Origin of the sequence: Vibrio sp. Vb0304 (genome assembly GCF_033338995.1) — a bacterium.
Classification (GTDB): Bacteria; Pseudomonadota; Gammaproteobacteria; order Enterobacterales; family Vibrionaceae; genus Vibrio; species Vibrio alginolyticus.
Genome location: NZ_JAWOTT010000012.1, coordinates 1 through 57,671 on the forward strand (window position 1 = coordinate 1; position 57,671 = coordinate 57,671).

Below are 57,671 nucleotides of genomic sequence, written 5' to 3' on the forward strand. Positions count from 1 at the left end.
TTTGCGGTGGCTTATGGTGATTAAGGCGCTGTGCGGTAGCTTTTGTATTGCGTTACTCACACCTTAGCAAGGCGTTATGTGCTTTAGAGGAAAATAGACATGGAAGTAGTAGAAGCTAGCCCTGACTTGGCTCCAATGTTAGCTAGTTATGTGAAAGAATGCTTCAACTCGGGTATCCCAAAGTATTCAGATGTTGAGTTAAACCCTGAAGCTTATTTGTCGGGTTTGGTTGAGCGCTCTAAGGCAACCTCCGAATTACCAAACGGATATTTACCAAGTACAACGTACTACTGCATTTCGAACTCTGAAATCTTAGGTGCTATTCGAGTCCGTACAGGGACGAATGCGAACGTAGAGAATGTAATAGGGCACATTGGTTACGAGACTAGACCATCAGCTCGTGGCAAAGGCATTGCTTCGTTTCTTCTAGCTTGGGTACGTGATCATGTGGTAACTGACTCGGTTATTGTTACCTGTTCAATTGATAACCCAGCATCTCAAAAGGTTATAGAAAACTGCGGTGGCGTATATTTGGGTAACTATACAGACGATAATGAGGGTACAGTAAGGCGCTATCGTTTAGCACGCACATAACAAAGCATTCAAGAGTGATTCGCAACGCTTGGCAGTTTCGCTTCGCTCAAGTATAGCCAAGCGCCGCTCACACCTTAATGCGGCGTTATGTGGCAGGAGAGAAATTATGATTCCATCAGCAGTTCTTGTTCATGTTCCAGATGTGGAAAAAGGGCTTCAATGGTATAAGAAAGCCTTTCCTGAAGCAGTTCCAATTTATCACTCTGACGTCGATTTTACTGTACTAGATTTAAATGGGTTTTCCTTAGAAATTGTCCAAGCAGATGAAAAGGTTGGTTCGGGTAAAAATGGTACTGTTATCTATTGGTCTGTCGACAGCTTATCTGCTGCTTTAGCTCACTTCGAAGCTCTCGGTGCGTATCTTTATCGTGGTCCAATGGAAATCGAAAGTGGGCTTTTCATGTGCCAAGTAGAAGACCCATTCGGTAACTTAATTGGTCTTCGAGGCAAAGCCACATAACAAAGCGTTCAAGAGGGACAGTCAACGCGTGCCGAGTTTGGCTTAAGTCTTGGTATTTGTGTTTACGGTGGTAAATTGAAGTTTGGTGGTAGCGCGTTGCTGCCCCTTAACGCGGCGTTAGTTCCCCAGAGGAAGCAATCAATCCGTAGGGAATTTTTGTTTCTGGTGTAGTACACGCATAACTCGGATGATATCGCCCTCAACCCAGTAAGATACAATCATCGAAATCTCAGGAATAATGAGCAATCGTCCGCGGATGCCATCTCGTTGTACACCCATTAAAGGTTGTTCAAGCAAGTTTTCTACTTTTGCTTCAATGAGGTTGTCAGTTTTTTCTGCCGCATCAGGGTTGAAGTCATAGAGAAACTCGAAGATCTTTTCACGATCATTAAGTGACTCTTCTTCCCATAAAATCATTGCTTACCTCGATTACGGATTCTGGCTTTGCGCTCTTCCATTCGAGACTTAGCCGTTTGGTGCTCAACGAAAACAGATTTTCCTGAGTCAAACTTCTCAAATGCTAGGTTTACTTGTTCAGTTAGCCATGCATCGTGAGATAATGTTTTTCTTTGTTGTTCAGCGAGTTGCTCAGTAAGTTCACGGCAAGCATCACTTAGAGTTCGACCTTGGCTCTCAGCCATTTGTTGAGCTAAGCGTTTTGTTTCTTCATCAACACGAAATTGAATTCTAGTGTCCATGATGTATTCCTTTGTTGGTGTGTGTACAAATGTTAGCACTAGGCTTTGAGATGGGCAACTAACAAACAATTTAAGAGTGATTCGGCACGCGTGGCATTTTACTATGCGTTGGTTTTAGTGATTAAGGTGGTATGCGGGAGCATCGTATTGCGTGCCTCACACCTTAATTGGGCGTTATGTGCTTTCGAAGAAAACGATGAATAAGTGTCTAATCATCATATTAGCTAGTCTTTCATTTGGTGCTCTTGCTGAAGAAGAGTCCATTGACTGTAATAATGCGATGACCACAATCGAGATAAACCAATGTGCTGTTATTGAACTAGAGTCAGCACAAGTTAAATTAGATAAATATCTAAACACTAGCTTTGAGCACAACGCTCATGACCCAGAACTGATTGCAGCAATTAAGCTTGCTCAACAGGATTGGCAAGCATATATGTCCTCTCACTGTGACTCGGTTTATACGCAATGGCGTGATGGAACTATTCGTGGAATTATGGCGATATCGTGCAAAACTAAGTTAACTAAGCAAAGAACGCACGAGTTATGGGAAAATTTTTTAACTTACATGGACAGTACACCACCAGTTTTACCGGAGCCAAGTGTGGAGTAGCTTTCAACCACGCACATAACAAACTGTTCAAGAGGGATTCGCAACGCGTGGCATTTTTACCATGCGTTGGGTTAAGTGATTAAGGTGGTATGCTGCGGCTTTGGTATTGCGTTGCTCACACCTTAACAGGGCGTTAGTACGGGTTTGACGTCAAAGGTCATAAGTTTTGGTGTTTATCTGTTTTCGCGCTCGTCTTTACACCTTTCAGTTTTTACCTGTCACGTTCTTTCCGGTGGCACTATATGCGGAGTGTTTGCTTTGATTTCACCGTTTACGGTCTCTAACTCTTAGCCTATTTCTTTGGCGCTTCTTCGTTTTCGTTGTACTTCCTGAGTTAATCTTGTCGTTCGTTGGGTGTTGCCATCAAAGTGCGAGGATCGAATCCTTTTCTAATTTGAAGCAAGTGGAAGTAGAGCAGTTCAGTGCGTTTTTCTTCTAGCCAACTTTCGTCTTTCAATTGGAATTAAGTTTTGTAGCTGCCCGTCTCACTTCAGTGTTCAAAACCTTTCATATCATGCTAGTTTTCAATATCTTGGAGCGCATAAATAGAAGTAGCGCATGTACTAACAAATTGCTTAAGAGTGATTCGCAACGCGGGGCATTTTTACTATGCGTTGATTTTCGTGATTATGGTGGTATGCGGTAGCATAGGTATTGCGTTGCTCACTACTTAACGCGGCGTTAGGCGTCTATGAAATGGACTATGGAATATTAGCTAATGAAACTCGAAGAACAAATTGAGAAGTTATCAGACATAGGGTTGTCGTTGAATAAAGGTGTGACTATTAACGATTTACTCCTTTCATATTCTAGAGAAGAATACGAATCGAACCCTTTTGATTTAATTCTTTTTGTATACGGAATAGAGATTGAAGAAGAACCATGGGGACGGTTTGTTTGTGATCAGGCGTGGAATTTCGATGCAGAGGCGATTGAAGAGGATGGTTCCTATATTGAAATAGTAAAGCAGTTCCATCGAATTACAGGCAGAACTAAGGACTTAGAGGGGCTGCGAGATACTGTAAACCTAGAAGAACATTATGCAGAGCTCCAATATTCAGTTGATGGTGTTAAAAGGTTGCTAAAGCCTGAAATAGACGATGATTGGGCTGATGCTAAAACTATCGAAATTATACTAAGCGATTTACGCCAACCGCGGTTCGATTTCTATCCAAAGGATAATGGACAAGCCAATATCTGGTTCTATTTGTCTGAAAGTCAGGCTTTAAAGCTAAACAAACTCGCCAATAATGTGTTTAATTTAGAACGTAAGCCATGGTGGAGAGTATGGTAGTTATCAGTGAGTTCAAGACGTCTAACAACCGCTTTAAGACGGATTCTTAATGCTTAGCGGTTTTGGTTTGAATTGGTTTTAGTATTTACGGTGTAATGGTTGAGTGCTGTGGTCGTGGTGCTCTCCACTTACGTGGGCGTTATACGAATGAGGAAGATTCGTGAAAAAGTAGAAGTTTGCATTCTGGGTAATGTGTTTCTTAACGGCTTTAAGCATTCTTCAACTCCCATTTTCTGAGAGTTAAGTATTAGATCATTTATTGGCTCATTTATATCCGCAATATCTCTTGTCAGCTTTACGGCTTTAGTTATCGAGTTGCCGTCGGTAACAAAGTGCTAACGATCACCATCTTTGGGATAAATGCACTTGCTATGCTGGGCATTGCAATATTTAGTGTGTTCTTCTTACTGACTTATCTAAGTCCAAGAACCTTGTTCTTTTTTGTTACAGGGATGGGACTGATGTTTGTTTACCTGTACCCGTTGTATATGTATGCATTTAAATCTACAGAGATTTGGCAACTGAGTAATTAGCATAACAAACTGTCCAATAGAGATTCGCAACACGTGGCATTTTAACTGTGCGTTGAGCTCAGTGATTAAATCGGTATGCGGAAGGTTCGGTATTGCGTTGCTCAACTCCAAAAGGTCATTAATACTCAAAGGTCAAATATGGATATTTACCCAGAAATCGAGTTATCTAAAGCGCAGCATAATGCAATTGAAGCTCTTAGAAACCAGTCGTTTCCTGAACACCAAGTTACTCGCTCTTACTATAAGCAACTCCCGCATATGAGAGTTCTGAATTACGAAGGTGATCAGTTAGTTGGTTACATGGGATTAGACTACAGAGTTGTTCGCGTTGGTGATGAAATTTATAAAGTATTAGGTGTGAGTGACTTTTGTGTCGAGAGCAAAGTTCAAAGACAAGGTATTGGCACAACAATGTTGTCTCAACTCAGCGAGTATGCGTCCACTAAAGATGTCGACTTCATCATTTTAGTCTCCGATTTGGAGCGTTTTTATGTGGCTAATGGTTATATGCGCCTTAACTCTCTAAGTTCTTGGTTGCGAGTTCACGAACATAAAAATTACGGTGTCGCTGTAGAGCAACTAGATGATTTATATGTTAAACCTATCAGCGGTAAAACTTGGGCTGTTGGTCATATAGATTGGTTAGGGTATATGTATTAGTCTGTAGTGGGCTAATAAATTGTTCAAAAAGAAATACTACACGTGGCATTTCCAATTAGCGTTTCTTATACCTTACGGGAGCGCTTTCCCACAAGGAGTAATATGTGATTGTAGTAGCAAGGTTTTCTTTTCCTCATGAAGCTCATATTGCGAGAGCAAGCCTAGATAGTGTCGGAATAGAAAGTTACATCGCTGACGAGCACACGGTAAATACTCAGTGGCTTTATTCAAATGCAATTGGCGGCGTCCGTCTGATGGTGGCCGAAAGTGATGCAGAAGATGCGAAACAAATACTTAGTAGCGATTTCTCAGAATCATTGGGAAATGAAGTTGACGTTGATGAAGAAAAAGACGTTTGCCCTAAATGTGGTAGTAAAGATCTATTTGCATTTACAAAAGGTAAACGCCCAGCTTTCTTAGTTTTTATTTTACTGGGTTTTCCACTGTTTTTTTACAAGCATGGTTATAAGTGTAAGCAGTGTGGGGAGTTTAGTGAAAAACTTTAAATCTTTAGATAACAAGGTATTAAAGAGATAATTTGTACTCGTAGTATTTTTACGATGAGTTATGTCGAGTGCTTATACAAGAAGTCAGAGTTACTGCTTGCTTACAAGCAAAGCATTATACGATAGTGAAGGAATAACATTGAATGAGTGAAATTAAAACAATAGAGCAGTTAAAAGAAATTTACGCAGAGCCAAGTGCGAGAGCTAAAAATAAAGCTCTGCCTGTGCTGGATGTTCATGCGATTACATTAATTAATAACTGCCATTTTGCAGTTCTAAGTACCGCTGATTCACAAGGGTATATCGATCTCTCTCCTAAAGGAGGGGAGCCTGGCTTCGTAAAAGTTTTAGATGAATCAACATTGTTGCTCCCTGATAGCTCGGGGAACAATCGTATAGATAGTCTAAAAAATATCATTAGTAACCCCAAGGTAGGGTTGTTATTGATGGTAAATGGTATTGATGAAGTGCTCCGTATTAAAGGAATCGCAAGTATTCACACCGACGCCAACTTGATATCTGCTTGCCCCGATGGAAGTAAAGATCCTAAGGTTGTTATCAAAATAGTCATAGAGAGTATGTACTTTCATTGTGCGAAAGCGGTGATGAGAGGGAAACTTTGGTCTGATGACTATAAAGTAAATCGCTCAATTCTCCCTTCATTAGCTCAAATCTTTAAAGATCAACAAAAGTTAGAAAGTAAAGCGCTTAATCAAGAAGAGATGTTGAAGTATTACCAATCTAGCCTTTAGAACGAGCTTGGTAATATATTGAAAAGATAGCAAAATCAGGTTCGACCGTGCTCTGCGGAAGTATGGATTAGGTTTAGTGGGGATGTTACTGTCTCAATAGCGTTAGTTCACAAATAAACAATTGTTAGTCCAAATTTTAAAATGAAAAATGCAGAAAAATTTACTCTAGAAAATTACGTTTTGGCTAGTCCGGGAGTTAGGTGTGTTGGACAAATGATTGATCTTTTTGTCAGTTTTAGCATTTTTACTCTCGTTTTATGGGTCGGCTTAGAAATCGGTATTGAAAAAGAGCTTGTGCGCGCTACAGCAGTAACTGCGACTGTATCGTATTACCTTTTTTCTGATTGTTTACCAAATGGTCAAAGTGTGGGTAAAAAACTTTTGGGCATTGCAGTTATAAGTGCAAGAACGGGTAAAAAGTGCAATATTTTTCAGTCGCTCTTTCGAAATGTTATTACTCCATTCTTAGGTTTTATTGACTCAATTTTCATTCTTGGTAAAAAGAGGCAACGGCTCGGTGATAAGTTAGTGAGAACGGTGGTGGTAGTGCACTAGTTTGTTGAAAAAATTGATAGCGCTGAGGACTTGCGTTCAAGTCGGGCTTTGTTTTCGTGGTGGAGCAGCCTTGCTTAGGTGGTAGCGTTACTCACATACTTAATGTAGCGTTGTAAGAAAATTGGTATTGGAGTCCAAGTTTTATGTCAGAAAAAGAGAAAATGTTAGCAGGTGAGCTTTATGACCCAAGTGATGAAGAGTTATTAAAGTTAAGGTTGAGCGCTAGGTTACTAACTGAAAAATTGAATGCTACCTCTGTTGAGCATAAACAAAAGCGAGTTGAAATAACTAAGCACTTGTTCGGCACAACAGGTGACGATATTCATGTTGAATCTTCTTTCAATTGCGACTACGGATCCAACATTCACGTTGGAGATAATTTCTACGCTAATTTTGGTTGTGTGATTTTGGATGTTGCGGAAGTTAAGTTTGGTGATAACTGTTTACTTGGGCCTCAAGTTGGAATTTATACTGCGACTCATCCCTTAGATCCTATCGAGAGGAACAGTGGTTTAGAGCTAGCAAAGCCCATAAACATTGGTGACAATTGTTGGATAGGTGGCCATGCCGTAATCAACCCTGGCGTAACACTTGGGAACAACGTGGTGGTAGCCTCTGGCGCAGTCGTTACAAAGAGTTTTGGAGACAATGTCGTTGTTGGTGGCAACCCAGCCAGAGTACTGAAGGAAATCGTCACTAAGCGATAATAAAGTATATGGACTATTTTGAGCCTGAGTTTAGGACTTATGATCAACTCACCCCAAGCTTTGATGCGTTCAGCGGTTACTTGTTGACGCACTTGAATGTCTAAAATTTGCTTCAATATAGAATCGTTACACGTGGCGCTTTTGCCGTGCGTTGAGCTTGTTTAAAAGTCTCATACGAAATCATTTGTATTACGTGTCTCATACTTTTATTGGATTTTCGTCACCAATAACAAACCAAAAGGCTGACCCCAAAATGTTAGTAACAAAGATTGAAACGGAACGATTAATTCTAAGAGAGCTAGTTGAAGATGATGCAAGCGAATTGTTTGACATCTTCTCAGACCATGAGGTCATGAAATATTGGAACTCTGGCCCTTGGGTTTCAATTGAAGAAGCGCGGACATTTATAGCCAAGAGTACACAGGCCATGAATAGCAATACAGAAGTGACACTAGGCATCTTCCTAAAGAGCAATGGCCAACTTCTGGGTAAGATAATGCTGTTTAATCACGTGAAAGAGTCTAGGCGCGCAGAAATTGGCTTTGGCGTTAGTCGTCATTTCTGGGGTAAAGGCATTGTATTAGAGGCGGGAACTGCATTAATCGAACACGCATTCAAAACACTGAATTTACGTCGAATCGAGGCTGAGATAGATCCAGACAATGCTTCTTCAGGTAAAGTCTTGGAACGGTTAGGTTTTATAAAGGAAGGTTTCCTTAGGCAGCGTTGGGAAGTGAATGGAGTAGTCTCAGATTCAGCAATTTACGGGTTGTTAGCTAAACCCCTGGACAGCGTTTAGTACCCAGCCTTAAAAGCATCTAATAGATCTAGCCTGCTCGTACTCAATACACAGCCTTACACTTGACGGCGAGGTTTCTTGAATTGACTTGGTGGTCACTGAATGTACTATCACGGATAGGACTTACTGCAAGGATAGCAGCATGAGCGAGAAATTATTTTGGGTTAATCCCTACCAAACAGAACTTAACTCAAGAGTGACCAATGTAGACGGAAATAAGGTTGAATTGGACCAGACTATCTTCTTTGCAGAGTCTGGAGGCCAAGAGAGTGATAAAGGAACGATTAATGGTATTCCGGTTTTGATTGCTCAAAAGTTAGGTGTTCGACTTATTTACACATTGGAATCCTCTCCAAATTTTACTCTTGGTGACATTGTAACTACGAATATTGATTGGAAGCGTAGATATGCCTTAATGAAGCTACACTTTGCGGCTGAAGTGGTGCTCGAGATGTTTTATCAGCGTCGGGAAGGCATTGTTAAGATAGGCGCGCATATTTCTGAAAATAAGAGTCGCATAGATTTCGAGTGGTCTGAAAGTATTGGCCCGCTATTGAAAGAAATTGAAACTGATGTGCAAGATTTGATTAACTCTGATTCAGTTATTATTAGTGACTTTTCCGATCAAGAGAGTGAAAGAAGGTATTGGAGAGTGGATGGGTTTGCGCAAGTGCCTTGCGGTGGCACTCACTTAAAGCGCACATCAGAAGTCGGCCAAATTCAATTAAAACGCAAGAACATCGGTAAAGGCAAAGAAAGGGTAGAGATAACCTTATGCTCGTAAGTCGATAGGGCATTAGAAATAGATTCCTAACACGTGGCATTTAATTCATGGTGAGATTCACATTTGCGATATGAAGGTTGAGATTGAGGGCGTGTTGGCTACTTCTGAACAAAAGGTTACAGGGGTGAGAGGATGATATGTCGAAAGTAACATTGAAAGGCTTTATTTTAGTTCCGGAAAAGGATTTAGAATTAGTAAAACATGAGTTAATAATTCACAAAAGGCTCACGTTAGAAGAGTCGGGCTGCCTTACTTTTCTTGTGACTCAAAGCTCGACTAATCCGTTTCGTTTTGATGTCTATGAGGAGTTCGTCGACAAAGCCTCTTTTAAACAACATCAGGAAAGAGTTCAAGCCTCACATTGGGGAAAAGTAACAGCCAATGTTAAACGGCAATACGAAATCTTTGAATGTGTGCATGACTAATCGAATCGGAGTGATTTAGAGCGTTTACGCTTTGTTTTTTAGATTGCTCTACGCTCTACTATGTTGCTTTATTCATCTATTAACCTGGCTTAGTGTTCTTGATACTTTGCCGTATTAAATCTAGAAATTTTAATGGAAGTGTTATGTTTAGAGTTGTGTATGAATGGCGTGTGCCAAGTGAAAAAATGGATGAGTTTCAAAATATATGGCGTTCGACGACAGATTCAATTCATGAGTCAGTAGATGGGGCGCTTGGTAGTTTTATGCTTCGTTCTTACGATGTACCGGAAAAGGTTTTAACTATTGCCAAGTGGCGAACACGTGAAGACTGGGAGCGGTTTTGGGGAACTAGTAACCCAGAAAAAATGAAGAAGATGAGTGAAATTGCAGAGCGTATTTCAGTTGAACCATTCGATGAAATTGAAGATAGAACTAAGTAGGGCAATAGAAACGTTAAAGTGATGCCTAATGAACAGTTTGACGGACAATATGAAAGACAACCTTAATCAAGGAATAGGGTTATGCAGATTTTAATCGTTGGAGGTAGTAAAGGGCTAGGAAGGTTCTTGGCTACGAACTTACAGGGTACAGAAATTTATGCGATTTCTAGATCAAAGCTAGTTAAGGGGGGAGTCGCCTCTGTTTGTATTGACGTTGATCCCGGTAAAAAACCAGATTATACGTGCTTCAAAGGTGTAGAGTTTGACATCATAGTTTATTTGGCGTCGATGTGGGGAGAGTCTTCAGAATTGACAACAAACGAACTGATTGAGTTTATGAATGTTGGTCCGATTGGGTATCTTAATTTAGTCAATGAGCTTAACGCTTTAGGTTCACTTAACGATAAATGCAATATTGTATCTATTGGCTCTACAGCAGAGCTTTCAGAAAGTAGTGAATACCCTGCATTCGCCCTCAGTAAAAGATTACTCAAAGATATTTCTAGCCAGCTGCAAAACGTTTATCGTGATTACCGCTTTACTCACTTTACAATAGGTGGGATCGGGCATGCTGAAGAGGAACGTATTGAGTATTCGAGTGTTTTGGAGATTATAAATATGCTAACCAAGCTTGATCCAAACACATACCTTTCAAATATGCATATAAAGTCCAAGCTAGGAATGTAGCTCTCAAGCTGTATTACGTACCTGCTTCTATGGTTTGGCATCATGTGCATTCTTTTTATTGAGCTATGGTTATAACTCCAATGAAAGGAGTTTACTTATGTCATACATTGATGGGTTTGTCGCTGCAGTGCCGACAGCGAATAAAGAAAAGTATATCGCACACGCAAAAATAGCAGCAGAAATGTTCAGGGAGTTTGGGGCCTTAAAGGTTGTTGAGACGTGGGGGAGTGAAGTACCAGATGGTGAGATCACATCATTTCCCATGGCAGTTAACGCTGAAAGCAACGAAACCGTTGTGTTTTCGTGGGTAGTCTGGCCTTCAAAAGAAGTTCGAGACTCAGGGTGGCTGCGGATCATGGGTGATCCTCGAATGAGTCCAGACAATAACCCAATGCCCTTTGATGGAAAGCGTCTCATTTATGGCGGATTTGATGTTATTTTGGAGCAGTAAAATACCAAATAATCTCAACTCGATTCGTGATACTTGGTGTTTTAATCAGTATTACGCTTCTGATGTACGTTCAATAGACTATTCTGCGATAAGTGTTGATAAAACTCCATTTGGAGGCTTAGAGTAAAAATGGAAGAGATAAATTATTCACTGATTGTCGTATCAGCTATCGCTGCCATCGCTAGCCCCGGACCTGCAACTCTTGCGATAGCAGGCACGTCAATGAACCACGGTCGGCGCTTTGGTGGGTATTTGGCTGCAGGTGTTTTAACGGGGTCTTTATTTTGGTCAACCTCAGCCGCTTTTGGTCTCGCAACCATACTCTATAGCAATGTTTGGCTTTTTGAAATTCTTAGATACTGTGGGGCATTTTATCTTTTATATTTGGCTTTAAAGTCCGTACATTCTGCCTGCAACATCGAGCAGCTAAAGTTACCCAAAACATACGTAACGACAGAGAAGGGTAACTACTTAACCGGAGTGTTAATTCACTTAACTAACCCAAAGGCTATTCTGTTTTTTGGTGCGCTTTATTCGATAGGGGTTCCTCCTACGGCCAGTCCGTTGGAATTGTTGTCGGTCATTTTTGTTGTAGGGCTGGTTAGTGCTTTGGTTTTCTTTGGCTATGCTTTTCTTTTTGCGTATAAAAAGGTCAGGCAAACCTATCTCAGATTCAAAGCAGTTTTTGAAGGCGTGTTCGCGTTATTTTTTGGTGTGGCAAGTATTAAGTTGCTGCTTAGTGAGGCAGGAAAATGAAGCAAAAAAGGCTTGAAGAAATAAGAATAGATAATCTATCTGATTTGACGGTCTATTAAGTATACTAAGTAGCCGATTTGTTAACTTCCATAAGAGCTGCTGGCTAGAAAAAGCTTACAACCAAACGATGCTAAATATTATCATTCAAAGGGCTAACAAAGGCCCATAATTTAATTCGTATCACTGTTCATGATTGTGCTCTTCGCGCAGTGCTGTAGTATTAGTAACGTGTTGTTAATACTAAATATAACCAATTGAAACCTGGACGTTGCATTACTTGTAGTTCGATGAAATGTTATCCCGCAAGACGTTAATTTGGAGAAAAGAATGGATTCAAACTCACTATTATTATTTGTTGTCGCTTGTCTCGCTATCAACATGATTCCTGGACCTGATGTAATTTATATTGTTTCCAATACAATGAAAGGTAAATTATCTGCTGGGCTGAAAGCGGCTCTGGGGCTTGGTATTGGTTACTTTTTTCATACACTAGCGGCATGTTTAGGTTTGTCAGCAATAATTCTGAGTTCATCTTTGGCTTTTAGCGTTGTTAAATGGTTAGGGGCCGCTTACCTAGTTTATTTAGGTGTTCAGTCATTACTGTCTATGTGGCGTGGAGAAAGTAAAATCGTTGAAAACAAAAATGTTGATAATAATAAAAATGTGTTTGTTCAGGGGGTTATCGTCAGCGTCTTGAATCCAAAAGTAGCGCTATTCTTTCTCTCGTTTCTGCCTCAATTTATTGATACGTCTGCAAGCTCAACATCAATGCAATTATTAGTACTTGGCTTGCTGTTCAGCGTACTTGCGACGACATGTAACGTTTTGTACGCATCTGTGGGTAATTGGGTATTTAGTCGTCCACACTCTCAGCGTTATTCAAGAACTCTTGAAGGTGTTTCAGGTATTCTACTTATCAGTCTAGCGAGTAAAGTGGCATTTAGTGATCGTTAGATACAGGGCATTTTATTCTCGTGATTATTATATGGCTAATGTTTGCTCAATCTATACGCTAAATGAGTGCTATTGCATAGGTTGAATCACAAATTTCAAAAATACCAATAAGTGAACGTATTTATTTATAGTATGGTTGGCGCGATTTTATCGTAGCTAGGTTAATAACATGAAAAATAAAGTAATTCTGTGTTCCGCATTCCTTTTGGGTTTGTCAGGTTGTGCTTCTGTTCCTACTGTTGATTCGACAGTATCAAATCAAATGAAATCATTTGAAGCACCTCAAAAGGGGAACGCAGGGATTTACATTTACCGAGAAGATGCTTTTGTCGGAGCAGCGCTTAAAAAGTATGTTTACGTCGATGGGGAATGTATTGGTGAAACCGCTCCTGGTGTATTCTTCTACCATGAGGTCGAAGGCAATAAAGAACATCAAGTAAGTACAGAGTCTGAGTTTTCTGAAAATCACTTAACTATCTTAACGGAAGAGGGCCGTAATTATTTCGTTAATCAATACATTAAAATGGGTGTATTTGTTGGTGGTGCGGGCGTAGAACTCGTAGACGAAAGCAAAGGTAAAGCAGAAGTACTAAAAGTCGACATGGCAGAAAAAGGAAACTGTTCTTCGATCTAGTTTTACAAACAGACCGCTTTTTAGATTAAAAAACACATTATCAATGTAACCCAACGCTTGATGAGATCCATTCAGCGTTGGGTTTTGTATTTTTGGCAAACAGTATACCTATTTCAGACCGCATGATTTGCCACCTCCTAGCTTGAGCCCACTTATTGTTCAAAGAATCTACTTGTGAAACGTGAATTTTCGAGAGGATTTCGTAGGGAGCAATCCTACAAACGCGATTAACAGATATGCCATTCCATCATTAACCTTGTCGAGTGTATTGCTAAACTAGGTAGCGGTGTGTCTCCTCTCATTAAACAAATAATAGGTATATCAGTTTTAGCTTCTATGCCTTTACATCATGCACTCGGAGCGCAATTTAAAATCAAAGGGCTAACACCAATATTAGAGAAAAATCTTGAAAGTCACCTTACACCACTAACGAAACTCTCTGTTTCAAACATTACCTCAAATCGACTAACGCAGATGGTTAATAATGCGTTAAACCCTTATGGCTACTATCATTCCGAGCTCAATGTTCGGAGATCAGAGAATGATCTCATCACGCTTGAGGTTGACGCGGGGGAGGTTATGTCGGTCAAAAAATCTAATATTGCTGTGTCGGGAGAGGCCAGTAACGATCAAGATTTCATCGAACTAATTAATCAAGCTCAACTTAAACAAGGGCAGCCGTTGCTTCATTCTGAGTACGACACGCTAAAACGAAACTTGATTTCATTGGCTCAGCAAAAAGGTTACTTAGATGGACGTTTTATCGAATCGTCTTTGGAAGTCATTCCAAGTTTGAATCAAGCTCATGTGAATCTGCATTTCTCTAGTGGTTCTCGTTACCAATTTGGAGAGCTCTCTGTCCTTACGTCGGGTATCGAAACGGCTCGAATAGAAGCGATGAGAACATTTGAGTGGGGCGACGATTTTGACACTTTGAAATTGAGTCAATATCAGGCCGATCTCTCCAGTACTGATTGGTTTCGCAGTGTGATTGTGAAAGCGGATTTCGAGGAGGTATCCGATGGTCATAATGTGCCGATAGAAGTGCTAGCAGAGCCGAATTCACGCAATATTGTGCAAGTCGGCGGTGGGTATTCGACAGACTTGGGGTTACGCGCTTCGCTGAATTGGAGCAAGCCTTGGTATAACGCACGTGGACACAGTTTTGAGGCACAAGCGTACGCTTCCAAACCGGAACAATCGCTATTACTTGGTTACAAAATTCCCACACAAAATGTTCTAACGGATTACTACGGGATTCAGTTTGAATCTAAGCATGTCGACTATCGAGACACATCGAGTTTTTCTAATGATTTATCGTTTGAAAAACACTGGCAGTTAGACAGTGATTGGCAAAGCACCATGCACGTTCGTTATTTGCAAGAGAGTTATCGACAAGCGTCGGAGAATAACGAATCACAGTTGTTATTACCGGGGGTGACATTTTCACTGCTTGATCGTAAGAACGATCAATTAGAAGTAAAGCACCGTCACGTCTACTCATTGGAATACTCAGACCCCAATTTTTTCTCGGATTCTCGTTTGCTACGTATTGAGGGCAATAGTGTTCTGTCTTGGGACATTAGTGAAAAACACAAGTTTCACTTTCGTTCTAATGTTGGCATTAATGTCGCTGACACTTTGAGCGATATTCCATCATCATTACGTTTCTTTGCGGGAGGTGATGGCAATCTTCGTGGTTATGGTTATGAGTCTATCTCTCCGAGAGATGAAAATGGCGATTTAACCGGTGCTCGTTACATGTTTACTGCTGGGCTGGAATATCAATATCAGGTCTACCGCCAATTGTGGCTTGGGGCATTTTATGATGTCGGTGATGCCTTCAACGATAGGGTGGATTGGAAAAGCGGTACAGGGTTGAGTTTGATATGGAGCTCAAAATACGTGCCCGTCAAAGTGGATTTTGCTTACGGTTTAGATGCTCCGCAAGGAGACCAATTCCGCGTTCACTTTTCGCTAGGCACGCAGTTTTAGCGGGCATTAAAAAGGCTCTCATCCTTGCAGATAGAGAGCCTTTTTAAGTCTTGATTGTTTAGAGTTCGAACTCACCATTCAGTTTCTTGAATATCCAGTTAGGCGCCTTATGCCATCCACCATAGTTTGGATTCTTAGTATGGATCTCATTCATTGATTGCCACTGAGTTTGGCCTTGTCTATCTCGAGATACTTGCCAAAACAGTTCATCTTGTTGTCGAGTTAAGTAGTGCATGACATGTTCTGCAAAAGCTTCGCTTTGGACCAACACACCAAATTCCACATTGAGGAAATCCGATCTTGGGTCGAAGTTTGATGAGCCGATATAAGTCAGCCGATCATCGAGTATCACCGTCTTGTTGTGATAATAAGTATCTGCATGGAAGTAATGGTCATCATTTTTCGCTTGGTTTTTGTACTCTAGTATATGAACGCCCTTATCCAACAAGGTTTGGCGATGCTCCTCGTAATAAGCCGGAATAAAGCCAGAATCATTAGAGGCAGACGAGTTCGTCATTAACGTGATGTCCGCTTTTTGCTCCATCAAGGTATCAATAAAGGCAAATTCACCATCACTCGGTACCACGTAAGGCGTTGATATCACTGCTTTGGATGCAGTGGTTATTTGTTGCCAAACTTGGTGTTCTGCACGTTTTCTAAAGTAGGGTTTGTTGTTTGCTAACTTGTTTAATGAGTCGAAAACGGGGGTGACTTGCGCAGCGATGAAGTCGGGACTGGTCAGTTGCTTAACTTGTTTTTCAACTTCCGCCAGAATGATGCTTTTGTCTTTCTCACCTTTATTAAGCGCTTCAGTAAACGCGGAATAGTTTGGGGTAACGTTAACGATGTTTTCTATCGGCGTAACATGCTCGCTGTCCCAAAGTTGTTGGTAGTTCTGGTCGAACGTTCGAATAATGCTGCCTTTGAACAAGACATCCATATCAAAGAAGTTGGCTTTGCGGCTGTAACCAAAATAGTCGTCGCCAATGTTACGTCCACCTAGAATCATCCATTGATGGTCAACGTTGAAGTACTTCTCGTGCAGACGATTGTCCAAACGTTGTTGATGAGTAGAGAAGTTGACGGCGCGACCAATCCAACCTGACTTACGTGAATCAAACGGATTGAATAAACGAATTTGAATGTTGTCGTGAGCGCTGAGATCAGCAAGCCATTTCTCGTTAAAAACCAATAGATCATCGAGAGTGAGTCGAATTTGCACGCCTCGATCTGCTGCTTGCTTGAGTTCATTGAGTAGCATCAAACCAAGCGCGTCACTCTCCCAAGAAAAATAAGTCATATCGATGCTTTGCTGAGCATTTCTAACCAGTTCAACGCGACGCGCAAAGGCTTCTGGAGCGGTAGGAATTAAGTAAACTTCGGCTTGATGCTGAGTAGTTTGCCAATTGGCTTCAAAATCCGGTTCAACTTGCGGGTAGGGCTGGGCACAGCCAACCAATAGTGCGCTGAAGATAAAGAGTAGCAGGGCACGAAGGGCGTTAGGAAACATGAGTAAACCTTCCTAATGATGTTCAAGGAATAAGGATGAAAAAAGCCAGTGAACTGGCTTTTAGGTATTTGGTAACGAGTTTTTAGTAACTGAAGATAACGTTACATGTGACTCAGAATCAGCCCAAGTTCCTCGAGACCGTTGAGGCGACCTTGGCGCAGTTTTGGATCGATGCCTGAGTGATGAGCATTGTCCCAATCTTGTGTGGATTGAATACCGCCATCGTTATCGATCAGCAATACTCGGTCAGTCGCGCTGTTGTATTGGAAGTCTTCAAATAAACGTTCGCTAAACCACATACGAGAGAGCTCGTTCATCATTGCTTTGTCTTTGCTACCCGGGCGAACACTTGAACCATCAAGCTTTAATGCCTTGTTAAACACAAATGGTAATTCCGATGCATTACAAGCGCCCACAATACAACTGATGCTCTTGAGTAAATCACCAACGTCAAGATCGCCATTTTCACCTTTGGTGTTGTAAGTCCATACGTTGAATCCGGGTTTGTAGTCAAAGTAGTAGAAGCTTGGCGTCGCTCCTGTTGCTTCTTCAGTTGAAACTTTATGACGGTTTGGACCCGTGAAGAGCAAATCATGCAACGTGGTTTTGAATTGCTGCATGTTTTTGGCCGCGCCATTCAGTTCGCTTTCATCGTTAGGGAAGAAGTCAGTCAGAGCAAGTAACTCCGTGGTTGAATCGGAGTTCCCCAAACCGAAGAACAACTTAGTCATCGCCTCATAAGCGGTGCTAGGTAGCAGTTCAAATAAGTCAGAAAGATCGAGTTCAATTGAAGCTGAATCGCTGAGTAATGAACGATATTCAGCACGTAAACGGTTTAAGTTCGTTTCCGATTCTAGCCACTCAACCATGTATTCGACGATTAAGGTTTCGTCACCACTTTCAATGATTTCTGGCGCTTCTTGGCCCAAGATTTCAATAATAGTTGGGATCAAAAATGTCAGGCTCGGCAGCATGCCCAGAGTATTGCTTTCTGCACTGTTTGAGCCAATTACCGTCGGTACGATCCATTCACTCTCAATCGCTTGTTCAGTAAAGTGATAGCCCGGTACTTCTTTCACTAGAAACGCTGGTGGGCGATGCTCGATGTAAGGCGAAAATGGCATCAACGTAGCTAATGGGCTGTTGTCGCGTGTTGGGCTTATAACCGGAATATTCGCGGCGGTCAGTACCCAGTTCTTAAGACGTTGAATAGGGTCAAGCATCTCGCTCTGTACCTTCATAACCTCTTCAAGTGGCAGTAACGCAAGATCTTCAACGCTTTGCTCTGGTCTTTGGCTCTTGGCAACATCGTAACTTTTATATTCAAAGCCGTAAGCGTTGCTTTGCATGATGGCACGTTGAAAGTGCTCACCTGCGATTGCCGCATCGCCTTTTGATTGCTGTAAAATTCCCACCGACATGGCACCCGCACCTTGACCCATGAGTGTCACGTTTTGCGGATTGCCGCCGAATGCCTCTATGTTTTGTTGAACCCATTCAAGCGCGTGTTTTTGATCGCCTAGGCCAAAGTTACCGCCCTCTGGGTTGTCCAAACCATCGACCCAAACACTGCCCAGCAAGCCCAAACGATAGTTAAAAGTAACAGCAATAAACGGGTTACCATCGTCAGCACCTTGTGCAACCACCATATCACCATGAATCAGCGGTTCTGAGCCTGCGCCGTATTCAAAGTCTCCACCGTGAATAAAGACATACACTGGCAAATCTGCGTACGCTTCTGTCCCTGCTGGTCGCCAAATGTTTAGGTTCAAACAATCTTCTGATTGCGTTTGTGCCGTGGTTTTTAACTGCGGGCACGCATCACCGAACTGAGTCGCATCAATATCGCCTTCAAGTGGGACCGCAATGCTGTGCTGAAAGCGGTCTGCTTGCGCAAATTGGATACCTTTGAACGCCTCTACCGCTGCCAGCTTTTCATCCGCATCAAGAGGCGTGATGACAAGGGACTCTTTGGTCGCTTGAATGGTTGCATCGCCAATTTCCAAAGCGATTTGCTCTGGTGGTAAGGGTTGTAGTGGCTTCGGGCCGTTAGGAACGCTAGGTTTACCAGAGTCATCACTGCAAGCTGCTAAGGCAAGAGTGATGGTAATGGCTAAAATTGAGCGATTGAGTAAAGTCATTGTTATGTCCAAAAAGTCATTTGGTGCGTACACCGAAAATGTTAAACGGCATCTAACAAGCGACGTCCTGACGCTTTGGCATTAATCCGTGAATGGTTGGATGGCTTGTTGTATTGATGGCTCAAATGGTAGGACATCGGCGACAGTTTCAGTAATCGCCTTTGTAGGATGCAGTCCTACCATCGTCTAGGGGCCGGCTCTTTATGAGAGCTAGAAACGGTAACCAAGATTTAAGGTTACTGACTCTCGAGTTTCCCCTTTGTTATAGAGAAAGGTCAGGTTGTAGTTTTTGCCGATTTGCTTATTGAAACCAGTCAAAAACGCCCATTGATTAAGATCTACACCAATGTCGTAATCGAATTCGATATCACCGCTTTTTACATGCCCGTCCATTCGAGCGTCCAGTCCTTGATATTCTGCTCCGACAAAGAACTGCGTGCGATAATCGACAAGTTGATAACCCAACATCGGCTGTACAGTAACAATACCATCGCCCCAATCATCTAAGCCCTTTAAGCGAGTTTGCGAATAGGTACCAGTGACAGAAGCAAAGAACTCTTTATAGCCAACCGAAAGGGTTGTACCTATACCACGAAGGTCATATTCCAAATGCAGCGGCACGTCTAAGCGTCCGCGACTACAAAGTGCAGATAAACCATCGCAAAACTTATCACCTAATCCTGGCAGTTTATCGTTCAGCTTATCTTTTATGTACTGGCCACCTTCACCCGTGTAGGCGGCATCAACATTGGCATCGACATTAACTTTTCCGATGTAACCAAATACATTCCAAAATGGCAGGATGTTTACATCGCCACGAAGCGTCATGCTCTCAGCACTCACGATGCCGACACTGTCTTCTGGATCAAACAGTTCATTAAGGCCGATGCCTTCAATCGTGAAATCATTAAATGGAATATTCATATCTTGATTTCGATACGCTAGCGATACACCAAACGGCAGAGGCAAATCGATACCTTGACGACGAACCATATCACCCATTAAAGGAAAAACGCGGTCTAGCTTAACACTGGCTTCTTGCATGCGTGGATCAGAGACCTCATTCAAGCGTTTTTCGTCTAGTACTTGCACGCCAAGCTTATCTTCATAAATCGCTACCGGTTTTACGCTGCTCATCATTTCGAGGGGTTTATTTTTCTTTGAACCAACTATCTTGGTGTTTTTACTGGCAATCGCAATTTTGCCTGATGTTAACTTCTGGAAGAGGATCTCTTGATCGTAAGAATCCACTTGGTAGTTGTGATGTGTGAACGGTTTATCGTTGGTAATGACCATACGTTTCGGTTCACCATTAACCAACTCAATATCAACGCTTAAAAAGCGAAAGTAGGCGATATCTTGAGGAAGACCGTATTTTGAGTAATTAAAACTGATGATCACATTACCATTCTGATCCTCTTTGGCTCTTACTGATGACGGATCAAAACTCTCTGCGTAGTTTCGAAGGCGGTATTCTGTTCGTGTGAAAGCTTCGATCTCATCAAGTACTTTTTCATTTTCATCGAGTTGTTCAGGGTTGTACTTGATACGCAGATCAATGTTGCCTTTGTTATCGGTGTTCTTAACCAAGTAGACGGACGAATCGCGAACGCTATCACCGATTTTAACACTTCGGTGGGCATGCTCGACCAAATGCTCGCCTTGAACTAGAGAGCTGATGGCCAGTTTTGGTAAATCATGACTGATACCGTATTTGTCGAACAGTGCTCGGCCTTGCTCGATTACTTCGTTGTAGGTCGTCGTCTCTTCAGCGGCGAAGCCAAAAGTGGGGGTAGTAAGCATTAGTGCGCTCGCGAGCACAGTAAGAGAAGACGTCTTGCCGGCGCGTAATTCAAAAAAACTCATGACAGTTTCCACTCTGAATAGTCTCAAACCTTCGAGACTCAGACAGTTAATGTGTCACTGAACTTCTTGTTCAGTTAGATAGATATGTTTGCTGTGATTGATGTTGTGAATGCATGGTTTTCGATTGCATTTCGTGAATCAATGAGAGGATTTTATGAGGTGAAGAGAGATTCCGTTAATCGCTTTTGATGGATACTATCCTCGCTTTATGGGTTACGAAGAAATAATAGCTAGCTCACAAACAAACAGCCCTGCATAGCAGAAGCAATGCAGGGCTTTAGTTTCAAGTACGGAGCTGACGCTTAGACCGTAACGCGAACACGAAACAGATCAGTAAACAACTTGGCAATCATCAAAATGATCATAATGTTTACCAGCATCAGCAAGGGCGTTTCAATTCGATACGCTGGGGTTAAGTTGAGCGCACCCGATGTCAAAACAACCAATAAGTTAATACCTAGAATTCTATGTACCATCAGTTTTGGTGTGGAAAAAACCTTCCAAATCAAGATGATGTTGATGAAGTAGAATAGCCCAAGCTGCCAAAGCTCGGTCATCATTGGCATTAGGAAAATGTATTGCAATAGAATCACCGTGCCAGTGCCTATCACACCAAAAAATGCATCTTTAATAATGCTTGGTGGCATAGTAGGAACGATTGAAGAGAACACGCCTGCTAGCATCGGAAAAATGAAACCTCCGGGCACAGGAAGATAAATCCAGATCAACAGCGACGTCACGAACATGGAGACACCTTGCAGTACCTTTCTGCCGTCTTCATTCAAATGCTGGATGAAGGTCCGATGCTCATGAGGCCAAACAGTACTGTTATCGCCTCGCATGACAAAAGGGACGTCGCCAATTAATGATGTACTCGGCTTTTTCATATCAAAGCTTTGAAGTTGCTGCGTTAGCGTTGGCCAATCGATCTCACGACTTTGCGATTTATCTGCTTGTTCTAGCAATCGGTCTTGGATTTGTGCCATCTCATTTAAACGCGCACGCCATAGCTGACGATGTTCTTTCAAGTGGTAGCTGCCAGTAAGTGGTAAGCCGACCAGTTGGAATAACTTTTCTATGTTGGCGGTGTTGGTCTCAAGAGCTTCAATATCTATATCATTGGGCGATTTCATAGCGTTAAGCATCGCCTCTCTGCTGGCCTCAAAACGTTGAATGAAGTTTTGTTCTGTACTGACTGGCCAGACTAATCGGTACACAACAGAAAACGTGATCACACCAAGAATCGTCTCTTGCATGCGAAGAACAGCGAAGTGGAACGTTGCTTGACTATCAAATCCTCCCATACATGCGATGATGGAGCACACAGCAAAACCGATAGAGAACACATAACCATACTTTTCGTCGCTCGACATAAAAATGCACGCACCTAAAAACAAGGTGAAGAAGGTGAGAAACAAAAAGCGGTCTTGAGAGAACATCGCGATAAGAAAGAAGGCATAACCGATGCCCAATAAGGTTCCCAGCAATCGGTTATTACCTTTGTTTATCGAGTGTGCGAAGCTTTCGTTCAATGCCATCACCGCGACCGCAATTGCCGCCCAGTAAGGTTTCTCCCATTGAAACCATAAGGCAAGGCAGATCGCGATAACGATAGACAGCGCAGCTTTGATTGCTTCTTTGGTTGAGGCATTAAACATACATTCCACCGCATTATTGTTTGATGATTTTGATAGAGGCCGTCATACCAACACGTAGTTGAAAATCTTTCGGTAAGTGATCTAATTTAACTTTAATTGGAATGCGTTGAGCTAAGCGTATCCACTGAAAGTTAGGGTTCACATTGGGCAAAAGATCGTTACCAGTACTACCATCTTGCTTCGCAATGCCGTAGCCAATGCTTTTGATTTTTCCTTCCAGCACAGCTTCATTGTGCATCATTAAGGTCACGTAGGCTTTATCTTGTGGATCAACGCCAACTAAATCCGTTTCTTTGAAATATCCTTCGATCCAAAAGCTGTCTTCATCAATCAAAGCCACGACTGGGGAGTTAGCGACGACTTGAGAGCCGACGCGTAAGTTCAAATTAGTTATATAACCATTCGTTGGCGCATAAACTTTTGTGTAATCAAGGTTTAGCTTGGCTTCTTCAACATTGGCTTTCGCGAGCTCTACGTTGGCAACGGCTGTCTCCACCGCATTGTCTAGGTTATTCAATGTCAGTACAGGTACAGCGCCAGGTGTGCGCTTTTCTAACTTAAGTGCTCGCTGCTCTTCATTTTTGGCCTTTGCTAGTAATGCAATGGCTTGCTTTTGAGCTGCTAGCGCTTTGTGGTACGCCGCTTTATAGATGCTTGGGTCAATCTCAAACAGCAAATCGCCTTGTTTCACTTGCGAATTGTCTTCAACGTAGACTTGGATGATTTGTCCTGTCACGCGGGGGGTTATAGAAACGATGTGCGCGCTAACTTGGCCATCTCTAGTCCATGGGTTGTCAGTGTATGATTGGTAGTAGCTGAAAATCACGGTGCCAGCTGAACACAGTAGTAGCAGTGTGATGAGATAACGTTTTATCACGGAATTTGCCTCAAAATATGGTAATGAATCGGCCAATAACGCCAGTAAAAATCACAATTAGGCTTAGCTCTGCGAGTGCAGGAAATGCAACGTATTTGTGGAGTCCCAGTTTTGTAGCAACGGTTCCGACCAAAATGGTGAGCATGTAAGCCAATGCAATAACCAGCAACAAGGGAGGGAAGTAAACTTCGCCCCACACAAGTTCATGTGGCATTGAGTTCATGGTGTTTTTCTCTATTAACTTGATGAATGGAAAGATAAGGCAAATGATGGCATCCGTGATAATCGCTTTTGGAGGATCTAATCCATCAAACGAAAGGTGTTATGCGCTATATAGAGGGAATAGCGCAACAAAGTAGCTTTTTGGACAGTGAAAATAAAAATAAATTTATTTTCCAATTTATTTGATGTTCATTTCAGACCACTAAGTTATTAAATTTTCGACAATTATTGTTCAATGTTTGCGTTTGAATATGCGAAGTGATGGTTTCATCCTTCAAATGGGATTACGAGTTGTGAGGTTTTGTTTCTAATATTCGCTTCGAAGCAAACGAGATGCTTTTTAAATTAAATAATCCAACAAATATGAGTGAAAGATTATTCGTTAGATTATTTGAGTTTTATATTTATTAGTAAGAGTAAAATTGTCATGGAAATTATTTCTAACCTTTTTGACATGGCACCATTTGTTGCTCTCTTTATTACGCTCTCGCTCGGTTATATGGTTGGTAAAATTACCATTGGTCGATTTGTTCTTGGCGGTGTTGCCGGAACATTATTAATGGGTGTGATTATTGGGCAATTTGGTGTTCATATTGATCCCGGCGTAAAAAGCATTTTCTTTGCGCTCTTTATTTACGCAGTAGGGTATCAAGGTGGTGCGCAGTTCTTCAAAGCACTGAACTTTAGAACCATCAACATTCTACTTTCCGCTGTAGTGATGACGGTGTCTGGCCTGCTTTGTGTACTAGCAGCAGCTTGGATGTTTGATCTAGACAGAGGTACGGCAGCAGGCCTTGCAGCTGGTGGTTTGACTCAATCGGCAATCATCGGTACAGCGGGTGATGCGATCGCACGTCTTGGTGTTGTGACAGAAGAAGCTAAGCACCTAATGCAGACCAACGTCGCAGTAGGCTACGCAGTTACGTACATCTTTGGTTCGCTTGGTCCAATTCTGATGGTGACATGGGTATTCCCAACACTGATGAAGTGGGATATCCGAGCAGAAGCGATTGCTCTAGAAGAGAAAAATTCAAATGGTAAGCGTGATTTAGCGCCGGGTGAGTTCAACGCTATCACAGCGCTGGTTACACGAGCATTTAAAGTGAGCAAAGATGGTGGGCTAGCAGGCAAAACCTTAGCTCAGTTAAACCAACACGCTCTGGCTGCTTGTATTGAATTGATTCAACGCGATGGCAAAGTGCTAGACGTGGACAAATTCACAGCACTGAAAGAAGGGGATGTCATTGTTGTAACAGGTCGTCGTAATGCGGTACATCAGCTGCAAGATGGTTTGGCTGACAACGAGATTGCACTTCCAGAAGGCTATGAAGTTATAGAAGAAAACCGTCAACTGATCGCAGACAACCGCAAACTGATTGGTAAGTCGCTGCAAGAGATTAAAGAGGCTTCGAACCAAGGCTCTATGCGCGGTATTTATGTGACAGACTATATTCGTGAAGGCAACTCAATTGAAATGACGCCGGATCTTGTGGTGAAGAAAAACGACGTCATCCAGCTTACAGGTACCGCAAAAGACATCAATCGCGTTGAGAAAAACATTGGTCAGCGAATGGGCTCAGCAAACGTGACTGACTTAATCGTGCTTGGTATGGGCATGGTGGTTGGCCTATTAATTGGTCTAATCAGTTTTAAGATTGCTGGTATTCCCGTCACTATCGGTTCTGGTGCAGGTTGTTTGATCTCAGGTTTGATCGTCGGTTGGTTGCGTAGCCGCAATCCGCATGTTGCTCAGTTTCCTGTGGGTGCCGCGAACTTTATTCGAGATTTCGGTTTGGCAGCATTTGTAGGTATTGTTGGCCTTGAGGCTGGCCCTCAAGCGGTCGACACCATCAAAGAACACGGTATGTCTCTGTTGTTCCTTGGCATGGGTGTAACGATTATCCCTCAGATTATTTCGTTCTTCTTCTCATACTTTGTATTGAAGATTAAGAACCCAGTTGAAGCACTTGGCTGTGTTACAGGTGGACGAAGTGCGAACCCAGCATTCGCGGCTTTAATGGAAAAAACTGGTAACGCAACGCCAGTATTCTCATTCACTGTGACTTATGCAGTCGCCAATGTACTGCTTACCCTATGGGGCCCAATTATTGTCGGCATTATTACTTTAAACGCAGGCATGTAATTTAAATAAATTCGAACACTCTTATCGCCTAATTAAATAGGCGGTAGGGGAAGTATTATCCAAATTTTACTAAATAATAGATTCAGGTAAATATTATGACTACGCAAAACACAACAATTGATTTTTCGAAATTTGCAGATTTAAGCCCATTTGAATTAAAAGATAAACTTATTGAAGTGGCACAAACTGTTCCTGACCGCGCTTTATTAGATGCAGGTCGTGGTAACCCTAATTTTCTAGCGACACTACCACGTAAAGCGTTCATTCGTTTGGGTGAATTCGCAATATTGGAAGCCGAGCGCACTTACTCATACCTAGATGGTGGTTTCGGTGGCATTCCAGATGGTGTGGGCATTGTTGAGCGCTTCGATACGTTTGCAAGCAAGAATAAACAAGACCAAGGCGTGCAGTTCTTAGAAAAGTCGCTGAGCTACGCAAAAGACCGTTTGGGTCTAGAGAAGCAAGCTTTCTTGAATGAACTGGTTAACGCATACCTTGCATGTAACTACCCAGTGCCACCACGTATGTTGACGAACATCGAAAAGGTTGTGAAGCAGTACATCGCAGAAGAGATGTACGGCCCGATGCCAATGACAACAGACTTCGATCTGTTTGCAACGGAAGGCGGCACAGCGTCTATGACGTACACCTTCCAAACTATGTTCAACAACGGTCTATTAAAGAAAGGTGACAAGGTTGCGCTAATCACTCCAATCTTTACGCCGTACCTAGAAATTCCAGAACTGAGTGAATACGAACTGGAAATCGTTGAACTACGTTTGGATGAGACAACATGGCAGCTGCCGATGTTTGAAATCGAAAAGCTTGCAGATACAGACATCAAACTGCTTTGTGTTGTTAACCCAGCAAACCCAGCGTCTGTGAAGTTCTCGGATGAAACTCTGGATAGCCTATCAAACTTCGTGAACAACGAACGCAGCGACCTATTCATTGTGACTGACGATGTATACGGCACATTCGCGGACGACTTTGTCTCACTGTTCGCGAAACTGCCATACAACACGCTTTGTGTTTACTCGTTCTCGAAGTACTTCGGTGCAACAGGCTGGCGTCTAGGCTCGATTGCGATTCAACACAACAACGTGTTTGACGATGCAATGCGTAGCCTTCCTGAAGTGCGTCAACTTGAGTTGGACGATCGTTACAAAACGCTGACTCCGGAACCTCGTGAGATCAAGTTTATTGACCGTATCGTTGCCGACAGCCGCAGCGTAGCGCTTAACCACACAGCAGGTTTGTCGCTTCCTCAACAAGTTCAAATGGCGCTGTTCTCATTGAATTGTCTGATGGACTCAGAGAAAAACTACAAAGAAGCATGTAAACGCATCATTCGCGAGCGTTACAAAACTCTGTACAAAAACATGGGTGTAGAAATTGAAGAAAACAAAGATCGTGTGGACTACTACACACTGCTTGAGCTCGACACTCTGGGCGGCAAATTGTACGGACCTGCCTTCGTTGAATGGTTCAAAGCGAGCGAGAAAGGCAAAGACTTCCTGTTCCGCCTTGCACATGAAACCGGCGTTATCCTACTTCCAGGCCAAGGCTTCGATGTAGTGCATGCATCAGTTCGAGTTTCGCTAGCAAATCTTACTCACCACGAATACGAGCTTATCGGTCGTGCAACACGCAAAGTGTTGGATGAGTACTTTGCTGAATTCAAAGGCTAATGAATCCAGCCTGATTAAGAATAAGCCTCGGCGTTGTCGAGGCTATTCCGACCAAATAAGCACAGTGCGCGATATTGTGTTTATTTAGTCGCCAAGCTAACAAACTTCTCAATTAAGAGTGACTTATGAAAAGCATTATTTCTATTCAATCTCATGTTGTTTATGGCCACGCAGGAAACAGTTCTGCAGTCTTTCCGATGCAGAGAATGGGCCTCGAAGTCTGGCCAATTCACACGGTTCAGTTTTCAAATCACACTCAGTACCAGCAAGGTTGGACTGGACAGAAGTTTGGGGCAGATGAAATTCATTCTCTAATGAGAGGCTTAGATAACATTGAGAAGTTAGGCGAATGTGGCGCGATACTGTCCGGTTATCAAGGCAGCGCAGAGCAATGTCGAGCGGTGGCCGAAGCGGTAAGTTTAGTCAAATCGCGTAACCATAGTGCACTTTATGTGTGTGACCCAGTTATGGGTGATCCAGACAAAGGTTGCATTGTGGCAGACGGTGTCAAAGAAGCGATAAGCCATAGCTTGTTGCCCATCGCTGATGTGATTGTTCCTAACCAGTTTGAACTGAGCGAGTTAACAGGTGTGAAAATTGACTCTCTTTATGATGCGGTCACTGCATGTAAAAAAGCCTTAGAGTTAGGACCGAAAATGGTATTGGTGAAACATCTGCATGCTCTAACAGATGACGCCTTCAGTATGATTTTAGCGACGCCGAAAGCAAGCTATTTGGCCCAACGCCCTAGTGTTGAATTTGTTATGCAGCCAGTCGGTGTCGGTGATTTAATTTCTGCGATTTTTACCTCTTGTTTGGTGAAGAAGATGTCTCCTGTCGCAGCCTTTCGTCATACACATAACGCCGTTTACGGTGTATTGGAGATCACCAAAGGCTATGGCACATGGGAGCTACAGACGATCAATGCCCAATACGAATTTGTCGAACCGACGCATGAGTTCAACGTCGTGAAAATTGCTTAGCGCAGTACCTAATTAACGGAGAAGCGTAAAGTTAGCATATAGAAACTTGGCATAATTGCTTTGATGGATAGCATCCTACAATCGCGATTATAGGGTTTAGCCGTGCCTAGCTATAGTAGCTCCACACAACGAAACGGACTTCATTTTGACCCAATTAACTTCAAACTGAGTCTCTGGTCATACGCCAGAGAACATTAAATGAGACTGATTATGAATCGTTTAATTTCCTCTGGTGTGACGGTTGTACTTTCGCTGCTGATAGTAGCTTGTAGTTCACCCCATACGCTGGATGTTCGTGTTTCTCAAAGCAACTATAAAGATGTCGAGATCGCGAGTTCGACACCAAATGAGCCACTTCGAATGTGGGCCAATGAAGCTCCGGATTTTCTCTACTCGTCGCACAATCAAACCACACCGATCAAAGTAGAGGGTGAACAGCTCAATATTTTGGCCTTATCGGGTGGTGGCGTAAACGGCGCATACGGTGCCGGCGTTTTGATGGGGCTGCAGGAAAAGGGGGAGCTAAAAGATTATGCCATCATTACTGGAGTCAGTGCGGGTGCCCTAATCGCTCCTTTTGTTTTCATTGGCGGTGATGCGATGCCAAAGATGAAAGAAGTCATGCTCAACATCAATGATAAGAATATTTTGGGTAAGAAGAACTTCTTAAATACTCTGTTTAAGGACGCGTTTACCGATGGTGAGAATCTCTATGATTTCATCGCAGACGCTTATCCTGAGCCCATGATCGAGGCGATGGCGCAGCAACACCGCAATGGTAAACGCCTCTTTATTGGCAGTACCCATTTTGATTCAGGCGAACTGGTGATTTGGAATATTGGTGCGATTGCGAACAGTGATTTAGCGGACAAATCTGAACTGATTTACAAGGTGCTTGCTGCGAGCGCATCGATCCCTGGTGTTTTCCCTCCACAATTTATCGATGTTGAACATGATGGAGAAACTCTTGAGGAGTTACACGTAGATGGTGGTCTCGCAGCGCAGGTGTTCTTTAATCCGTCTAACTTCAACTATCAACAAATCTCAGATGCTTTGGGGTTAGAAAAAGCGCCTCAGTTGGATGTGATTCGCAATGGTGCGTTAAAAGCGCCGTATCGTCCACTAAAAGACAAAGGTTTGGACTTGGTATCGAAAAGTGTCTCAAGCCTTACGCTAGCGCAAACTCGTGGTGATCTCTATCGAATGAAATACATCAGTGAAATCAACGATATCGAGATGCAGTTTACCTACATTGATCAAGATTTCAGATACGCCAAAGTAACGAAAGATATGTTCGATCACCGCTACTTGCTGACGATTTACGAATATGGATTCAAAAAAGCCACCCAAGGGCAACTTTGGGTAACTGAACTCCCTTAATACAGGAAAACGATACAATGAAAAAAGCCGTTCTTACACTCATGATACTTACCGCTTCCGCGACTGCATTCGCCCAAAGTGGAGCCCATCTTGACCAGCAAAAAGTGGATAGTGATATGCAGCAACTGTCTGCAATCAAAGAAGAAGGTGCAGCCTTTATCATGATTGACGAGAACTCGAGTTACGTGGCGGTCGAGTTCGTGGGAAAGTGGGAAGAGATCAACAACTATGTGTCACACAAAGAAGCGAAAAAACGTAAATTGGAAAAAGTGAACAAGCAGTTCGTGTACTCTCAGGTCGGTGAAACGTTGGAGTCACTTGAGCAAAAAGTCGTTGACCACATTTACGCTGATCAACCTAAATATTTCAGTGTCGATGTCTACCGCGATTACCATGGTGACTCAGGAGAATTCAACTATTTAGCTCGTGTCGTTGAGTACAACTAAGTGAGAGAAAACCTACTGAAGCTAGTAGGTTTTTTTGTGTCGTCGAGAAGGAATTCAAACGCAGATTGTTTCCGTTACCAAGTAGCAATTCTACGATCTTGTGGTAATTTAATTAGATAACTCTAAAAAGTAAGCACAACCTATGAATTTTAGTTTTGAACAACTTCTCGCGTTCGTAACCGTTTATGAACAGCTTTCGTTTAGTAAGGCGGCGGTCAAACTCAATAAGCACCGAACCACAATAGGGCAGGTGATTACCAATCTTGAAGATCAACTGGCGGTCAACCTGTTTGAGCGAGTGGGGCGCTCGGTAGAACCGACAGAAGATGGTCATCTTCTTTACCACTATGCTAAGCAAACCATCGAACAAGCACGTACTTTCGATAAAGTCGCATTAAGTCTAGCTTACGGTGGGTTAGAGAATGTTAGTATCGCCTATTCAAGCGCTATACCACACCGTTTTCTTGTATTGCTTCGTATTCAATTAGCAGCAGATTTTCCGATGATGCGAGTTAACTTTCTTGTTCGTAATCGCAACGAAATTAAAGAGGGTTTACAGAATGGTGATTATCAATTCGGTATTGTCAATGTGCATGATAGTCGAGCAATACATAGTCTGGATGCGACGTTTTTAGGTCATTTTGAATTTGTTCCTTTCGTCCAGAAAGGTGGTGAACTCGCTTCTATGGCACCAGATCGAGTATTGACAGCCTTGAGGAATAGTAAACAATTTGTACTGCGGTCTCTTATTGAAGAGGGAATGGGCGAAAAAGTCATCGTAAGTTCGAACCATGAAGAGGTCGACCAATTGGCCCTTGTAGTGAAAATGGTTGAAGCAGGTTTAGGATGGGCGATTCTCCCCAGAACGTTTGCCCATTCGGAGTTTTCTAATAATCATATAGAGCCAGTGGAAGCTTCTGAATTATTGGAAGGTTTTAAGTTTGGTTTTGGCCTATGGTGCCAACCCTCTAAGCAAGTCGGTGATGTAAAAAATTCAATCATGAAGGTCGTTACAGAATACCGAGAGAAAATAATCCGTGATATGACTTAGCGGCGACATGTATCCTGCTCATCCCTATCAACAACAAGACTCAATGTGAGTCTTGTTTTTTTGTGTCTGAAAAACGTTATCGTTCTAGCGAAGACTAATGTCTATTGGAAGGATATGACCCTCTATATGAGAGTATGGAGTCCATAGTTTTTGGCTTAATCTAACCTCGCTCAATGGGTAAGCCCAGAGCAAAAAGTGTTTTTACCATATGTCCGCTGCAAGGACGCAGATTTTCAGCCGGGTTTAGTTACCCGGCTTTTTTTATAGTAATAAAAAATGTCAGCTGTCACCCCAAGCTCTCTGTTACAACTGGCTTGTTACTTCGCTTAGCAATCCAGTACGCAACGCTACCCCAAAGCACGGTGAGTGCCCAAAGCGCCGTCCAATGTGGAGCGACTTGTTGCCAGGTTGCCCCCATTTGGTTTAGCGCTAAGAAAGCTTTTATCGCCCAAGTGCTTGGGCTTAAATCAGCAATCCATAATAAGGGAGTAGGTATGGCTTCAATTGGCCAAATAAAACCAGCCAAGAAAATGAGCGGCATAGAGCTCACTAAGACGACTAAGGTGACAAGTTCACGCCGAGGTAATAAGTAACCTAGCCAGAAGCCTAGTCCGCAACAACCTAAAAAGAACGGGAACAACATAGCCAGCAATTCGCCCGCATTGGCGATATGGTTTACGTTTAAACGTTCGAAGCTAAAACCAAAATAATAGGCGCCGAGTAAATAATAAATTGCCACAAATACTAACGTTCTCACAAGCAGCAGCGATCCCGTTGATACTTGTGACCAATAGCCACGACCATGACGCTGTGTTCCCGTTTGTAATCCAACCGCCATGATCAACGTTTGTTGTAAAATCAGAACAAATACTGCCGGCACTACGTATTCGATGTAACCCATGGTTGGGTTGAACGTTGGTTTCATATTAAGCTTAATAGCAGAGTAATTATGGCTAGCCATACTCATGGGCACACCATCTATCACCATTTTACTGACTTTCACTTGGGCCCCTAATGTGCCTCCAGCTTGGGCCAATCCTTCTACCACGGTTCCGTACACGAGAAAATACGAGGCGTCCGCAGCGTAGGCCAGAGTCGGGCTTTTACCTAGCATTAGGTCTTTGTAAAAGTGTTCTGGTATGACTAAAAAACCGGTGATCTCTCGTTGTAAAAATGCTTGCTTTGCATCGGCAATCGTATGAAGTCGAGTGACTACGTTGACTTGCGGAGTGGCATCAACCATACGTTCTAGCTTTAAACTCGTCTGACTACCATCTAGATTAACAATCGCGATTGGTTGTTCACGAGGCGTTTGTTGTGCATAAGGCAAAGGGTATAAAAACGAGTAAAATACGACACCACCAAACACGGTCAACGTAACGACTGGATTGGTTAGAACGGCCTTAAGTTCCGCTTTAATCAGTTGCCACAATGTCATACCGCCTCCTTCGCTTGGCGTGTTGATGAAGCTGTTCGATGTTTACCCATCAAGGCTGCGGTAATGAGCAGGGGCACAACGTAACCAATCATAGGCCATAGCGAGCTTAAAGATTGTGCGGCCGATGCTCCATAGCTTGCTTGACTCACTTGTACTTCAATGTAATGGGTAATCGGCAATAATGAACGCCATGCATAAGCGAGCGTGTTCATGTCAGAAACTGGGAATGTAATTCCCATGAACGCGAAGCTTGGAGCCGTAAATGCGCCAGCAAAACTCATCGCACGTGCAGGATCCATCGACAAGAAGAAGAACAACGCTCCCATAATGATACAGGCGATAACCGTCGCCAATTGTGCTAATAGCATAACCACAAAACTGCCTTCCATTGGCCAATCAAGCACGGAATAAAACCAGTACAAGAACAACGCACCTTGCGCCATAAAGACCGGAATGTACTGACTTAATAGGGTAGTGAGCCTGGCGTATGGCTTTTCGCCCAAAAATGCAAAGCTATTCTTTCCACCATAAATGCGAAAGTGCGCGGCAAGAATCAAAATAGTGCTTACTACAATACATATTTGCCAAATGGCTGGCACGATAGCCGTTACCAAAAATTGTGCGTAGTTATTGTTACGGTTAAATAATGCGGTTATTTGTGTCGACACGGGTACAGCCTGTCCAGCCGCTGCTAACGTTGTGGTGTTACCCTTAGCCAAGTTGCCCATTACTTCAACCTGAGCGTCGAAATAGCCTTGTGCTTGCGCAACGGCAGAGTTGATCAGTTTCGCTACCAAAATGTACTGACTGTTGTAAAAGACAGAAAGTTGAGGTTGGCGGTGCTGGAGAATATCTTGGTCGAACTTAGATGGGATGACCGCGTAAGCGTAGATATCGCCTTCAATCATCGCATTTTTTGCTTCGCTTGCACTGGCGTAATGATAGTTAACAGCCAGACTCGACGACGCATCCAAAGATTGAATGAGCTTTCGAGAAAGTTGGGAATGTTGTAGATCAACCACACCGATTGGCAGATCCCGGGCAATGCCCGCAGAGAACACTCCCCAAATCATCATCGCGAGCAAAATCGGTATCCAAGTAAGGCACGAAAGCAACCACTTGTCTCGTCGTAAGATATGCCGCTGTGAAATCTTAATCGTCATAGCATTAACCTAGTGGTTGTGATTAAAGTTCAACGACAACACTCATTCCCATACGCAGTTCAGGTTCGGGTTGAGCTGGACGAGCTTCTACTTCAAAGGTACGAAGATCAAAACCTTGAGAAGCATCGGTTGCTCTCCACGTTGCAAAGTCACCCATAACGGCAACATGCGTTACTTTGAACTCAACATTTTTATTTAAGGCAGGCAAATAGGCATCAAAGGTTGCTCCTTTTTTAAAGTGTTGAAGGTAATCTTCACGCACATTCAGTGTCGCCCAGGCATCCTCTGTATCTATCACAGTAACTACTGGGAAGCCCTGAGGTGCTAATTCACCACTTTGAAGCAGAACTTGAGAGACTTCGCCGTCAAACCAGCTGTAGATCTGAGTATCTTTCGCGTACGCTTCTACTTCGGCTACGGCACCTGATGCCATGCGCGCTTTTTCCGCCGCAGCCACTTTGGTTTCACTTCTAGCGCCTTCTTTTGCCATTTCGTACATTTGAAACGCGGCACTTTCTGTGTATTTCGCTGCTTGCCACTGCGTTAAAGCTTCATCGCGCTTTTGTTCTGCAACCACGCCATCGTTATAAAGGTTATTCACACGATTGTAGGTTTTTTCCATTAAATTCGCAGCGGCTTTGGCTTTCATCCACTGATCTTTTGCTGCTTGGATTTGTTGCTCACGTGCGCCTTTCTCAGCTTCTTGAGCTAAGGCGTCCGCCGCTTTTTCACCTGCTTTTGCTTGTTCTAACTTCGCTTCAATTTCAGGACTATGAAGGGTAAAAATAAGCTGACCTTTCTCTACATCGTCGCCTTTACGTACCATTACCTCATCAATACGCCCTGGGACTTTTGAGGAAATGCTGTATTGCTGGGCTTCAATTAATCCCTGTAAGCGGATCGGTTCCGGTTGATAGGCTTGGTAAAATTGATACCCAACCCAAGAGGCAACACCCAAAGCACAAAGTGAGAGTAAAACGGGTTTTAGTGATTTAGCTGCCATGATTTATTTCACCTCTTTGGATGTTGAAGCAGGGATATAAGCGGTATTTTGATATTGTTCGAAGCTGTTCATTTCACTGCTCAATGCGAGTAGCTTGGTTAAAGATATTAAATAGCGGAAACGCGCCGCTGAACGTTGTGTTTCTATACTCGCGACATAAAGTTGTGCATCCACAACATCCAGAGAAGACGACAGACCCTGAGTAAATGCTTTTTCACGCAAGCGCAGGTTTTCGTTAGCGAGTTCAATGCTAGATGCGAGCCCTTGTACTTCATCAATAGCTTGCTGAGCCTCCAAGTATGTCTTTTGGACTAACAGCGATAAGTCTTGTTTGGCTTGGGACTTTAATGAGTCGACCTGCGAGACGACGCTTTGAGCGGCTTTGACTTTTTCGCTTCGCCCTGATGATTCAATCAGTGGAATGCTGACACCAACACCAACTAACCAGTCTGGCTTCATTTGGCTTGCGAGAGAATCGTCTTCATACAAGCTGTAGTCGCCGTAAAGATAAACTTCAGGGTAGTATTTCCCTTTTTCTGCTTTGATTAAGCTAGAGGCTTGTTTGTGTTTAGCGCTCAGAAGCTCTAACCCCGGATAGGTAAGCAACGTTTGATCGACAAAAGCGCTAAGAGGGGGAAGACTGTCGTTGATAAACAAAGATTCAACGGGCTCTACGGCATCATCTTGCGCGAGTAATTTACCTAATGCAGCCTGAGCGATACTCAAATCGCTGGCAGCTTTACGTGTTTCTACGGATGCTTTATCTAAAGAAGCCTCGGCTTGCAGGCGCTCAACGTGCGCGATTTGTCCTTGCTCTTCAAGCTTAATGGCAAAATCTCGATGCTTTTTTAGCCCAGCTTCAACCGCTTGCCGCGTTGCGAGTACTTCCTTTGCCAGTACGACAGAAAAGTAGTACTTCGATAAATCTTCAAAACGCGCTTGTTGTTCCATTAGAAGCTGACTTTTCGCCTCATCCGTTTTGCCTTCTGCTGCTGATTGAGCCGCAGAAATTCGACCACCAGTAAAAATTGGCCAAATGGCACGAATAGACGAAGAGAAAATATCGCGCTCGGTTATGGTCGAAGTGGTATTAGCTAAGGCACCAAAAATAGGCTGAAAAGCAGGAGGTACGTTAATGTGTGCTCCTGTGCTGTCTAGGATCTGTTTTCCCGACAGCGTGATATCGGTATCTAAACGCGTGTAATTCGCGCCAATAGTAACCTGAGGTAAGTTGAGATTGCTGGTGGCACTCTCTTGGTATTGGTAGTTCTCGACGTTTGAGCGTTGAGCTTTAAGAGAATAGTTGTTTTCTAGCAATAGCTGCCATGCGGTATCAAAAGTGAGCGGTGCCGCATGACAGGCAAGGGAAATCGAGCTGCTAAGTAAGCCCAGTATCCAAACCTTTCCTGTTTTTTTCATAATGGTTGCTTTGTCGTAGAGTATTAGCTCTAATATAAAGGATTCGTAACTGCGTGTTAAGTAGGAGGGAAAATTGGGCAGTAGTATGCGCCCAGTTATATTTGTGCTGGGCGCGGGAGATGTTACACATTTATTTCGTATATGGACAGTGAAACTCCGCTCTCCACTCGAGCTGACGAGAACCTCGCATCGTATTCAATAGATCTTTTCCACTCATTTGAGGGAACGATAACAGGACTTTGAGATCAGAAGTACCGCCTCCGTTTTTTTCATAAGCCCTGACGTGTGTAAATGTTGAATACATATTCTCTGACAGCATCGCCTTATTCAGGCATATTCCAAAGGTATCGCGTTCCATGTTTGGTGTTCCTTCTAACTATAAATGCACCTCTGTTTATAGTTTTCCAGTTTTCAGATGGTGTCTAAGTGTTTGTCATATAGTCAGTATTTGTGTTTTGTTTTATTTTTGTCCAAACCACTGACATCAATGTTGAGCTTTTAATAGACTTCCAGCTTCACTGCTTTCAAACCGAAACTCTCATTGGTTTCGTTGATTAAAAATTATACGTTGTAAAGTCTAAAAACGCCTCAAAAACCGCTAAAATCGATGTGATCGCGATCATGATTTTAAGGGCAATTTATGTATGGAATTGAGTATCAGAGAGGAATGCTAAATTTGGTGAATGGTTGTAATTTTATGTTTCAGCTCGTCGATTAATTAACCGTAAACTCTGCGGTTTGTTTGCCTTCCTCACAGATTTATCACCGCGACAACGTCATGCTGTTAACTGAGTGTTAACGTTACGCTCAAGAGTGAATCACAAGGATGTATCAATGAGTTGGAAAACCATCAGCTTTCGTAAGCGGATGCTCATTATCATGACGCTATCGGGGTTGATAGAGCTGTTATTGCTCGTCGCCGCGGGGTTCACTTATCTCAAAATCAATCAAGAGCAAGAAATGGGAGAAAAAGCACTGGGTGTTGCCCGTTTTTTAGCGGACTCAGTGGTTGTTCGTGAAATGATCGAAACCCAAAACCCCCAGCCATACCAACTTCGCTTTAGAGAATTAACCGAAGCCATAGGTGCTGCATTCATCGTTATTGGCGACCATAAGGGAGTACGCTTAATCCACCCTGTTGATGAGCGGTTGGGCAAGCCAATGAGAGGTGGCGACAATCGTCGAGCGCTAGAACGGGGATTGTCTTATGTTTCGACGGCACAGGGCTCGTTAGGTTATTCAGTTCGTGGTAAAGCTGCGATTTTTGACGAGCAAGGGAACATTATTGGTGTGGTTTCAGTTGGCTATTTGCTCGACCGACTGCAAGACCGCATCGAACCATTTTTGGCCTTTTTGATTTTAATGGTCATCGTAGTTGTCGTCGCTAATGCCATTGTATCTAATTATGCGTCGAGAAAGTTTCAGCGCGCCATTTTAGGCTTTGAACCTGAAGAGATAGGGCGGTTGTACGGCGAATTAGAAGTGACGATGAGCACCATCAAAGAGGGCGTGTTAAGCATTGATGCCCAAGGGATACTTCGCTCGATAAATCGTAGTGCCTGCCAGATTCTCGGTATTGATAGAGAATCAGCGCTCAATAAACCTTTGACTGACACGCTGCGTGATAGCGATCTATATACAGTGTTAGAAAGCGGGCAGGAAGATCATGATATTGAAATATTCCTTAATCATAAGCGCCTGATTGCAAATCGCTCTCCAATTTATGTTGATGGAAAAATCGTGGGGGCGGTATCGAGTTTCCGTTTAAGGGATGAAATCAATGATCTAACCGAGCAGCTATCACAAACCAAGGAATATGCAGATTTGTTACGTTCGCAGACCCATGAGCATCGAAATAAGCTCAACACCATTAGTGGGCTAGTACAAATGGGTGAACTTGATGCGGTGCAAAAGTTAATTGGACAAGAAACCGCACACTATCAAGCAATGATTGAGTTTTTAAGAGATACCGTTAAAGACCCGCTAATTGCAGGTATGTTGCTTGGAAAAACTGAACGTGCTCGCGAGTTAGGCTTACAACTGGTGGTTGAGGAAGGCAGTCGTCTTGAGCCCCTGCCTGAGTGGCTAAATTCGGAAGACCTTGTCACAATTTTGGGTAATTTGATTGATAACGCTTTCGATGCCACGTTAACTTCAATTCGCGATGAATCAAATGTTGCGTCAGAACGCAGAAACATTGATGTGTCCGTTAGCGATTACGGAAATGAAGTGATACTTGAGGTGATAGATCATGGCTGTGGCCTCCCAAAAACAGTGGATCCACAAACATTATTTACAAAAGGCGTTTCGACGAAATCTCGTCAAAATCGAGGAGTTGGGTTACACCTTGTCAATCAGCTTGCTACTCGATATCACGGCCATGTTGAGATGATACCCAATACAAATTATGGGACAAGAATAACGGTGTACTTACCCAAGGAAGAACAATTATGAGTATGGCGACTCGCGTAATGATCATTGAAGATGATCTGGCTATTGCTGAGCTGCACCACAAATACTTAAGCCAACTGACAGGTTTGGAAGTGGTTGGAATTGCGACCACGAGAATGGAAGCGGAAATGCAACTCGACATTCTTAAGCCAGATTTACTATTGATGGATGTCTATCTTCCCGATGGCACAGGGCTTGAGATACTAAATACACTGCGTGCAAGTAACCAAACGTGTGATGTCATTTTGATTACAGCCGCAAGGGATGTCGATACGTTACAACAGGCGATGAGGGGTGGCGTTGTCGATTACCTGTTAAAACCAGTGATGTTTCCACGCTTAGATGCCGCACTGAAAAAGTATGTGTCCCAACGCCAACAACTAGACATCGTAGAGAGTTTGGATCAGAACCTCGTTGATAAAATGCTGCAGTCTCACGCCAATCAAGACAACTTGCCGAACCGATTACCAAAAGGGATTGATGGTGTAACCCTAGACAAGATCAGAGAGTTGTTCCTAAATGGCAGTGCGCTGACCGCTGATGAGGCAGGTGAAAAAATCGGAGTGAGCCGAACAACGGCAAGGCGCTATTTGGAGTATCTGATCAGCACTGGTGAACTAGAGGCTGATTTAAACTATGGCTCTGTTGGTAGGCCAGAAAGGTGCTATAAAAAAGTGACGCGGTAGCGTTTATATTGATGCTCTATGCAAAATAAAAAGCGATGGCTTATTGTAGAAACCATCGCTTTACAAATTACGGCTGTTCCGTTCTAAGAGGTTAGAAGTTGTATTCTAACTTCGCTTCGATAGAGCGCTCAGCGCCAAACCAACAGTTATTTTTGTCGTAACAAGAATAGTATTCTTTATCGAATAGATTGCTTGCAGAAAGCGTGACGCTAGCCCCTTTCATTGATTCAGATACCGTTGAGAAATCGTAACTTGCTGCTAAATCAAACAAGGTGTAGTCCGGTACTTTTTGACTATTCTGTGCATCAATTTGTGCTTCTCCGACATAGCGAACGCCAGCACTGGTACGAAGGCCTGAAAGATTTCCTTCAAAGAAGTAATTTGCCCATAGAGAGGCCGTTTGCTCAGGTACCCAAACCGGCGTTTTACCTTCTTGGTTGTAATAACTGTCCTCGGTAATCTCCATATCGGTATATGTATAGCCTAGAGTGAAATCAGCTTGTGCTGTAGCTTGCCATTTTGCCTCAAGTTCAATACCTTGTGATACCACTTCGCCCGCTTGATAGTTCGGTGCATAAGGATTATTCGGATCGGTCAAGATCGCGTTTTTCTTCGTGATATGGAAGAGTGCTAAGTTACCTGAGATATCACCAGATAATGGTGCGTATTTAAAGCCTAACTCCCATTGATGTCCGGTTGATGGCTCAAATGCTTTACCAGAAGAGTCGGCACCCGCAATTGGCTCAAAACTTTCCGAGTAAGTAAGGTATGGCGAGAGACCAAAATCTAGCTCATACAAACCACCGACTCGGAAAGATACGTTGGTATCGTCTAACTCTTCCTTGCTCTTGGATACTGTTCCTAGATAATCGCTAACGGCGTCTGTATTTGAATCGTATTTATCCCAACGAAGACCTGCAATCATTACAAGTTGCTCGTAACGAACTTGATCTTGGAAATAAACGCCAATCTGCTTCGTTTTGATATCCAAGTTTTGTTTGTATTGGAAATTCAGTGCATTACGATCAATGCTGTTGTGGTCAGGATTAAAAATGTCCTGAGTTAGCGAATACCCAAGCGTGTCTTTGTATTTTACATCTGAATCTAGATACTGATAATCAAGCCCGAACAATAAGTTATGTTCAAAATTTCCTGTTTTAACGTAGCCAGATAGTTGGTTGTCAATCACAAAGGATTTGGACTTTTCATCGGTTAAATAGGCATTTCGACCAACGGTACGGTTATCCGCTTCAAGTGCACCGTTATATGTGTTTTCCTGATAGGCATCGGCGGTCATGTAGCGGGCATTCTGTAGAAATTGCCAATTGTTGTTAAAGTCGTGTTGGACTTTGTAACCCATCATCAGAACTTCGCGTTCGTAAGTGTTCCAGTCCTCATCCCCCAAATAGGTGCTTGGTGACATCGAGCCAAGTGGGTTTTTAATCACTGAGCCAGATGCAGGCACAGTCGTGTAGATACCTGCTGATGGATCATTTTGATAGTAAACATTCACGTTCACTAATGTGCTTTCTGTCGCTTGCCAATTGAAAGATGGGGCGAGTACATAACGTTCGTCTTCAGACGTATCGGCTTGACCATCTCGCTGTTTTGCCAGGCCGACGATACGGTAATCAACATTAGAATCACCAATTTGTCCTGTGGTGTCGAACGTCAGTTCTTTTAGGCTGTTAGTCCCTGTACTAATCGAGACAGAGTGCGAGGGTGTTGACTGAGGCGCCTTGGCGATAATGTTGACCATACCTCCTGGTGGAATATTGCCGTAAAGAACAGACGTTGGCCCTTTAAAAACCTCGATTTGCTCAAGAGCAACGGAATCGACCTGCGGTTGAAGGTTCCAACCGTTGTACAGCAAAGGAAGACCATCATAAAAGTTGGTGTAGTTAATAAAACCACGAATATTGAATAGGTCAAGTCGGGAAACGGCACCACCACGCAATTCTGTATTTACGCCAGGCGCATAACGCAATGCTTCGCTCACCGAGTTTACGCCGCGTAGGTCCATGTCATCTTTAGTGATTACCGTGATCGCTTGCGGTGTTTCCTCCGGTTCTAAAACGGTTTTAGTTGCGGTGTTTCGGTATGTTTCTCCTAGCACCGTAATCGTTTCGTGTTGGGATATGCTCTCAGTCGCATTGGCGTGGCCAGCGAGCAATGCGGATACGACGATAGCAACCGCTGAACGATGAAATCGAATCGGACTTTCCATATTTATAAATTCCACTACTTTTTCTATTTATTGATAATGATTGTTATTTGTATTCTATATTCAAAGAAATAGGAAAAGTTAACAATTTGGTGCAAAACACTAATCTTTGGAACTTATTCTTCTGTTCTTAGGTTTTAAAGATAGCGCGTCGTTTGGCTCGACAGGAATCCAATACTGCATTTGTGCTTGTTCGCTATCAACATCATAACCTTCTGGATAAAGCTCTAACTCATAACCATCGATAGCATGATAATTAGAGTAGGGTAGCCAATGTAAAATAAACCATTCCAGCGTTGAGGCGAGCTCTGATGCTTTGCCTATGTGTGTAATGACGGCGTAGGTTTGCTCTGGAACAGCCAAGAGGTCTAACCCCGAGTTGGAAGAGTTCGTTGATCTTGGTGCGTTTGCTGTTGGACTGCACTCATAACCTGCCCAATACTCAAGTTGTTGGTTGTTTGAATACGCTTGAGTCACATCAATCACGCCAAAGTAACTACTTTCCGAATTGTTAAGGTTTTCAGATGAATAAAGACGTGACCAAAGTGACGGTACTTTGGATTGGAAATTGGGCGTAGCGGAAAACAATCCGTGAATAGGTTCATGATAACCAGCAAGTTCAAAAGCCGGTTTTGTTTCTATTCGAACTTCAATAAAGCGCTGATGTTTTTTCTCTTCTTCTGGTGTCTTACGCAGCGTCAAAGGTTGCCTCAACCCGGAGAGTTGTTGCGTTTTTCGATATTCGCGGGGGCTTTTTGAAAACATATTCCTGAACGCTCGGCTAAATGCGTGTTCAGATGTAAATCCCATTTCTATCGCTATATCTAACGAGCGGTCAGAAGTATGGATTAAGCGCTCAGCCGCAAGGCTAAGTTTAAGCTCTCTGATATAGTGAGCGACGGATATGCCAGTGTGTTGTTGAAATACGCGTTGCAGTTGCCAGCGAGACCAACAACTTGCTTTCGATATTTCATCTACGCTCAGAGTGCTGTCTAAGTTGGTGTGAATGTAGTCAAGCACCGATTGTATTCGGTTTATGGGGTGTGGGTTAATGGCGCTTGATTTCATGGCGTTCTACTTTCACATTAATAGTGATTTCATTATCTTTAATTGAGTATCATTATCAATAGGATGATGAAATAAAAAGTAAGTAACACAGATCACGATAAAACTGTAATGGATTGCAAGTATGAGTAATTATTGCCCATATTAGAGTTTTTGCTTAAATTCTGGAGCGTTCAGATGAAACTTTTTTTATCAATAAAATACAATCGCTTATGACGTTTTGTGCAACTTATTTAAACGTTTGCACTGGCAAGTGTTGATGTAAATCAAATAGTCGTAGACAATATTGCCCCGTGTCGGACTCTCCTCCAGCGAGTACAGTGTGTACTTTTGAGACATAAGTGACTTAAATGACCTCAATACGTCGTGTTTCCAAGAATCGGAAATGCAACTTCTTGAGGTTCTTTGGGCCCATAGACTTTACCTATCAACGTAATAGGTAAGACCAATTTTCTATTTTGAGGTGCCATTGATAGGGTTGGCTCATTCTCTAGCCGTATCCGGGCACACAATAAGTACCTCGTTTTTAAGGGAAAGATGATGGTAATACCAGAAAACAGCAGCATCGTTATTTTTGGTGCTTCAGGTGACCTTACGTACCGTAAGCTCATTCCTGCTTTATACCACCTCTACGCGAACAAGCAGCTTCCAGAGAATTTTGCCATTCTGGGTGTAAGTCGCACTGAATACAGTGATGAGTCTTACCGCGCGAAGCTGAAAAAATCGCTTCAGGAAATGGAAAAGACTGAGCCAGAAACGCTTGATGCATTTATTAACCATCTGCACTACCAAGCAATTAATACTTCTGACACACAAGATTACGGTAAGCTATCTTCTCGCTTAGACCAACTTGCGGACGAATATCATTTCGAGCAACGCAATACGCTTTTTTACTTAGCAACCCCACCAAGTTTATACAGTGTGATCCCTGCAAGTCTTGCAGCACATGGTCTTAACAGTGAAGAGGATGGCTGGAAACGCCTGATCATTGAGAAACCATTCGGCTATGATCTTGAATCGGCGCGTATTCTGGACAAAGAAATTCACGAGCACTTCCAAGAGCATCAAATCTACCGAATTGACCATTACTTAGGTAAAGAAACGGTACAAAACCTACTTGTGCTTCGTTTCTCTAATGCGATGTTTGAGCCGCTTTGGAACCGTAACTTCATTGATTACGTTGAAATCACAGGCGCAGAATTCCTTGGCGTAGAGGAGCGTGGTGGTTACTACGACAACTCTGGCGCTGTGCGCGACATGTTCCAAAACCACTTGCTACAAGTATTAGCAATGGTAGGTATGGAACCACCAGCGCAAATCAATGCAGACTCGATGCGTGATGAAGTGGTAAAAGTGCTTCAATGCTTAAAGCCATTAGACGAAAACGCTCTGCGCAATGACCTAGTATTAGGCCAATACACGGCGTCTGAAGTTCGTGGGCAAAGCCTACGCGGCTACCGTGAAGAGCCGGGAGTTGCAGACGATTCTCGTACAGAGACTTACATCGGTTTGAAAGCGTACATCAACAACTGGCGTTGGAATGGCGTGCCATTTTACGTGCGTACTGGTAAGCGTCTTCCAACACGCGTTACTGAGGTGGTTATCCACTTTAAACAAACACCGCATCCTGTGTTTGGTCAAAACGCACCAGAAAACAAGCTGATCATTCGTATTCAACCAGACGAAGGCATTCAAATGAGCTTTGGCTTGAAAGAGCCAGGCGCAGGCTTTGAAGCGAAGGAAGTGAAAATGAACTTCCATTACGCTGACCTGCAAGAAACGCAAATGCTAACGGCATACGAGCGTCTTCTACTTGATGCTTTGAATGGTGATGCTACGCTATTTGCACGTAGTGACGCGGTGGAAGCGTGCTGGCAATACGTACAGCCAATCTTAGATTTTAAGCAAGATCCACAATCCCTCTTCGGGTACGCATGCGGCACTTGGGGACCTAAAGAGTCAGATGACTTGTTACAGCGTGATGGCCGTGCTTGGCGTTTCCCATGTAAAAACTTAACAGATACGGATTACTGTGAACTATGATCAACCATAAGATCTACCAAACAGCAGAACAGGTAGTTGAAAGCCTAGCTAACGATATGAAAGCGTTTAGCGAAATGGGCAGACCTGTTCACATCTCTCTTTCTGGCGGCAGCACTCCTAAAATGCTGTTTAAACTACTGGCTTCAGAGGCTTACGCAACCTCCATTCAATGGGAAAACCTCCACTTTTGGTGGGGTGACGAACGTTGTGTTGCCCCTGACGACGCAGAAAGCAACTACGGTGAAGCGAACACGTTGTTGTTTAGCCAAGTAAATATTCCTGCAGAAAACATTCACCGCATCCGTGGCGAAGATGAGCCTAAAGCAGAAGCCGAGCGCTTTGCAAAAGAGATGGCAGAGGTAATCCCGAATGAAAACGGCACACCTGTGTTTGACTGGATCTTATTAGGCGTTGGTGCAGATGGTCATACAGCTTCTCTGTTCCCTGGCCAAACGAATTATGATGATGCGAACCTATCTCTTGTGGCGTCGCATCCTGAATCGGGCCAACTTCGTGTGTCGAAAACCGCACGCGTATTAGAAGCAGCGAAACGCATTAGTTACTTAGTGCTTGGTGCAGGAAAAGCGGACATTGTTGAAGAAATTAACAGTTCACCAGCACACGCACTGCCATACCCAGCGGCTAAGATTCAAGCGAAATCGGGCCTAACGGAATGGTATTTAGATTTAGACGCGGCAGCAAAAATTGCTTAAGACGCTGCTCGTCGATGAAATAAAATTGGAGAGAAACAATGAAAGGTGATATCGGTGTAATTGGCCTAGCAGTAATGGGTCAAAACCTTATCCTAAACATGAATGATCACGGCTTTAAAGTGGTTGCTCACAACCGTACTGCTGCTAAAGTAGACGAGTTCCTGGAAGGTCCAGCAAAAGGCACGAACATCATCGGTGCATACTCTCTAGAAGAACTAGTAGAGAAGCTAGAAACGCCGCGTAAAGTAATGTTGATGGTTCGCGCTGGTGACGTTGTAGACAAGTTCATCGAAGCGCTAGTACCTCTGCTAGACAAAGGCGACATCATTATTGACGGTGGTAACACTAACTACCCAGATACAAACCGTCGTGTTGCTGCACTACGTGAAAAAGGTATCCACTTCATCGGTACTGGTGTATCTGGTGGTGAAGAAGGTGCGCGCTTCGGTCCATCTATCATGCCTGGCGGTGCTGCTGAAGCATGGGAAGCGGTTAAGCCTATCTTCCAAGGTATCGCTGCGAAAACTGACGCTGGTGAGCCATGTTGTGACTGGGTTGGTAACGACGGTGCTGGTCACTTCGTTAAGATGGTACACAACGGTATCGAATACGGTGACATGCAGCTTATCACAGAAGCTTACCAGTTCATGAAAGACGGTCTTGGTATGTCTGCAGACGAGATGCAAGCAGTATTCGCTGATTGGAACAAGACTGAGCTAGACAGCTACCTTGTTGAAATCACGGCTGACATTCTTGGCTACAAAGATGAAGACGGTGAGCCTCTCGTTGAAAAGATCCTAGACACAGCAGGCCAAAAAGGTACTGGTAAATGGACTGGTATCAACGCACTAGACCTAGGTATTCCACTAACGCTTATCTCTGAGTCTGTATTCTCTCGTTGTCTATCTGCACTGAAAGACCAACGTGTTGAAGCTGAATCTCTATTCGGTAAGACAATCACTCCAGTTGAAGGCGACAAGCAAGAGTGGGTTGATGCACTACGTCAAGCGCTACTAGCTTCTAAGATCATCTCTTACGCTCAAGGCTTCATGCTAATGCGCGAAGCATCGAACGAAAACGGTTGGGACCTAAACTACGGTAACGTAGCACTAATGTGGCGTGGTGGTTGTATCATCCGCTCTGCGTTCCTAGGCAACATCCGTGATGCGTACGAAGCGAACCCAGACATCGCATTCCTTGGTTCTGATGAGTACTTCAAAAACATCCTACAAGGCAGCCTAGCAGCATGGCGTAAAGTAGCAGCGAAATCTCTAGAGTCTGGTATCCCAATGCCATGTACGATTTCTGCGCTATCTTTCCTAGACGGTTACACGACAGCTCGTCTACCAGCGAACCTGCTTCAAGCTCAACGTGACTACTTCGGTGCTCACACTTATGAGCGTATTGACCGTCCACGTGGTGAATTCTTCCACACTAACTGGACTGGTACAGGCGGCGACACAGCGTCCACAACTTACGACGTTTAATCCGCGGTCAGTAAGCTGATCAAAGTAAAAGGGTGCCCAAGTGGCATCCTTTTTTGTGTTTGCTTTTACGGAACTTCAAGAGCGCCTAGGCGCTCTTTTCAGTGGTCGTTTTCTTGTTTTGATAAAACCTGTCTTTTAGGTAGAGAATTGCACTGACCACAAGAGCCACTAAAGAAACAGTGAATAGGGCGTACATGCTGAGAATCCATGCGAATGTGGCCGTCAAGAATGCAATGAAGGAAAACATTCTGCTGAAAGACATCACATGGCCAAGTTTGTTACTTTTCATAAACGCCTCCCGAAGCTAAGTGGGGATAGACAATTGTGGTCATATACCACACTTTTAATTGTCTGCTCTTTTGGGACGTTTCACACAAAAAAGTGGCTAAAGATTTCTCAAAAAAGGTGAAATATTGAACTGGTAGACAAATCGTTAAACTGAGTTGCACAGATATGACTTCGGTTGTCTATCACTTCAAAGTTTTTAACTACACAGATTAAGGGCATGTAGCGCTATTATTATCGTATTCGAACTCTACGATACACAATTGCAAGTGAACCTACACTCGTAAGCTCATCCCTGTCGTCAGTTACAGTAAAAGCTTTTTTCTCTGTTTAACAATACCTTAGTAACGACGGGCAATTAAACCCGTTTTTCGATCGAAACTCAGATTGCACAAAAGGTGAAAAAGAGTGCTAGGTAAGCCTTTAAACTACGCCTATAATTAGCGCCCACATGGAGGATGTTTATTATATGAACATCCTTTATTTTTTGAAACTAGCAACAAGGATCCAGTAAAACATGTTTTTCTGGTTTTGTTTACGTCGACCAAGAAGGTAATTAACACAGCAAATTGAGGTTCTAAGATGACTCTTAACAAGTACTTTGTTTTCATTCCAGCAGAATTGGAACAGGAAATGCACAAGGACAATCAAGTGATCTCTGAGAAGGAAACTCAACGTCAGGCATTAGTAAAACAGGCACAACAACAAGGCGGCCTGTAAGCTAGGTTTCAAAGAGAAAGAGCACCGCAACGGTGCTCTTTTTGTATCTGAGGTCGTAGAATTAACTTAATATGCCAAGGCTTTTCAACTTTCTGTAAATGGTATTTCGGCTCACACCAAGCATACGAGACGTTTTGCTAATGTTCCCCTGGTTGGCTTGATATGTTTTGAGCAACTTATCTTCGACGGTTGCACGCAGTTCTGAAGTTGGTTCAGCGGATGCTGCCCCTTCTTGAGCTTGGCTGAGTTTCTTACTTAGGTGGGCTGGGACGTGTGTGAGTTCCAATATTTCTTCACCTTGCGCCATTAAGGCGGATACTTTGATTAAACTATCGAGTTCACGCAAATTTCCTGGCCATGAGTAAGACAGCATCAGAGAAAGTAGGTGAGGGCAAAGCTGTTGTTCAGATTCGGCGTGACGCCGATGAATGTTCTCAATCAGTTGTCGTTTATCTTCACGCTCCTCAAAGCGAGGTAGCTCAATGATCAAGCCATTAAGGCGATAATACAAATCTTGGCGGAACAATTCTTCGCTGACCAAATGTTCCAGATCTTTATGCGTGGCTGCAATGATTTGCGTATCGACTTGAATGCTTTGGTTGGAACCCACGGGAAGCACGGTTTTATCTTGCAATACATGGAGCAATCGGCTTTGAGCTTCCAAGGGTAAATCTGCGATTTCATCTAGAAACAAAATCCCTTTGTGTGCTTGGCGAATTTTTCCCTGATAGCCTTTGCTGTTTGCGCCAGTAAAGGCACCGGCTACGTAGCCAAATAATTCAGATTCAACCAGATCTTTTGGTAGCGCTCCGCAGTTGACGGAAACTAACGGTCCCGTTTTTCTCTGGCTGTTTTTATGGAGTGCTTTCACAAACTCGTTTTTGCCAACACCAGTCTCTCCGAGAATCAACAAACTGATGTCTTTATCGATGACGCGATTGGCTTGCTGCCAACAGTGCTCAACAGCGGAGTCGCCATAATGAAGATCATTGGACGCCGCTACAGCACGAGACTTGACCTTGCTATCTTTATCGGTAAGCGGTTTTGTTTTGAAAACGAAAGGGTGCTCATTTCCCCGAGTGGATAGAATGTCGTCTAAGGATTGCCCAATGATACTTTTTTGCGCAAAAAGTTGAGAGGCTACTTGATTGTGAGCCAAAACTTGTCCGTCTTCATTTGCAATGATAATTCCTTGCCAACCACTATTCAGTAAACCTTTTTCGCACGCTAAATCCACACGAATATGCCCTTGTGGAATCAAGTTAAGTAGTTGATTCTCCACTTGCTGGACCATGTTTTGTACTAGTACTTGCGTTGAGAAGTCATGTCTCTTTTGCTCGCTCGTAATATCTAATACGCCAATGAGGTTACCAAGATGATCGAAAATAGGATTAGCCGAACAGCTAATAAAACGATGGTGTTGGATAAAGTGCTGATCACCAATAACAGAAACGGGCTTTGCTTCAACCAAGGCTGTACCAATAGCGTTGGTGCCTTTGACCTTTTCTTGCCAGCATGCTCCAGAGCTTAGCGAGATTTCCGTCAACTTTTCACGAAATCTAGGCTGTCCCCAACTGCCGATGATGACACCATCTGAGTCCGTCAAAATTAAGCGACTGTCGCTATGAGCAAATAGCTGATTAAACAAAGGGAGCGCAAATTGAGTGACTGCCTCTAGCAAAAAGTTGAGTTGGTGACGCCTATCTTGGAGCGTTGCTGGCGTTACTCGAATATCTTCAGGGCGTCGACGCTGTTTTAAACCCGCTTGTTCACTTCTGACCCATGAAGTTGAAAGCCAATTGTTATCGCTAATGTGTTGAAGTTCCATGACTGTACCATTTTGTCACAGTGAGGGTGTGCCATTTTGGAACACTTGAACATTGGTGTTTACACCATACATCCGCTCAAACATCGCTCACTTGGTTTGTTATCGCTTGGTAATCATAGTTTTACATTTAATTAACAACAAGTGTGGCGTAGTTGGCGTGTGACTTGCGTAATGCTCTTTGTGAACAGTGCGATACGACACTGCAATAACACATTGAACGAGAAACAAAAGGAAGAGTTATGATCTATGCACAGCCAGGTAGTGAAAATGCCATTGTTAACTTTAAATCGCATTACGATAACTTTATCGGTGGGGAATGGGTAAAACCAACGGGTGGTGAGTACTTTGACAATATCTCACCAATCAACGGACAAGCGTATTGTAAAGTTGCTCGCTCTGGCGAGGAAGATATTAATTTAGCACTGGATGCCGCGCACAACATCAGAGCAAAATGGGCCAAAACCAGCGTGACAGAACGTTCGAACATCTTGCTGAAAATTGCTGACCGTATTGAGCAGCATCTAGAAGAGCTTGCTGTTGCAGAAACTTGGGAAAACGGCAAACCAGTTCGCGAAACCTTGGCGGCAGATTTACCTTTAGTAGTGGATCACTTCCGTTACTTCGCTGGCTGTATTCGCGCACAAGAAGGCAGTGCGGCAGAACTGGATGAGCACACCGCAAGCTACCACTTCCCAGAACCGATTGGTGTGGTTGGTCAAATTATTCCGTGGAACTTCCCAATGTTGATGGCGGCTTGGAAACTAGCACCGGCACTAGCGGCGGGTTGCTGTGTGGTATTGAAGCCAGCAGAGCAAACCCCAACATCCATTCTGGTTCTGATGGAAAAAATCGGTGACCTTCTTCCTCCTGGTGTCATCAACGTTGTAAACGGATATGGTTCTGAAGCGGGTCAAGCATTAGCAACCAGCAACCGCATTGCGAAACTCGCGTTTACCGGGTCTACGCAAGTTGGCAACCACATTCTGAAATGTGCAGCAGACAACTTGATCCCATCGACAGTTGAGTTAGGTGGTAAATCTCCAAACATCTACTTCTCAGATATCTTCGATTACGAAGATGAGTATCTTGATAAGTGTATCGAAGGTACGTTACTTGGTTTCTTCAACCAAGGTGAAGTTTGTACTTGTCCATCTCGCGTACTGGTTCATGAAGCGATTTATGACAAGTTTGTAGAGAAACTGACGGAACGTGCACAGCTGATTAAACAAGGTAATCCGCTCGATACCGATACTCAAGTTGGTGCTCAGGCTTCTCAAGAACAGTTTGATAAGATTTTAAGTTACCTGGAAATCGGCCGTGAAGAAGGCGCAAAAGTGGTCTTTGGTGGTGGAGTGTCAGAACAGCCAGAGTCTATCAACCAGGGGTACTACATTCAGCCAACCATGTTGGAAGGCCACAACAAGATGCGAATCTTCCAAGAAGAAATCTTTGGCCCAGTGATCGCTATCACCAAATTCAAAGATGAGGCTGAAGCGTTGGAAATCGCAAACGACACTGAATATGGCTTAGGCGCAGGTGTTTGGACACGTGATGCGAACGTTGCATATCGTATGGGCCGTAATATTGAAGCTGGCCGGATCTGGATTAACTGTTACCACGCTTACCCTGCACACGCAGCGTTCGGTGGTTACAAAAAATCGGGTATCGGGCGCGAAACGCACAAGATGATGCTGGATCACTACCAGAACACGAAGAACTTGCTGATTAGCTACAGCATCGACCCGTTAGGCTTCTTCTAGTGAAACTAAGTAATTAATAAAGAAAAAGCAGTATGAATCAAAACCCCGAATCTTCGGGGTTTTTTATTAGCGTGAGCTTGTCGGCTGAAGGGTAACTTAGGTGTTTAACCTGCTTATATTGTGATATCAGGAACGTTGAATTATCGCCACTTTTCGTTCCATAAGCTTTTCTACGGCGGCGTTTTGCTTGTCAATATTGAGTTGCGGATCAAAATCCAAAACGCGATTGCAAGATTCGAGACTGGCAAATTGATTTAAACATTCACCAAGCTCTCTTTTAGAGCTTGTTCGCGTCATGCTGCTGTCTGATGAGGAGAGTAGGGTGACTTTACGGCCATGAAACGTTCCTTGCGGCACTGCATCACTTTGCTGCGCTTGTTGAACGTCATGAACCGATGAATTGGTGTATGTGGATTGGATGTCATTGGACATAAAGACACCTAAACTCTCAAGTCTAAAGTTTGTGGCATCGGTGGTGCCTCATCAATGGTTACATGAGAAGACAATAACGCTTCCCACGACTCGCTGTGCGTCAGCAATTCTGCTAAAGCTGTTTCAAAATATTCGTAATCCAGTCGCCTAATGTTAATGAGTCGGTTTAAACATAGGACATGTCGGTGGTTATCTAAACTAAAAAATAACTGGTGCTCAGGCCAGTGATAATTAAAGGCCAAGAAAGAGCGATAGAGATCGGAATTTACAATTTGAAGGCCAACAATCTCAGCTTCGAGCTGCAAAGTGGTCGATTCAGGATGAAAGATGATATGCACCCTTAGATTATCATCAAAGGCTAAGCTTACTTCATTTTCCGTTAGATGCAGTGCAGGCAAGCCTATTTGATGAGCAAACTTTAGCAAAATCTCATCGATAGTTTGGCGTGCTGACATAGGAATAGTCCCTTTTGAAATTTTATCAAGGAAAATATTAGATGTATCTCTTCATGTTTATCAATATTAGTCGGTTGTTATTATATTTTGGCTTTTAAATGTGTTGAGAGAAATAGAAAGATAAAAGTAAGTGTGTTCAGATGCATATCTCGATGGCAATGATATATATGAATATCACTTTTCTCTAATGAACTTCAATTAAGGAAGGAATGAAAGAGAGCAGAAACTGTTTTTGAAATTACAGTCCATGTTAACTACGTGTTGTTGAAAAATGCGATTTATTGTCCGCTTGTAGTATAAATATAAGTTGATCTTTTATATTTTTACATAAAGAATTGTGTGAATTTCAAATGAGCTAGATTATATAAAATAAGTTTATGGGGTCATAATGAACAATTCTATATGGGCTGGTTTTATTGGGTTATTCATACTGAGTGGGTGCAGTCAGACTGTGTCCGTTAATGGGGTGGATGGCTTTGATACACAGAGTCAGGCATCAGTCTATGGTTGGGTTTCTGTCGACGGCTACTTTCCACCTTCGATTACTTCTCTTGAAGTGGAAATATGTAAAGTTATTGATAATCAATGTCTTAAGTCGGCATCTCAGAGCTACCAAGGCGTTCAGTTGCCTGTGCAGTATTCGTTTTTAATTGCACCAATTCAAGCTGGTGAAGGAAAAATGAAGATTATTGGAAAGCTTTATTCAAACGGTGAGCTCGTTGCTGAAAAAGAAAAGAACTATTTATTTTTAGAGGGAAATAAACAAGAAAACTTGATTCTTGTTCCAAAAATAAACAGATAAAATTTTAAGTACTACATTTTTATTAGAATTTTCTAATTTATAAAAATAAAGACCATATCTTTCCTTTTGTGAAAGATTTGTTGTCTTTTATAAACATTAATTACATGACTTTGAAGTCATCGGGTCAGTTGTTTTTTAGACTCATACTTGTTGCAAAAACAGTATTTTTTATGATTATATCTCGCTCCTTGAACACGTTGGCTTGGCGTTTTAGGCTATAAAACATACATTTTTATGATTTTGGAAATTTAATTTTGTTCTCGAAACGATGCCAAAATCTATTTAATTGTATTCTAATGTATAACAAAACAACCAAGCTTAAATAACGAAATGATATTTAAGTTTTGGCTAATGATAAACGCTATCTGATAAAAATAATAAAGACGGACAGCAGAAATTTACTAAGTCAAACTTTTACCTTTAGGTAAAGGTAATGCTTGGGTTATTCGCTAATTATTCGGGGGGTATGGTAAGTGATAGAACTTCTATGCTCTTTTCTTTGCTTCTTTAATTCATACAGCAGTACTTAGAAATAACAACAATCAAAGTAGTGCTTTGAAAGTTTCTCAACATTTGCACTGAGAAACTCAAAATAATGAAGGGTAGAAAATGGATGTGTCAGGCCAACTAAACTCAGAAAGGGTCGACTCGAGTTCACGAAAAATTCGTAGTTTTTCCTGCTATGAAAAATCTGACGAAGTATTTCACTCAGACCAGTCTCACATTGTTGTCGTTCACAATGGTCAGCTTCGAGTTCAAACAGGTGATTGCACAATCGATGTTGCTGCAGAAAATGGGGTATTTCTATCCCAAGGAGATTACTTGTTAGAGTACTCTCCGCTAGATGGGGCATACAAAGCGTCGATTATTGCCTACGACAATGAACTCGTTAGTCAGTTGCTGCAAAAACACAGTGATCTCTTGATGATGCTGCCTAAGGTAGACAAAGTTTGTTCTGGTTTGTTTACTTTTGGTTTGAACATACTCGTTGAACAAGTGCTTTCTAGCATGCAGACGCTTGAGCAACAAGCGTACCCTGATGCCATTATGTGCCTAAAATACGAAGAACTACTCATTCTCTTGCTACACAGCAAAGGAGGAGAATCACTGTATGCGTTGCTGTCACAACAAACAAACCGTACGTCGGAACGGTTACGTCGGTTTATGGAACAGCATTACTTAAAAGAATGGAAGTTGACAGACTACGCGCAGGAGTTTGGTGCCAGCTTAACCACTTTTAAAGAGCTTTTTAATGAGCACTATGGCATTTCTCCAAGAGCCTGGATCAGTGAGCGTCGACTACTGCATGCTCATAAACTGCTGTTGACGAGTAAGATGAGCATCGTAGATGTGGCGATGGAGGCAGGGTTTTCCAGCCAGTCTTACTTTACGCAGAGTTACCGTCGTCGTTTTGGAACGACCCCAAGCCGCGTACGTTCGGGAGACGATCAAGTGGCTATCGCGAAATGAAATGACTTGGGACTAAAATTTTCTGACTAATTTTGAAAGTCACTCACCAGTGTAAATTCTATTATGTATCGTGTAACAACGAACGATTAAAAATTATTACATCTCTTTCTTTCTGGATTGTTCGAAAGGGGTGCGGAGACGAACATAAATGAAAAAGCAGCATTGGCGACGCCGTTCGCTTTTTCCAGACAGCATAGTGACACAGCGGAAAGTGACTGTTTTACAAAGAGGAGCTCGTTATGAAAGCGCCTCGAAACCAACGCAGGATCTCAATGTTGTGCACGTCAATCACCGACAATTGTTGAGTGAAGGCGTCATAAATTATGAGCAGTTATCTTTACTTCAACGCTTGTTGGATAGAAATGTCGTCGATAGCCTGTGCGCTAGCCAGTTAGTAAAAACGTATCAAAAACTTGGTGCTTCGATAGACCGGTTTGCCATGCGTTTATTTTTGGAAATTGGATCGCAGCTCAGTGATAGCAGCACAATCACAACGTTCGAACAAAGGCTGGACTACATCAACTCTCGTCTGGGCTTTCGCTTTAATTTGGCTGTCCCAAAAACGTTGATGCTTTGCTTCCATTTATCACTCAACGAGTGGATTAACCGACAAGTCGATCAAAGTGCTCTTCATGCTTCGATTAAAGTTGAACAACTTATCAATCAACTCGATATTCAGAAGGAATATTGGTCGAAGCTATCAGGGGAAGACACCAGTGCCGTCTTTGTTCAACAGCAACTCGATCTTATTAAGAGCCAGCAGCATCAACTTAAAAAGCAACTTGGGACGTTAAGCGAACAACAGTTGCAAGTGATTGAATGTCATCGTTCGTTAATTGAGAAGTGGCAACCGTCTTTAGACGAGCTGAAAGGGTTCGCGGAGTACACCTCGACAACCGAACAATTTATTTCTGAGTGGAAAAATTGGTGTTCGGAAGTACGACTTGAAGCCCCTGAGCTGAACGAAGTTTGGGATGCATGCGATGTGGTTTACAACGACCAAAATGCGGTTGCGAAAGTATGGCAATGGTTCAAGAACATGCAAACTGTTGGTGATATCGATCACTACTATTTTGATACTCAAAGTGGTCAGTGCGGCCAGGCTTGCAATCACCTCAGCCAGATCTAAATAGGGCGTTAAATGTTAGATAAGATGATGAAATCTTTAGCGGAAGCGCTAAAGGTAGGGGATTTTATTGCCTCAGAAAATGGTTCTTACAACATCGAGGTTGACCAGTTATCACTGACCATCAAGCAACATGCGTCATGGATTTTATGGGAAGCGACGTTACCCTTCCAGTTTAAAGAGCATCTAGATTATCAACAAGAACAAGCGTTACAACGTTGCATGCAGCTCTCATTAAAAACCATTCGTGAGGATGGCAGCGTACTGACAACCAATGATGATCAGCAATTGATTTTGCAAAGTAAAGTAAGGGTTGAGGACTGTTCGGTGGAACGGTTCTCTGCTTTGCTTTCTAAGCACGTCAATCTATGCGAACGTTACATTGTATTATTGGAACAAGAACGTGTGAACCACACAATCAACCATACAGTGTGGTTACCATGATGCTAAAAATCTTTCCCAACATTAGGCGTGCTGCAACAAAGGCATTGTTATGCGCAGTGAGTGTTGTTCCTTTGGGATACGCGCAAGCAACAGACTTACACTGGCCCGAACAACCGTTCCGCTACTATGCAGATAACGACTCATTAAAAGAGTTGTTGAATAACTTCGGTGCAAATTATCGTGTCTCGGTTTCTGTTAGTGACAAAGTCAACGATCGAGTGAATGGGCGTTTTACCTCTGAAGATCCCGCGGAATTCCTCGATTACTTATCGCAAGTGTACAACTTGATGTGGTACTTCGATGGTGCCGTCTTACATGTCTATAAGGCGACAGAAACTCGCTCACGTTTACTTCAATTGGAATTACTTACGGCTAGAGAGCTACGCAGTACGTTAATTTCCACCGGCGTTTGGGATTCTCGTTATGGTTGGAGAGCTGCTGAGAGCAAAGGGTTAGTCTATCTTGCGGGTCCTCCACGTTATGTCGACTTAGTGGTACAAACGGCGGAGGCATTGGAAACGCGCTTGCTGCAGAAATCGAATTCAACCGACGAATTATTCGTTGAGATAATTCCTTTGAAGTACGCTTCTGCAACGGATAGAGAAATTGCATATCGAGATCAGACAATTACGGTCCCTGGCATCGCATCGGTGTTAAAACGGGTCGTGTCTGGTGTTCAAACTCAAGTGGCGAGTGCGTCTAGCAAAGAAGTTACCAGTCCAGATAAGCCTGTAAAAAGTAATAAAACCGCCTCAGTTCATGGTGGCGCAACAGTTGAAGCAGAGCCGGGCCTTAATGCGATTATCGTTCGTGATACTCAAGCACGATTACCGCTCTATCGTAAACTGGTCGCGCAATTAGACCAGCCGCAATCAAGAATTGAAGTCGCGCTATCGATTGTCGATATCAGTGCCAACGATTTAAGTCAGTTAGGCGTGGATTGGCGAGCGGGAGTGTCTGTCGGAAACAACCGCATTGTCGATATCAAAACAACAGGTGATGTGAATTCGGGGGATGTGACGCTCGGCAGTGGACAGAACTTTAAGTCCTTGCTTGATTCAACCAACCTAAATTACTTGCTGGCTCAAATTCGTTTATTGGAATCCAAAGGCAGTGCTCAAGTGGTTTCAAGACCAACATTGTTAACTCAGGAAAATGTCGAAGCGGTACTGAACAACAGCAGCACGTTTTACGTCAAGCTGGTTGGTAAAGAAACCGCAGCGCTGGAAGAGGTCACGTATGGCACGTTACTGAGAATTGTCCCACGTATCGTTGGTGATAGATTTGCTGCACGACCTGAAATTAACCTGAGCCTTCATCTCGAAGACGGTGCAAAGATCGCTGATGGTGGTGTCGATGATCTTCCTTCCGTTCGTAAAACTGAAATCAGCA

56 protein-coding genes (1 of these 56 running past the window's edge) are annotated in these 57,671 nt (G+C 43.1%); 37 read left to right on the plus strand and 19 right to left on the minus strand.

Features of this window, described 5'->3' with window-relative positions; genetic code table 11:
• The first annotated feature begins 99 nt into the window (after positions 1 to 99).
• Together R7P35_RS15005 and R7P35_RS15010 are read left to right on the plus strand one after the other, a co-directional pair.
• On the plus strand, positions 100 to 594 hold the full coding sequence (locus R7P35_RS15005) for a GNAT family N-acetyltransferase (protein ID WP_318092293.1): 495 nt from the start codon (positions 100 to 102) through the stop codon (positions 592 to 594).
• Between the two features lie 106 nt (positions 595 to 700).
• Positions 701 to 1,054 (plus strand): VOC family protein, encoded by a 354-nt coding sequence (locus R7P35_RS15010; RefSeq protein WP_025768999.1) that lies wholly within the window; start codon positions 701 to 703, stop codon positions 1,052 to 1,054.
• 138 nt (positions 1,055 to 1,192) lie between these two features.
• Here R7P35_RS15010 and R7P35_RS15015 read toward each other — a convergent pair whose 3' ends face one another.
• Together R7P35_RS15015 and R7P35_RS15020 are read right to left on the minus strand one after the other, a co-directional pair.
• Positions 1,193 to 1,471 (minus strand): type II toxin-antitoxin system mRNA interferase toxin, RelE/StbE family, encoded by a 279-nt coding sequence (locus tag R7P35_RS15015; RefSeq protein ID WP_005398411.1) that lies wholly within the window; start codon positions 1,469 to 1,471, stop codon positions 1,193 to 1,195.
• Positions 1,468 to 1,752, minus strand: coding sequence for a type II toxin-antitoxin system RelB/DinJ family antitoxin (locus R7P35_RS15020; protein WP_005398409.1), 285 nt, complete (start codon positions 1,750 to 1,752; stop codon positions 1,468 to 1,470). The genes R7P35_RS15015 and R7P35_RS15020 overlap by 4 nt, the downstream gene beginning before the upstream one ends.
• Before the next feature lie 196 nt (positions 1,753 to 1,948).
• Between R7P35_RS15020 and R7P35_RS15025 the strand changes: the two genes are divergently transcribed.
• The 17 genes from R7P35_RS15025 to R7P35_RS15105 all read left to right on the plus strand — a co-directional run bounded on the left by R7P35_RS15025 (position 1,949) and on the right by R7P35_RS15105 (position 15,297).
• Complete coding sequence (locus R7P35_RS15025; protein ID WP_047104489.1) at positions 1,949 to 2,365, plus strand: lysozyme inhibitor LprI family protein; 417 nt, start codon at positions 1,949 to 1,951, stop codon at positions 2,363 to 2,365.
• 718 nt (positions 2,366 to 3,083) lie between these two features.
• Positions 3,084 to 3,659, plus strand: coding sequence for a hypothetical protein (locus R7P35_RS15030; RefSeq protein ID WP_258458712.1), 576 nt, complete (start codon positions 3,084 to 3,086; stop codon positions 3,657 to 3,659).
• Positions 3,660 to 4,330: 671 nt separating this feature from the next.
• Positions 4,331 to 4,852 (plus strand): GNAT family N-acetyltransferase, encoded by a 522-nt coding sequence (locus R7P35_RS15035; RefSeq protein ID WP_054575061.1) that lies wholly within the window; start codon positions 4,331 to 4,333, stop codon positions 4,850 to 4,852.
• 104 nt (positions 4,853 to 4,956) lie between these two features.
• Positions 4,957 to 5,358 carry a DUF2007 domain-containing protein gene (locus R7P35_RS15040; RefSeq protein WP_005377076.1) on the plus strand — a complete coding sequence of 134 codons (402 nt, stop codon included), beginning with the start codon at positions 4,957 to 4,959 and terminating at the stop codon, positions 5,356 to 5,358.
• 143 nt (positions 5,359 to 5,501) lie between these two features.
• Entirely contained in the window at positions 5,502 to 6,110 is a 609-nt protein-coding gene (locus R7P35_RS15045) for a pyridoxamine 5'-phosphate oxidase family protein (RefSeq protein WP_005389306.1), read from the plus strand.
• A 141-nt stretch (positions 6,111 to 6,251) separates the two neighbouring features.
• The gene (locus R7P35_RS15050; RefSeq protein WP_021707760.1) at positions 6,252 to 6,665 is read left to right on the plus strand and encodes an RDD family protein; all 414 of its coding nucleotides are present in this window, start codon (positions 6,252 to 6,254) and stop codon (positions 6,663 to 6,665) included.
• A 143-nt stretch (positions 6,666 to 6,808) separates the two neighbouring features.
• A complete protein-coding gene (locus R7P35_RS15055) occupies positions 6,809 to 7,372 on the plus strand; it encodes a sugar O-acetyltransferase (protein WP_053306980.1) in 564 nt (187 codons plus the stop codon).
• A gap of 253 nt (positions 7,373 to 7,625) precedes the next feature.
• Positions 7,626 to 8,171: a GNAT family N-acetyltransferase gene (locus tag R7P35_RS15060; RefSeq protein ID WP_025768089.1), complete on the plus strand. Its 546-nt coding sequence runs from the start codon at positions 7,626 to 7,628 to the stop codon at positions 8,169 to 8,171.
• 142 nt (positions 8,172 to 8,313) lie between these two features.
• Complete coding sequence (locus tag R7P35_RS15065) at positions 8,314 to 8,955, plus strand: alanine--tRNA ligase-related protein (RefSeq protein WP_005377082.1); 642 nt, start codon at positions 8,314 to 8,316, stop codon at positions 8,953 to 8,955.
• A gap of 137 nt (positions 8,956 to 9,092) precedes the next feature.
• Positions 9,093 to 9,380, plus strand: coding sequence for a putative quinol monooxygenase (locus tag R7P35_RS15070; protein WP_158173947.1), 288 nt, complete (start codon positions 9,093 to 9,095; stop codon positions 9,378 to 9,380).
• A 143-nt stretch (positions 9,381 to 9,523) separates the two neighbouring features.
• The gene (locus R7P35_RS15075) at positions 9,524 to 9,820 is read left to right on the plus strand and encodes an antibiotic biosynthesis monooxygenase family protein (RefSeq protein WP_031781322.1); all 297 of its coding nucleotides are present in this window, start codon (positions 9,524 to 9,526) and stop codon (positions 9,818 to 9,820) included.
• An 81-nt stretch (positions 9,821 to 9,901) separates the two neighbouring features.
• Entirely contained in the window at positions 9,902 to 10,507 is a 606-nt protein-coding gene (locus R7P35_RS15080; protein ID WP_170893431.1) for a hypothetical protein, read from the plus strand.
• 97 nt (positions 10,508 to 10,604) lie between these two features.
• Positions 10,605 to 10,958 (plus strand): DUF1428 domain-containing protein, encoded by a 354-nt coding sequence (locus R7P35_RS15085; protein WP_005387184.1) that lies wholly within the window; start codon positions 10,605 to 10,607, stop codon positions 10,956 to 10,958.
• 129 nt (positions 10,959 to 11,087) lie between these two features.
• Positions 11,088 to 11,714, plus strand: coding sequence for a LysE family translocator (locus R7P35_RS15090; protein WP_005387183.1), 627 nt, complete (start codon positions 11,088 to 11,090; stop codon positions 11,712 to 11,714).
• Positions 11,715 to 12,041: 327 nt separating this feature from the next.
• Complete coding sequence (locus tag R7P35_RS15095; RefSeq protein WP_033907480.1) at positions 12,042 to 12,668, plus strand: LysE family translocator; 627 nt, start codon at positions 12,042 to 12,044, stop codon at positions 12,666 to 12,668.
• A gap of 169 nt (positions 12,669 to 12,837) precedes the next feature.
• On the plus strand, positions 12,838 to 13,302 hold the full coding sequence (locus tag R7P35_RS15100) for a DUF2846 domain-containing protein (protein WP_005377099.1): 465 nt from the start codon (positions 12,838 to 12,840) through the stop codon (positions 13,300 to 13,302).
• A gap of 336 nt (positions 13,303 to 13,638) precedes the next feature.
• Positions 13,639 to 15,297 (plus strand): autotransporter assembly complex family protein, encoded by a 1,659-nt coding sequence (locus R7P35_RS15105; RefSeq protein ID WP_318092300.1) that lies wholly within the window; start codon positions 13,639 to 13,641, stop codon positions 15,295 to 15,297.
• A gap of 58 nt (positions 15,298 to 15,355) precedes the next feature.
• On the opposite strand, the gene R7P35_RS15110 is transcribed toward R7P35_RS15105, so the two are convergent.
• The 6 genes from R7P35_RS15110 to R7P35_RS15135 all read right to left on the minus strand — a co-directional run bounded on the left by R7P35_RS15110 (position 15,356) and on the right by R7P35_RS15135 (position 23,572).
• Complete coding sequence (locus R7P35_RS15110) at positions 15,356 to 16,807, minus strand: phospholipase D family protein (RefSeq protein WP_130546142.1); 1,452 nt, start codon at positions 16,805 to 16,807, stop codon at positions 15,356 to 15,358.
• Positions 16,808 to 16,908: 101 nt separating this feature from the next.
• Complete coding sequence (locus tag R7P35_RS15115; protein ID WP_213904968.1) at positions 16,909 to 18,948, minus strand: carboxylesterase family protein; 2,040 nt, start codon at positions 18,946 to 18,948, stop codon at positions 16,909 to 16,911.
• A 210-nt stretch (positions 18,949 to 19,158) separates the two neighbouring features.
• Positions 19,159 to 20,814: a hypothetical protein gene (locus R7P35_RS15120; protein ID WP_017821369.1), complete on the minus strand. Its 1,656-nt coding sequence runs from the start codon at positions 20,812 to 20,814 to the stop codon at positions 19,159 to 19,161.
• 302 nt (positions 20,815 to 21,116) lie between these two features.
• Positions 21,117 to 22,472 (minus strand): FUSC family protein, encoded by a 1,356-nt coding sequence (locus tag R7P35_RS15125; protein WP_213904969.1) that lies wholly within the window; start codon positions 22,470 to 22,472, stop codon positions 21,117 to 21,119.
• Between the two features lie 13 nt (positions 22,473 to 22,485).
• The gene (locus R7P35_RS15130; protein ID WP_047009848.1) at positions 22,486 to 23,349 is read right to left on the minus strand and encodes an HlyD family secretion protein; all 864 of its coding nucleotides are present in this window, start codon (positions 23,347 to 23,349) and stop codon (positions 22,486 to 22,488) included.
• A 10-nt stretch (positions 23,350 to 23,359) separates the two neighbouring features.
• A complete protein-coding gene (locus tag R7P35_RS15135) occupies positions 23,360 to 23,572 on the minus strand; it encodes a DUF1656 domain-containing protein (RefSeq protein ID WP_005377106.1) in 213 nt (70 codons plus the stop codon).
• A gap of 426 nt (positions 23,573 to 23,998) precedes the next feature.
• On the opposite strand from R7P35_RS15135, the gene aspT reads away from it, so the two are divergent.
• The 6 genes from aspT (at position 23,999) to R7P35_RS15165 (ending at position 31,265) form a co-directional block, all read left to right on the plus strand.
• Positions 23,999 to 25,714, plus strand: coding sequence for an aspartate-alanine antiporter (gene aspT / locus R7P35_RS15140; protein WP_213904970.1), 1,716 nt, complete (start codon positions 23,999 to 24,001; stop codon positions 25,712 to 25,714).
• A gap of 95 nt (positions 25,715 to 25,809) precedes the next feature.
• Positions 25,810 to 27,405, plus strand: coding sequence for a bifunctional aspartate transaminase/aspartate 4-decarboxylase (locus R7P35_RS15145; RefSeq protein ID WP_213877633.1), 1,596 nt, complete (start codon positions 25,810 to 25,812; stop codon positions 27,403 to 27,405).
• Between the two features lie 125 nt (positions 27,406 to 27,530).
• Complete coding sequence (gene pdxY / locus R7P35_RS15150; RefSeq protein WP_167415246.1) at positions 27,531 to 28,388, plus strand: pyridoxal kinase PdxY; 858 nt, start codon at positions 27,531 to 27,533, stop codon at positions 28,386 to 28,388.
• 210 nt (positions 28,389 to 28,598) lie between these two features.
• Positions 28,599 to 29,768: a patatin-like phospholipase family protein gene (locus tag R7P35_RS15155; RefSeq protein WP_158156557.1), complete on the plus strand. Its 1,170-nt coding sequence runs from the start codon at positions 28,599 to 28,601 to the stop codon at positions 29,766 to 29,768.
• Positions 29,769 to 29,785: 17 nt separating this feature from the next.
• A complete protein-coding gene (locus R7P35_RS15160) occupies positions 29,786 to 30,214 on the plus strand; it encodes a hypothetical protein (protein ID WP_025768103.1) in 429 nt (142 codons plus the stop codon).
• Between the two features lie 142 nt (positions 30,215 to 30,356).
• Positions 30,357 to 31,265, plus strand: coding sequence for a LysR family transcriptional regulator (locus tag R7P35_RS15165; RefSeq protein ID WP_017634569.1), 909 nt, complete (start codon positions 30,357 to 30,359; stop codon positions 31,263 to 31,265).
• A gap of 286 nt (positions 31,266 to 31,551) precedes the next feature.
• Here R7P35_RS15165 and R7P35_RS15170 read toward each other — a convergent pair whose 3' ends face one another.
• The 5 genes from R7P35_RS15170 to R7P35_RS15190 form a co-directional block, all read right to left on the minus strand.
• A complete protein-coding gene (locus R7P35_RS15170; protein ID WP_033906182.1) occupies positions 31,552 to 32,703 on the minus strand; it encodes an ABC transporter permease in 1,152 nt (383 codons plus the stop codon).
• On the minus strand, positions 32,700 to 33,866 hold the full coding sequence (locus tag R7P35_RS15175; protein WP_054579566.1) for an ABC transporter permease: 1,167 nt from the start codon (positions 33,864 to 33,866) through the stop codon (positions 32,700 to 32,702). Before R7P35_RS15175 ends, R7P35_RS15170 begins: the two co-directional genes overlap by 4 nt.
• Before the next feature lie 22 nt (positions 33,867 to 33,888).
• Positions 33,889 to 34,869 carry an HlyD family secretion protein gene (locus tag R7P35_RS15180; protein ID WP_005377122.1) on the minus strand — a complete coding sequence of 327 codons (981 nt, stop codon included), beginning with the start codon at positions 34,867 to 34,869 and terminating at the stop codon, positions 33,889 to 33,891.
• 3 nt (positions 34,870 to 34,872) lie between these two features.
• Entirely contained in the window at positions 34,873 to 36,288 is a 1,416-nt protein-coding gene (locus tag R7P35_RS15185) for a TolC family protein (protein WP_213904972.1), read from the minus strand.
• A gap of 130 nt (positions 36,289 to 36,418) precedes the next feature.
• Positions 36,419 to 36,646 carry a hypothetical protein gene (locus R7P35_RS15190; protein WP_005377125.1) on the minus strand — a complete coding sequence of 76 codons (228 nt, stop codon included), beginning with the start codon at positions 36,644 to 36,646 and terminating at the stop codon, positions 36,419 to 36,421.
• A gap of 476 nt (positions 36,647 to 37,122) precedes the next feature.
• Between R7P35_RS15190 and R7P35_RS15195 the strand changes: the two genes are divergently transcribed.
• Entirely contained in the window at positions 37,123 to 38,742 is a 1,620-nt protein-coding gene (locus R7P35_RS15195; protein WP_213904973.1) for a sensor histidine kinase, read from the plus strand.
• Positions 38,739 to 39,425, plus strand: a complete 687-nt coding sequence (locus R7P35_RS15200) for a response regulator (RefSeq protein WP_005387163.1) — start codon at positions 38,739 to 38,741, stop codon at positions 39,423 to 39,425. Before R7P35_RS15195 ends, R7P35_RS15200 begins: the two co-directional genes overlap by 4 nt.
• Positions 39,426 to 39,516: 91 nt before the next feature.
• Here R7P35_RS15200 and R7P35_RS15205 read toward each other — a convergent pair whose 3' ends face one another.
• Positions 39,517 to 41,652, minus strand: coding sequence for a TonB-dependent siderophore receptor (locus tag R7P35_RS15205; RefSeq protein ID WP_206954694.1), 2,136 nt, complete (start codon positions 41,650 to 41,652; stop codon positions 39,517 to 39,519).
• Positions 41,653 to 41,751: 99 nt separating this feature from the next.
• Positions 41,752 to 42,717 (minus strand): helix-turn-helix domain-containing protein, encoded by a 966-nt coding sequence (locus R7P35_RS15210; protein WP_054576967.1) that lies wholly within the window; start codon positions 42,715 to 42,717, stop codon positions 41,752 to 41,754.
• A 537-nt stretch (positions 42,718 to 43,254) separates the two neighbouring features.
• On the opposite strand from R7P35_RS15210, the gene zwf reads away from it, so the two are divergent.
• The 3 genes from zwf to gnd are packed head-to-tail and all read left to right on the plus strand — an operon-like array spanning position 43,255 to position 46,957.
• Positions 43,255 to 44,757: a glucose-6-phosphate dehydrogenase gene (gene zwf / locus R7P35_RS15215; RefSeq protein ID WP_213874529.1), complete on the plus strand. Its 1,503-nt coding sequence runs from the start codon at positions 43,255 to 43,257 to the stop codon at positions 44,755 to 44,757.
• Entirely contained in the window at positions 44,754 to 45,470 is a 717-nt protein-coding gene (pgl, locus tag R7P35_RS15220) for a 6-phosphogluconolactonase (RefSeq protein ID WP_005387158.1), read from the plus strand. The genes zwf and pgl overlap by 4 nt, the downstream gene beginning before the upstream one ends.
• Before the next feature lie 38 nt (positions 45,471 to 45,508).
• Positions 45,509 to 46,957 (plus strand): decarboxylating NADP(+)-dependent phosphogluconate dehydrogenase, encoded by a 1,449-nt coding sequence (gene gnd, locus R7P35_RS15225; RefSeq protein ID WP_005377160.1) that lies wholly within the window; start codon positions 45,509 to 45,511, stop codon positions 46,955 to 46,957.
• Between the two features lie 85 nt (positions 46,958 to 47,042).
• Here the strand turns inward: gnd and R7P35_RS15230 are convergent, their stop codons facing one another.
• Positions 47,043 to 47,246: a hypothetical protein gene (locus R7P35_RS15230; protein ID WP_005377162.1), complete on the minus strand. Its 204-nt coding sequence runs from the start codon at positions 47,244 to 47,246 to the stop codon at positions 47,043 to 47,045.
• 578 nt (positions 47,247 to 47,824) lie between these two features.
• Between R7P35_RS15230 and R7P35_RS15235 the strand changes: the two genes are divergently transcribed.
• Positions 47,825 to 47,962: a hypothetical protein gene (locus R7P35_RS15235; protein ID WP_005377165.1), complete on the plus strand. Its 138-nt coding sequence runs from the start codon at positions 47,825 to 47,827 to the stop codon at positions 47,960 to 47,962.
• A 61-nt stretch (positions 47,963 to 48,023) separates the two neighbouring features.
• On the opposite strand, the gene R7P35_RS15240 is transcribed toward R7P35_RS15235, so the two are convergent.
• A complete protein-coding gene (locus tag R7P35_RS15240) occupies positions 48,024 to 49,790 on the minus strand; it encodes a sigma-54-dependent Fis family transcriptional regulator (protein WP_258458277.1) in 1,767 nt (588 codons plus the stop codon).
• Between the two features lie 239 nt (positions 49,791 to 50,029).
• On the opposite strand from R7P35_RS15240, the gene R7P35_RS15245 reads away from it, so the two are divergent.
• A complete protein-coding gene (locus R7P35_RS15245; RefSeq protein WP_005377169.1) occupies positions 50,030 to 51,550 on the plus strand; it encodes an aldehyde dehydrogenase family protein in 1,521 nt (506 codons plus the stop codon).
• A gap of 126 nt (positions 51,551 to 51,676) precedes the next feature.
• On the opposite strand, the gene exsE2 is transcribed toward R7P35_RS15245, so the two are convergent.
• Together exsE2 and exsC are read right to left on the minus strand one after the other, a co-directional pair.
• Positions 51,677 to 51,982: a T3SS regulon translocated regulator ExsE2 gene (exsE2, locus tag R7P35_RS15250; RefSeq protein WP_054728556.1), complete on the minus strand. Its 306-nt coding sequence runs from the start codon at positions 51,980 to 51,982 to the stop codon at positions 51,677 to 51,679.
• 8 nt (positions 51,983 to 51,990) lie between these two features.
• Positions 51,991 to 52,437, minus strand: a complete 447-nt coding sequence (gene exsC, locus R7P35_RS15255) for a type III secretion system regulatory chaperone ExsC (protein WP_005377174.1) — start codon at positions 52,435 to 52,437, stop codon at positions 51,991 to 51,993.
• Between the two features lie 388 nt (positions 52,438 to 52,825).
• On the opposite strand from exsC, the gene R7P35_RS15260 reads away from it, so the two are divergent.
• The 5 genes from R7P35_RS15260 to sctC form a co-directional block, all read left to right on the plus strand.
• Positions 52,826 to 53,239: a YscW family type III secretion system pilotin gene (locus R7P35_RS15260; protein ID WP_054579559.1), complete on the plus strand. Its 414-nt coding sequence runs from the start codon at positions 52,826 to 52,828 to the stop codon at positions 53,237 to 53,239.
• Positions 53,240 to 53,848: 609 nt separating this feature from the next.
• Positions 53,849 to 54,709, plus strand: a complete 861-nt coding sequence (locus tag R7P35_RS15265; RefSeq protein WP_005377191.1) for an AraC family transcriptional regulator — start codon at positions 53,849 to 53,851, stop codon at positions 54,707 to 54,709.
• Positions 54,710 to 54,857: 148 nt separating this feature from the next.
• Positions 54,858 to 55,838, plus strand: coding sequence for a T3SS regulon anti-activator ExsD domain-containing protein (locus tag R7P35_RS15270; RefSeq protein WP_025768113.1), 981 nt, complete (start codon positions 54,858 to 54,860; stop codon positions 55,836 to 55,838).
• A 12-nt stretch (positions 55,839 to 55,850) separates the two neighbouring features.
• Complete coding sequence (locus tag R7P35_RS15275) at positions 55,851 to 56,279, plus strand: YscB family type III secretion system chaperone (protein WP_258458279.1); 429 nt, start codon at positions 55,851 to 55,853, stop codon at positions 56,277 to 56,279.
• A protein-coding gene (gene sctC, locus R7P35_RS15280; RefSeq protein ID WP_411978883.1) for a type III secretion system outer membrane ring subunit SctC crosses the window boundary here: on the plus strand, positions 56,276 to 57,671 show its 5' portion. Its footprint extends 479 nt past the window's final position; 1,396 of the gene's 1,875 nt are visible here — the first part of the coding sequence; the start codon lies at positions 56,276 to 56,278; its stop codon lies off the right edge, out of view. Before R7P35_RS15275 ends, sctC begins: the two co-directional genes overlap by 4 nt.

Bases quoted from the DNA above. Each gene is read 5' to 3' on its own strand.
- R7P35_RS15005 (WP_318092293.1), top strand. From the start codon at position 100: ATGGAAGTAGTAGAAGCTAGCCCTGACTTGGCTCCAATGTTAGCTAGT.
- R7P35_RS15010 (WP_025768999.1), top strand. From the start codon at position 701: ATGATTCCATCAGCAGTTCTTGTTCATGTTCCAGATGTGGAAAAAGGG.
- R7P35_RS15015 (WP_005398411.1), bottom strand. From the start codon at position 1,471: ATGATTTTATGGGAAGAAGAGTCACTTAATGATCGTGAAAAGATCTTC.
- R7P35_RS15020 (WP_005398409.1), bottom strand. From the start codon at position 1,752: ATGGACACTAGAATTCAATTTCGTGTTGATGAAGAAACAAAACGCTTA.
- R7P35_RS15025 (WP_047104489.1), top strand. From the start codon at position 1,949: ATGAATAAGTGTCTAATCATCATATTAGCTAGTCTTTCATTTGGTGCT.
- R7P35_RS15030 (WP_258458712.1), top strand. From the start codon at position 3,084: ATGAAACTCGAAGAACAAATTGAGAAGTTATCAGACATAGGGTTGTCG.
- R7P35_RS15035 (WP_054575061.1), top strand. From the start codon at position 4,331: ATGGATATTTACCCAGAAATCGAGTTATCTAAAGCGCAGCATAATGCA.
- R7P35_RS15045 (WP_005389306.1), top strand. From the start codon at position 5,502: ATGAGTGAAATTAAAACAATAGAGCAGTTAAAAGAAATTTACGCAGAG.
- R7P35_RS15050 (WP_021707760.1), top strand. From the start codon at position 6,252: ATGAAAAATGCAGAAAAATTTACTCTAGAAAATTACGTTTTGGCTAGT.
- R7P35_RS15055 (WP_053306980.1), top strand. From the start codon at position 6,809: ATGTCAGAAAAAGAGAAAATGTTAGCAGGTGAGCTTTATGACCCAAGT.
- R7P35_RS15060 (WP_025768089.1), top strand. From the start codon at position 7,626: ATGTTAGTAACAAAGATTGAAACGGAACGATTAATTCTAAGAGAGCTA.
- R7P35_RS15065 (WP_005377082.1), top strand. From the start codon at position 8,314: ATGAGCGAGAAATTATTTTGGGTTAATCCCTACCAAACAGAACTTAAC.
- R7P35_RS15070 (WP_158173947.1), top strand. From the start codon at position 9,093: ATGTCGAAAGTAACATTGAAAGGCTTTATTTTAGTTCCGGAAAAGGAT.
- R7P35_RS15075 (WP_031781322.1), top strand. From the start codon at position 9,524: ATGTTTAGAGTTGTGTATGAATGGCGTGTGCCAAGTGAAAAAATGGAT.
- R7P35_RS15080 (WP_170893431.1), top strand. From the start codon at position 9,902: ATGCAGATTTTAATCGTTGGAGGTAGTAAAGGGCTAGGAAGGTTCTTG.
- R7P35_RS15085 (WP_005387184.1), top strand. From the start codon at position 10,605: ATGTCATACATTGATGGGTTTGTCGCTGCAGTGCCGACAGCGAATAAA.
- R7P35_RS15090 (WP_005387183.1), top strand. From the start codon at position 11,088: ATGGAAGAGATAAATTATTCACTGATTGTCGTATCAGCTATCGCTGCC.
- R7P35_RS15095 (WP_033907480.1), top strand. From the start codon at position 12,042: ATGGATTCAAACTCACTATTATTATTTGTTGTCGCTTGTCTCGCTATC.
- R7P35_RS15100 (WP_005377099.1), top strand. From the start codon at position 12,838: ATGAAAAATAAAGTAATTCTGTGTTCCGCATTCCTTTTGGGTTTGTCA.
- R7P35_RS15105 (WP_318092300.1), top strand. From the start codon at position 13,639: ATGCCTTTACATCATGCACTCGGAGCGCAATTTAAAATCAAAGGGCTA.
- R7P35_RS15110 (WP_130546142.1), bottom strand. From the start codon at position 16,807: ATGTTTCCTAACGCCCTTCGTGCCCTGCTACTCTTTATCTTCAGCGCA.
- R7P35_RS15115 (WP_213904968.1), bottom strand. From the start codon at position 18,948: ATGACTTTACTCAATCGCTCAATTTTAGCCATTACCATCACTCTTGCC.
- R7P35_RS15120 (WP_017821369.1), bottom strand. From the start codon at position 20,814: ATGAGTTTTTTTGAATTACGCGCCGGCAAGACGTCTTCTCTTACTGTG.
- R7P35_RS15125 (WP_213904969.1), bottom strand. From the start codon at position 22,472: ATGTTTAATGCCTCAACCAAAGAAGCAATCAAAGCTGCGCTGTCTATC.
- R7P35_RS15135 (WP_005377106.1), bottom strand. From the start codon at position 23,572: ATGAACTCAATGCCACATGAACTTGTGTGGGGCGAAGTTTACTTCCCT.
- aspT (WP_213904970.1), top strand. From the start codon at position 23,999: ATGGAAATTATTTCTAACCTTTTTGACATGGCACCATTTGTTGCTCTC.
- R7P35_RS15145 (WP_213877633.1), top strand. From the start codon at position 25,810: ATGACTACGCAAAACACAACAATTGATTTTTCGAAATTTGCAGATTTA.
- pdxY (WP_167415246.1), top strand. From the start codon at position 27,531: ATGAAAAGCATTATTTCTATTCAATCTCATGTTGTTTATGGCCACGCA.
- R7P35_RS15155 (WP_158156557.1), top strand. From the start codon at position 28,599: ATGAATCGTTTAATTTCCTCTGGTGTGACGGTTGTACTTTCGCTGCTG.
- R7P35_RS15160 (WP_025768103.1), top strand. From the start codon at position 29,786: ATGAAAAAAGCCGTTCTTACACTCATGATACTTACCGCTTCCGCGACT.
- R7P35_RS15165 (WP_017634569.1), top strand. From the start codon at position 30,357: ATGAATTTTAGTTTTGAACAACTTCTCGCGTTCGTAACCGTTTATGAA.
- R7P35_RS15170 (WP_033906182.1), bottom strand. From the start codon at position 32,703: ATGACATTGTGGCAACTGATTAAAGCGGAACTTAAGGCCGTTCTAACC.
- R7P35_RS15175 (WP_054579566.1), bottom strand. From the start codon at position 33,866: ATGACGATTAAGATTTCACAGCGGCATATCTTACGACGAGACAAGTGG.
- R7P35_RS15180 (WP_005377122.1), bottom strand. From the start codon at position 34,869: ATGGCAGCTAAATCACTAAAACCCGTTTTACTCTCACTTTGTGCTTTG.
- R7P35_RS15185 (WP_213904972.1), bottom strand. From the start codon at position 36,288: ATGAAAAAAACAGGAAAGGTTTGGATACTGGGCTTACTTAGCAGCTCG.
- R7P35_RS15190 (WP_005377125.1), bottom strand. From the start codon at position 36,646: ATGGAACGCGATACCTTTGGAATATGCCTGAATAAGGCGATGCTGTCA.
- R7P35_RS15195 (WP_213904973.1), top strand. From the start codon at position 37,123: ATGAGTTGGAAAACCATCAGCTTTCGTAAGCGGATGCTCATTATCATG.
- R7P35_RS15200 (WP_005387163.1), top strand. From the start codon at position 38,739: ATGAGTATGGCGACTCGCGTAATGATCATTGAAGATGATCTGGCTATT.
- R7P35_RS15205 (WP_206954694.1), bottom strand. From the start codon at position 41,652: ATGGAAAGTCCGATTCGATTTCATCGTTCAGCGGTTGCTATCGTCGTA.
- R7P35_RS15210 (WP_054576967.1), bottom strand. From the start codon at position 42,717: ATGAAATCAAGCGCCATTAACCCACACCCCATAAACCGAATACAATCG.
- zwf (WP_213874529.1), top strand. From the start codon at position 43,255: ATGGTAATACCAGAAAACAGCAGCATCGTTATTTTTGGTGCTTCAGGT.
- pgl (WP_005387158.1), top strand. From the start codon at position 44,754: ATGATCAACCATAAGATCTACCAAACAGCAGAACAGGTAGTTGAAAGC.
- gnd (WP_005377160.1), top strand. From the start codon at position 45,509: ATGAAAGGTGATATCGGTGTAATTGGCCTAGCAGTAATGGGTCAAAAC.
- R7P35_RS15230 (WP_005377162.1), bottom strand. From the start codon at position 47,246: ATGAAAAGTAACAAACTTGGCCATGTGATGTCTTTCAGCAGAATGTTT.
- R7P35_RS15235 (WP_005377165.1), top strand. From the start codon at position 47,825: ATGACTCTTAACAAGTACTTTGTTTTCATTCCAGCAGAATTGGAACAG.
- R7P35_RS15240 (WP_258458277.1), bottom strand. From the start codon at position 49,790: ATGGAACTTCAACACATTAGCGATAACAATTGGCTTTCAACTTCATGG.
- R7P35_RS15245 (WP_005377169.1), top strand. From the start codon at position 50,030: ATGATCTATGCACAGCCAGGTAGTGAAAATGCCATTGTTAACTTTAAA.
- exsE2 (WP_054728556.1), bottom strand. From the start codon at position 51,982: ATGTCCAATGACATCCAATCCACATACACCAATTCATCGGTTCATGAC.
- exsC (WP_005377174.1), bottom strand. From the start codon at position 52,437: ATGTCAGCACGCCAAACTATCGATGAGATTTTGCTAAAGTTTGCTCAT.
- R7P35_RS15260 (WP_054579559.1), top strand. From the start codon at position 52,826: ATGAACAATTCTATATGGGCTGGTTTTATTGGGTTATTCATACTGAGT.
- R7P35_RS15265 (WP_005377191.1), top strand. From the start codon at position 53,849: ATGGATGTGTCAGGCCAACTAAACTCAGAAAGGGTCGACTCGAGTTCA.
- R7P35_RS15270 (WP_025768113.1), top strand. From the start codon at position 54,858: ATGAAAAAGCAGCATTGGCGACGCCGTTCGCTTTTTCCAGACAGCATA.
- R7P35_RS15275 (WP_258458279.1), top strand. From the start codon at position 55,851: ATGTTAGATAAGATGATGAAATCTTTAGCGGAAGCGCTAAAGGTAGGG.